The organism is Jeotgalibacillus terrae (assembly GCF_016908195.1).
Taxonomy (GTDB): Bacteria; Bacillota; Bacilli; order Bacillales; family Jeotgalibacillaceae; genus Jeotgalibacillus; species Jeotgalibacillus terrae.
In genome coordinates, this window is sequence record NZ_JAFBDK010000022.1 from 1 (window position 1) to 52,865 (window position 52,865).

55 protein-coding genes are annotated in these 52,865 nt (G+C 42.6%); 17 read left to right on the forward strand and 38 right to left on the reverse strand.

All coding sequences use genetic code 11. The features are described from left to right. Nucleotides 1-362: 362 nt before the first annotated feature. Nucleotides 363-1,223: a nucleotidyltransferase-like protein gene (locus JOD21_RS16535; RefSeq protein WP_204730672.1), complete on the reverse strand. Its 861-nt coding sequence runs from the start codon at nt 1,221-1,223 to the stop codon at nt 363-365. Between the two features lie 154 nt (nt 1,224-1,377). Between JOD21_RS16535 and JOD21_RS16540 the strand changes: the two genes are divergently transcribed. Next, nucleotides 1,378-1,743 (forward strand): YgzB family protein, encoded by a 366-nt coding sequence (locus tag JOD21_RS16540; protein WP_204730673.1) that lies wholly within the window; start codon nt 1,378-1,380, stop codon nt 1,741-1,743. 39 nt (nt 1,744-1,782) lie between these two features. Here JOD21_RS16540 and perR read toward each other — a convergent pair whose 3' ends face one another. The 4 genes from perR to JOD21_RS16560 all read right to left on the reverse strand — a co-directional run bounded on the left by perR (nt 1,783) and on the right by JOD21_RS16560 (nt 5,047). Beyond that, nucleotides 1,783-2,229, reverse strand: a complete 447-nt coding sequence (gene perR / locus JOD21_RS16545; RefSeq protein ID WP_204730674.1) for a peroxide-responsive transcriptional repressor PerR — start codon at nt 2,227-2,229, stop codon at nt 1,783-1,785. A 132-nt stretch (nt 2,230-2,361) separates the two neighbouring features. Continuing rightward, on the reverse strand, nt 2,362-3,903 hold the full coding sequence (locus JOD21_RS16550) for an AbgT family transporter (RefSeq protein ID WP_204730675.1): 1,542 nt from the start codon (nt 3,901-3,903) through the stop codon (nt 2,362-2,364). A 219-nt stretch (nt 3,904-4,122) separates the two neighbouring features. After that, on the reverse strand, nt 4,123-4,593 hold the full coding sequence (gene bcp, locus JOD21_RS16555; RefSeq protein ID WP_204730676.1) for a thioredoxin-dependent thiol peroxidase: 471 nt from the start codon (nt 4,591-4,593) through the stop codon (nt 4,123-4,125). Nucleotides 4,594-4,642: 49 nt separating this feature from the next. After that, nucleotides 4,643-5,047 (reverse strand): ion channel, encoded by a 405-nt coding sequence (locus JOD21_RS16560; protein ID WP_204730677.1) that lies wholly within the window; start codon nt 5,045-5,047, stop codon nt 4,643-4,645. 76 nt (nt 5,048-5,123) lie between these two features. Between JOD21_RS16560 and JOD21_RS16565 the strand changes: the two genes are divergently transcribed. Together JOD21_RS16565 and JOD21_RS16570 are read left to right on the forward strand one after the other, a co-directional pair. Continuing rightward, complete coding sequence (locus JOD21_RS16565; RefSeq protein WP_204730678.1) at nt 5,124-6,410, forward strand: glutamate-1-semialdehyde 2,1-aminomutase; 1,287 nt, start codon at nt 5,124-5,126, stop codon at nt 6,408-6,410. Nucleotides 6,411-6,548: 138 nt separating this feature from the next. Beyond that, nucleotides 6,549-7,664, forward strand: a complete 1,116-nt coding sequence (locus tag JOD21_RS16570) for an FUSC family protein (protein ID WP_338032917.1) — start codon at nt 6,549-6,551, stop codon at nt 7,662-7,664. 39 nt (nt 7,665-7,703) lie between these two features. Here JOD21_RS16570 and JOD21_RS16575 read toward each other — a convergent pair whose 3' ends face one another. From JOD21_RS16575 to mutY, 6 genes are all read right to left on the reverse strand, one after another. Continuing rightward, nucleotides 7,704-9,449, reverse strand: coding sequence for an ABC transporter ATP-binding protein (locus tag JOD21_RS16575; protein ID WP_204730679.1), 1,746 nt, complete (start codon nt 9,447-9,449; stop codon nt 7,704-7,706). Nucleotides 9,450-9,629: 180 nt separating this feature from the next. After that, nucleotides 9,630-10,175, reverse strand: a complete 546-nt coding sequence (gene ntdP / locus JOD21_RS16580) for a nucleoside tri-diphosphate phosphatase (RefSeq protein ID WP_204730680.1) — start codon at nt 10,173-10,175, stop codon at nt 9,630-9,632. Nucleotides 10,176-10,308: 133 nt separating this feature from the next. Next, nucleotides 10,309-10,545, reverse strand: a complete 237-nt coding sequence (locus JOD21_RS16585) for a YgaB family protein (RefSeq protein WP_204730681.1) — start codon at nt 10,543-10,545, stop codon at nt 10,309-10,311. 126 nt (nt 10,546-10,671) lie between these two features. Continuing rightward, entirely contained in the window at nt 10,672-10,854 is a 183-nt protein-coding gene (locus tag JOD21_RS16590) for a gamma-type small acid-soluble spore protein (RefSeq protein WP_041122029.1), read from the reverse strand. 58 nt (nt 10,855-10,912) lie between these two features. Further along, nucleotides 10,913-11,659 (reverse strand): enoyl-[acyl-carrier-protein] reductase FabL, encoded by a 747-nt coding sequence (fabL, locus tag JOD21_RS16595; RefSeq protein ID WP_041122028.1) that lies wholly within the window; start codon nt 11,657-11,659, stop codon nt 10,913-10,915. Next, nucleotides 11,656-12,771, reverse strand: coding sequence for an A/G-specific adenine glycosylase (gene mutY / locus JOD21_RS16600; RefSeq protein ID WP_204730682.1), 1,116 nt, complete (start codon nt 12,769-12,771; stop codon nt 11,656-11,658). The genes fabL and mutY overlap by 4 nt, the downstream gene beginning before the upstream one ends. Nucleotides 12,772-12,915: 144 nt before the next feature. Between mutY and JOD21_RS16605 the strand changes: the two genes are divergently transcribed. Continuing rightward, nucleotides 12,916-13,899, forward strand: a complete 984-nt coding sequence (locus JOD21_RS16605; RefSeq protein WP_204730683.1) for a metal-dependent hydrolase — start codon at nt 12,916-12,918, stop codon at nt 13,897-13,899. A 30-nt stretch (nt 13,900-13,929) separates the two neighbouring features. Here JOD21_RS16605 and JOD21_RS16610 read toward each other — a convergent pair whose 3' ends face one another. The 5 genes from JOD21_RS16610 to JOD21_RS16630 form a co-directional block, all read right to left on the reverse strand. Then, on the reverse strand, nt 13,930-14,193 hold the full coding sequence (locus tag JOD21_RS16610; RefSeq protein ID WP_041122026.1) for a YfhJ family protein: 264 nt from the start codon (nt 14,191-14,193) through the stop codon (nt 13,930-13,932). Continuing rightward, nucleotides 14,190-14,525, reverse strand: a complete 336-nt coding sequence (locus JOD21_RS16615; RefSeq protein WP_204730684.1) for a YfhH family protein — start codon at nt 14,523-14,525, stop codon at nt 14,190-14,192. Before JOD21_RS16615 ends, JOD21_RS16610 begins: the two co-directional genes overlap by 4 nt. An 89-nt stretch (nt 14,526-14,614) precedes the next feature. Beyond that, complete coding sequence (locus tag JOD21_RS16620) at nt 14,615-14,938, reverse strand: hypothetical protein (protein ID WP_204730685.1); 324 nt, start codon at nt 14,936-14,938, stop codon at nt 14,615-14,617. Between the two features lie 16 nt (nt 14,939-14,954). After that, nucleotides 14,955-15,512: a DUF2812 domain-containing protein gene (locus JOD21_RS16625; RefSeq protein ID WP_204730686.1), complete on the reverse strand. Its 558-nt coding sequence runs from the start codon at nt 15,510-15,512 to the stop codon at nt 14,955-14,957. A gap of 12 nt (nt 15,513-15,524) precedes the next feature. Next, entirely contained in the window at nt 15,525-15,833 is a 309-nt protein-coding gene (locus tag JOD21_RS16630; protein WP_204730687.1) for a PadR family transcriptional regulator, read from the reverse strand. A gap of 207 nt (nt 15,834-16,040) precedes the next feature. On the opposite strand from JOD21_RS16630, the gene JOD21_RS16635 reads away from it, so the two are divergent. Then, the gene (locus JOD21_RS16635) at nt 16,041-16,700 is read left to right on the forward strand and encodes an SDR family NAD(P)-dependent oxidoreductase (protein WP_204730688.1); all 660 of its coding nucleotides are present in this window, start codon (nt 16,041-16,043) and stop codon (nt 16,698-16,700) included. A gap of 39 nt (nt 16,701-16,739) precedes the next feature. Here the strand turns inward: JOD21_RS16635 and recX are convergent, their stop codons facing one another. Beyond that, a complete protein-coding gene (gene recX / locus JOD21_RS16640; protein WP_204730689.1) occupies nt 16,740-17,543 on the reverse strand; it encodes a recombination regulator RecX in 804 nt (267 codons plus the stop codon). Between the two features lie 162 nt (nt 17,544-17,705). Between recX and JOD21_RS16645 the strand changes: the two genes are divergently transcribed. After that, nucleotides 17,706-18,611: a TIGR01777 family oxidoreductase gene (locus JOD21_RS16645; protein WP_204730690.1), complete on the forward strand. Its 906-nt coding sequence runs from the start codon at nt 17,706-17,708 to the stop codon at nt 18,609-18,611. 497 nt (nt 18,612-19,108) lie between these two features. Here the strand turns inward: JOD21_RS16645 and JOD21_RS16650 are convergent, their stop codons facing one another. The 6 genes from JOD21_RS16650 to JOD21_RS16675 form a co-directional block, all read right to left on the reverse strand. Beyond that, on the reverse strand, nt 19,109-20,500 hold the full coding sequence (locus JOD21_RS16650; protein WP_204730691.1) for an aldehyde dehydrogenase family protein: 1,392 nt from the start codon (nt 20,498-20,500) through the stop codon (nt 19,109-19,111). Nucleotides 20,501-20,532: 32 nt separating this feature from the next. Continuing rightward, nucleotides 20,533-21,906 (reverse strand): 23S rRNA (uracil(1939)-C(5))-methyltransferase RlmD, encoded by a 1,374-nt coding sequence (rlmD, locus tag JOD21_RS16655; protein WP_380269313.1) that lies wholly within the window; start codon nt 21,904-21,906, stop codon nt 20,533-20,535. 1 nt (nt 21,907) lies between these two features. Continuing rightward, nucleotides 21,908-22,774, reverse strand: a complete 867-nt coding sequence (locus tag JOD21_RS16660; protein WP_204730693.1) for a DNA-3-methyladenine glycosylase family protein — start codon at nt 22,772-22,774, stop codon at nt 21,908-21,910. A gap of 64 nt (nt 22,775-22,838) precedes the next feature. Further along, nucleotides 22,839-23,603, reverse strand: a complete 765-nt coding sequence (pdaA, locus tag JOD21_RS16665; RefSeq protein WP_204730694.1) for a delta-lactam-biosynthetic de-N-acetylase — start codon at nt 23,601-23,603, stop codon at nt 22,839-22,841. Nucleotides 23,604-23,690: 87 nt separating this feature from the next. Beyond that, nucleotides 23,691-25,226 carry a fumarate hydratase gene (locus tag JOD21_RS16670; protein WP_239581661.1) on the reverse strand — a complete coding sequence of 512 codons (1,536 nt, stop codon included), beginning with the start codon at nt 25,224-25,226 and terminating at the stop codon, nt 23,691-23,693. Between the two features lie 385 nt (nt 25,227-25,611). Next, the gene (locus tag JOD21_RS16675; protein ID WP_204730695.1) at nt 25,612-25,800 is read right to left on the reverse strand and encodes an SE1561 family protein; all 189 of its coding nucleotides are present in this window, start codon (nt 25,798-25,800) and stop codon (nt 25,612-25,614) included. Between the two features lie 132 nt (nt 25,801-25,932). Here JOD21_RS16675 and yfkAB point away from each other — a divergent pair, with 132 nt between their 5' ends. Then, entirely contained in the window at nt 25,933-27,054 is a 1,122-nt protein-coding gene (yfkAB, locus tag JOD21_RS16680) for a radical SAM/CxCxxxxC motif protein YfkAB (RefSeq protein WP_204730696.1), read from the forward strand. 271 nt (nt 27,055-27,325) lie between these two features. Here the strand turns inward: yfkAB and JOD21_RS16685 are convergent, their stop codons facing one another. Then, nucleotides 27,326-27,706: an OsmC family protein gene (locus JOD21_RS16685; protein ID WP_204730697.1), complete on the reverse strand. Its 381-nt coding sequence runs from the start codon at nt 27,704-27,706 to the stop codon at nt 27,326-27,328. Nucleotides 27,707-28,093: 387 nt separating this feature from the next. Between JOD21_RS16685 and JOD21_RS16690 the strand changes: the two genes are divergently transcribed. Beyond that, on the forward strand, nt 28,094-29,263 hold the full coding sequence (locus JOD21_RS16690; RefSeq protein ID WP_204730698.1) for an MFS transporter: 1,170 nt from the start codon (nt 28,094-28,096) through the stop codon (nt 29,261-29,263). 165 nt (nt 29,264-29,428) lie between these two features. Next, nucleotides 29,429-31,357 carry a heavy metal translocating P-type ATPase gene (locus tag JOD21_RS16695; RefSeq protein ID WP_380269309.1) on the forward strand — a complete coding sequence of 643 codons (1,929 nt, stop codon included), beginning with the start codon at nt 29,429-29,431 and terminating at the stop codon, nt 31,355-31,357. A 30-nt stretch (nt 31,358-31,387) separates the two neighbouring features. Here JOD21_RS16695 and JOD21_RS16700 read toward each other — a convergent pair whose 3' ends face one another. From JOD21_RS16700 to JOD21_RS16710, 3 genes are read right to left on the reverse strand one after another with little or no spacing between them, the layout of a single operon-like run. Then, nucleotides 31,388-32,356: a YihY/virulence factor BrkB family protein gene (locus JOD21_RS16700; RefSeq protein ID WP_239581663.1), complete on the reverse strand. Its 969-nt coding sequence runs from the start codon at nt 32,354-32,356 to the stop codon at nt 31,388-31,390. Nucleotides 32,357-32,379: 23 nt separating this feature from the next. Continuing rightward, nucleotides 32,380-32,769, reverse strand: a complete 390-nt coding sequence (locus tag JOD21_RS16705; protein ID WP_204730699.1) for a methyl-accepting chemotaxis domain-containing protein — start codon at nt 32,767-32,769, stop codon at nt 32,380-32,382. 17 nt (nt 32,770-32,786) lie between these two features. Next, on the reverse strand, nt 32,787-33,215 hold the full coding sequence (locus JOD21_RS16710) for a hypothetical protein (protein WP_204730700.1): 429 nt from the start codon (nt 33,213-33,215) through the stop codon (nt 32,787-32,789). A 183-nt stretch (nt 33,216-33,398) separates the two neighbouring features. Here JOD21_RS16710 and JOD21_RS16715 point away from each other — a divergent pair, with 183 nt between their 5' ends. Next, nucleotides 33,399-34,757 carry an alanine/glycine:cation symporter family protein gene (locus JOD21_RS16715; protein ID WP_204730701.1) on the forward strand — a complete coding sequence of 453 codons (1,359 nt, stop codon included), beginning with the start codon at nt 33,399-33,401 and terminating at the stop codon, nt 34,755-34,757. A gap of 65 nt (nt 34,758-34,822) precedes the next feature. Continuing rightward, nucleotides 34,823-35,047 (forward strand): DUF1128 domain-containing protein, encoded by a 225-nt coding sequence (locus JOD21_RS16720; protein WP_204730702.1) that lies wholly within the window; start codon nt 34,823-34,825, stop codon nt 35,045-35,047. A gap of 46 nt (nt 35,048-35,093) precedes the next feature. Here JOD21_RS16720 and JOD21_RS16725 read toward each other — a convergent pair whose 3' ends face one another. The 6 genes from JOD21_RS16725 to motA form a co-directional block, all read right to left on the reverse strand. Next, entirely contained in the window at nt 35,094-36,914 is a 1,821-nt protein-coding gene (locus tag JOD21_RS16725) for a methyl-accepting chemotaxis protein (RefSeq protein ID WP_204730703.1), read from the reverse strand. 145 nt (nt 36,915-37,059) lie between these two features. Further along, nucleotides 37,060-37,572 (reverse strand): type 1 glutamine amidotransferase domain-containing protein, encoded by a 513-nt coding sequence (locus JOD21_RS16730; RefSeq protein WP_041122008.1) that lies wholly within the window; start codon nt 37,570-37,572, stop codon nt 37,060-37,062. A gap of 64 nt (nt 37,573-37,636) precedes the next feature. Next, nucleotides 37,637-38,626 carry a class I SAM-dependent methyltransferase gene (locus tag JOD21_RS16735; RefSeq protein WP_204730704.1) on the reverse strand — a complete coding sequence of 330 codons (990 nt, stop codon included), beginning with the start codon at nt 38,624-38,626 and terminating at the stop codon, nt 37,637-37,639. Between the two features lie 154 nt (nt 38,627-38,780). Then, nucleotides 38,781-40,163: an alanine/glycine:cation symporter family protein gene (locus JOD21_RS16740; RefSeq protein ID WP_204730705.1), complete on the reverse strand. Its 1,383-nt coding sequence runs from the start codon at nt 40,161-40,163 to the stop codon at nt 38,781-38,783. 267 nt (nt 40,164-40,430) lie between these two features. Next, nucleotides 40,431-41,273, reverse strand: coding sequence for a flagellar motor protein MotB (motB, locus tag JOD21_RS16745; protein ID WP_204730706.1), 843 nt, complete (start codon nt 41,271-41,273; stop codon nt 40,431-40,433). Continuing rightward, nucleotides 41,260-42,060 (reverse strand): flagellar motor stator protein MotA, encoded by an 801-nt coding sequence (gene motA / locus JOD21_RS16750; RefSeq protein WP_041122004.1) that lies wholly within the window; start codon nt 42,058-42,060, stop codon nt 41,260-41,262. The genes motB and motA overlap by 14 nt, the downstream gene beginning before the upstream one ends. A gap of 189 nt (nt 42,061-42,249) precedes the next feature. Here motA and JOD21_RS16755 point away from each other — a divergent pair, with 189 nt between their 5' ends. The 6 genes from JOD21_RS16755 to mreBH all read left to right on the forward strand — a co-directional run bounded on the left by JOD21_RS16755 (nt 42,250) and on the right by mreBH (nt 48,380). Next, nucleotides 42,250-43,479, forward strand: a complete 1,230-nt coding sequence (locus JOD21_RS16755; RefSeq protein ID WP_204730707.1) for an aminopeptidase — start codon at nt 42,250-42,252, stop codon at nt 43,477-43,479. A gap of 79 nt (nt 43,480-43,558) precedes the next feature. Next, nucleotides 43,559-43,702, forward strand: a complete 144-nt coding sequence (locus JOD21_RS16760; protein WP_204730708.1) for a hypothetical protein — start codon at nt 43,559-43,561, stop codon at nt 43,700-43,702. Between the two features lie 66 nt (nt 43,703-43,768). Then, a complete protein-coding gene (locus JOD21_RS16765) occupies nt 43,769-44,275 on the forward strand; it encodes an acyl-CoA thioesterase (RefSeq protein WP_204730709.1) in 507 nt (168 codons plus the stop codon). Nucleotides 44,276-44,424: 149 nt separating this feature from the next. Further along, the gene (locus tag JOD21_RS16770) at nt 44,425-45,402 is read left to right on the forward strand and encodes a BMP family lipoprotein (protein ID WP_204730710.1); all 978 of its coding nucleotides are present in this window, start codon (nt 44,425-44,427) and stop codon (nt 45,400-45,402) included. Nucleotides 45,403-45,412: 10 nt separating this feature from the next. Then, nucleotides 45,413-47,089, forward strand: a complete 1,677-nt coding sequence (locus tag JOD21_RS16775) for a methyl-accepting chemotaxis protein (protein WP_204730711.1) — start codon at nt 45,413-45,415, stop codon at nt 47,087-47,089. Nucleotides 47,090-47,372: 283 nt separating this feature from the next. Then, nucleotides 47,373-48,380 (forward strand): rod-share determining protein MreBH, encoded by a 1,008-nt coding sequence (gene mreBH / locus JOD21_RS16780; protein WP_204730712.1) that lies wholly within the window; start codon nt 47,373-47,375, stop codon nt 48,378-48,380. Between the two features lie 201 nt (nt 48,381-48,581). Here the strand turns inward: mreBH and JOD21_RS16785 are convergent, their stop codons facing one another. From JOD21_RS16785 to queF, 5 genes are all read right to left on the reverse strand, one after another. Next, nucleotides 48,582-49,721: a nitric oxide synthase oxygenase gene (locus tag JOD21_RS16785; protein WP_204730713.1), complete on the reverse strand. Its 1,140-nt coding sequence runs from the start codon at nt 49,719-49,721 to the stop codon at nt 48,582-48,584. Between the two features lie 119 nt (nt 49,722-49,840). Next, the gene (locus tag JOD21_RS16790) at nt 49,841-50,689 is read right to left on the reverse strand and encodes a YitT family protein (protein WP_204730714.1); all 849 of its coding nucleotides are present in this window, start codon (nt 50,687-50,689) and stop codon (nt 49,841-49,843) included. A 432-nt stretch (nt 50,690-51,121) separates the two neighbouring features. Next, on the reverse strand, nt 51,122-51,946 hold the full coding sequence (locus JOD21_RS16795; protein ID WP_204730715.1) for a DUF421 domain-containing protein: 825 nt from the start codon (nt 51,944-51,946) through the stop codon (nt 51,122-51,124). Further along, nucleotides 51,946-52,095, reverse strand: coding sequence for a hypothetical protein (locus JOD21_RS16800; RefSeq protein ID WP_204730716.1), 150 nt, complete (start codon nt 52,093-52,095; stop codon nt 51,946-51,948). The genes JOD21_RS16795 and JOD21_RS16800 overlap by 1 nt, the downstream gene beginning before the upstream one ends. Before the next feature lie 86 nt (nt 52,096-52,181). Further along, nucleotides 52,182-52,679: a preQ(1) synthase gene (gene queF, locus JOD21_RS16805; RefSeq protein WP_041121996.1), complete on the reverse strand. Its 498-nt coding sequence runs from the start codon at nt 52,677-52,679 to the stop codon at nt 52,182-52,184. Between the last annotated feature and the right edge of the window lie 186 nt (nt 52,680-52,865).

The window sequence follows — 52,865 nt, forward strand, 5'->3', positions numbered from 1 at the left end:
GTAAAGTGTTTGAAAAGCTCATTGTCTTTTTTGTTCGAAAAAGACTTAAAATCTTAAAACGTTGACGTTTGGTTGTTTAGTTTTCAAGGTTCAATTCTTTCCTGCCGCTTTCTTCTTTACTATAGAAGAAACGCGGTGTTGCTCTCTCAAGCGACTTTCTTATATTAGCATAATTTATTTCCCTGCGTCAATAAGTTTTTTAAATTTTATTCTGTCGCGTTGTTGCCGCCTCATCAGCGACATTTAATATCTTAACAAGGGGGAGTAAAAAGATCAATAGGTTTTTAAAAAGTTTTTCAAAAAACATATATTCAGAGTATTCATAGTAAAAGAGCAGGTCTCCTCCTGCTCTTCATCAGCACCTAGACGTAATAGTGTCTGTGATAAATCCCTTTACCTTTTGTCTCTACTGGCTGTGTATTCACTACACCTTTATCTAGAAGAAATTCAATCATCACTGCAAGATCAACCGAGTAATAGCTCAATTCATCATGCAGGTGAAGCTCCTGAAAACTCCAGCTTTCCTTCTCTTCCATAATGCTGACCAGATGGCCGGATCCAACTTCCATTCTTGAATGGATTAAGAATTCGCTTGCTAAAAATAACAGTTCAAGTCTTTTCTCGAGCGTCTCTTCACTATTCACCAGTTCTTCATATAACTTATAGATTTCCGGTTCAATCTGTCTGACCTGGTTCCATACAGTAACTTCAGGATGGAATCCATTTTCAATCACGGCAAGTCTTGCAAGGTGATGAAGTGAATGGACTACGTGGTTGTACGCATCAAGAAAGTGTTTTGATTCAAAAAATGATTTACCGTCCATATACCTTCTGATGAGCTTTGCATATTCAATACCCATTTTGATTTTACGACCGTAGAAAGGAAAATCCTTCAATTCCTGACGCAGCTGATCGATAAATTCATTCCGGTCAAATACGGCTCTTCCATTTAACAGCCAGTCGACAACTTTGCGGTTCGATCCGAGAAGCAGCCACTCTCTCAGGCGGTCTTCTGTCACGATATGCATAGCAGCTTTTTTATCTTCATATGTGTAGTGCTTAATGAAAACAGGATTTTCAGATTCTTTTACAATGATCAATAGAATTGTATCAAACGTATCTGTAATCGGACTTTTTTTATCTCGCTTTTCCATAATAACGATCCCGAGCGTGTTGGTCTGACTGGCACGCTCCTGATAGATCGGACGTAGAATATCTTCCATGTGTAATGGCTCCTTCACTGTTTAAGTTGCTCAACTACATTTATTCGACATAAGGTCTTGATTTCCTTCATGTGTTTTCTTAATTATTCCGTCACGATTTCAATATTTTGTTTGCAGCTTTCTATGATATAGTAAAAGTGCAGGAGGGACAATTATGGCAAAAACTTATTCTAATAAAATTAACAAAATCCGTTCTTTTGCATTGGCGCTTGTTTTTATCGGTGTCATTGTTATGTATGGCGGAATTTTTTTCAGAGACAATCCGATCATTATGCTGATCTTTATTTCACTCGGCATGCTGTCTATTCTTTTTAGTATGGTGGTCTATTTCTGGATAGGGATGTTATCAACAAGGGCTGTCGTGGTTACATGTCCGAATTGCGAGAAGCCGACAAAAGTACTCGGCCGCGTGGATATGTGTATGCACTGCCGCGAGCCGCTTACGCTTGATCCAAATCTTGACGGTAAAGAATTTGATGAAAACTATAATAAGAAGAAAAAACAGTCTGCAGAACAATAAAAAAGCAGCTCCAGTGGAGCTGCTTTTTTATTGTTCTAATTAATGAGCGCCTGCTTTGGCTTCGCATTCTTTACATGTCCCGTATACTTCCATACGGTGATTATTCACTTTAAAACCTGTTACATGAGAAGCCAGGTGTTCAACTTCATCAAGTCCTGGATAATGGAAATCCACAATTTTTCCGCAGTCTTCACAAATCGCATGATAATGATCTGTTGTTACAAAATCAAAGCGGCTTGAAGCGTCTCCGTACGTAAGTTCTTTTACGAGCCCTATTTCACGGAATACACGCAAATTGTTGTAAACGGTCGCCACACTCATATTCGGGAATTTCCCTTCGAGTGCTTTATAAATTTCATCAGCAGTAGGGTGTGACATCGCGTCTACCAGATACTCCAAAATCGCATGACGCTGAGGAGTAATACGTACTCCTGTACCTTTCAGCGAATCTAATGCATCTCTTAATTGCACTTCTGACACCGCCATGCACCTTCTTTCTATATAAAGTCTTACTTTATAATGTTTATAAATAGTGTACCTGCCTCTTATTATATTTGTCAAATATATATAGGTAGAAAAAAGAAAAGGACTCCCTTGTAAAAGGAGCCCTGTTTCTGATTATTTATCATAGAATATATTCGCACCAGGTCCAAGATCAATACCTGTGTACATAAATACAAGAAGCATAATGACCCAGACAATCGAGAATACAATTGTGTAAGGAATCATAGTCGAGATCAGTGTACCGATCCCAACCTTCTTGTCATATTTCTGAGCAAATGCAATCACGATTGCAAAGTAAGGCATGAGCGGCGAAATGATGTTAGTCGTTGAATCTGCAATACGATACAGTACCTGAGTGAATTCAGGCGCATATCCAAGCTTCATCATGATCGGTACAAACACAGGTGCCATAAATGCCCATTTAGCCGAAGATGAACCGATAAACAAGTTGATGAGGCCTACTACAAACATAAAGGCCAGTACGAGCAGCATACCATCAAGACCTGCATCACTCAGCCAGCCTGCAGCATTGTAAGCAAAAATCTGTCCGAGGTTACTCGTGTTAAAGTATGCCACGAATTGACCTGCAGCAAAGGCAAGAACAATGTACATGCCCATTGTCGCCATGGTGTCACCCATCTGATTCGCTACGTCCGTATCATTTTTAATATTCTTCGTGACGATGCCATAGACAACACCAGGAATCAGGAAGAAGATAAACAGAATCGGTACCAGCGTCTGGAAGAACGGAGCTGACAGGATTTCATCATTTGGCAGACCTGCACGAAGCGGCCCCCATGACGGCACAACGAGCAGTGCGATCAGAACTGAAGTTACGATAATCGCAATCAGTGAAGCCCAAAGACCTTTTTTCTCTTCAGGACTTACTGTTGTCATGTCTTCGCCTTCTTCACCAGCGTAAGTTCCCTTGTATGTTCCAAGACGTGGCTCAACAATCTTCTCAGTTACAAATGTACCTGCAATTGTCAGCAGTACAACTGATGCGATCATAAAGTAATAGTTCATCAGGATATTCATACCATCAGCATAAGCCGGATTCACTGTTGCAGCTGCGGCAATGGTCAGATCACCTAATAACGGATCGAGTGATGTAACAAGAAGGTTTGCTGAGAAACCTGCCGATACACCGGCAAAAGCCGCTGCAAGACCGGCAAGCGGATGACGGCCAAGCCCGGCGAATAATACCGCTCCAAGCGGTGTAAGTACGACGTAACCCGCATCAGCGGCCATCGAAGACATAATACCGCCAAATACAAGTGCAGCTGTTAACAGCTGTTTTGGAACTGAAGTAACAAGTGCTTTCAGTGCTGCTGAGATCAGTCCTGATCTCTCAGCAATCCCGATACCAAGCATTGTTACCAGCACCGTACCTAAAGGCGCAAATCCTGTAAAGTTCGTCACAGCTGACTCGAACATATACAGAATCCCTTCAGAACTTAAGAGATTAAATACCGCAATCTCTTCACCTTCAGCATTTTCAACTGTCCAGCCTAAAGCTGAACCAAGTGCTGAAGCTAATACAACGATTGCTGCAAATAGAAAGAACAGCGTAACCGGATGAGGAAGCTTGTTACCAACGCGCTCGATACCATCAAGCCCTTTGGTAAAAAAACCTCGCTTTTTTGCAGTGTCCATTAATTTCCCCCACTTTTTCACAAAAATCAATTTTCTAAAAACTCACCTGACGACAGGTAAAGTCATTATAATGATCCTTTTCAGAAATTTAAAGGCTTACAGCAAAATCCAAAATAAAAACAATATTCTTATCATTAAAAAAACAAGGCTGAAACATTTGTCTCAGCCTTGTTAACTTATAACTTTCGTACTTGCAATAACTCTTGAACTAACGCTGTATTAAGCGCGATCTTTTAAGTACTGCAGAGTTTCTTCCACGTGTCCTTTCACTCTCACACCGCGCCACTCTTCAAGGATCGTACCGTCTTTATCAATTGCAAATGTTGATCTGACAATACCCATATATTCTTTACCAAAATTCTTTTTGAGTTGCCATACCCCGTAGTCTTCAGCCACTTTATGGTCTTCATCCACAAGCAGCGTGAATGGCAGATCATGTTTGTCTGCGAACTTTTTATGCTTTTCTTCAGGGTCCGGGCTGATGCCCAGAATAACAGCATCGAGTTCCTCAAACGACTGATGATTGTCTCTGAAATCGCAGGCCTGTGTGGTACATCCGGGCGTCATATCTTTAGGGTAAAAATAGAGAATCACCTGTTTTTCTCCCTGGTAATCCGATAGTGAGACTTCACTGCCATCCTGTGTTTTTAATGTAAAATCCGGTGCTTTCTGTCCTTTAGCTGCAGTCATCAAAAAACCTCCCTGGTTGATCTTTGACTAAAGCATAACGGACAGGGCTTTATTTTTCAAAAGATTGACTGCCTCCGTTTGCAATCAGAGTCCAGATGACAGTAACCGGCAGAACCTGTCCTATAAAAGCAGCTGTGACCGCAATCCCCCGCCCTATACCCTGAGGCAGCAGCTCGCCATTCCCTACTGAAAAGATCATCATAGCGCTGAAGTAAAGCATCGTCAGAAACAGCGCCCAGAATGATTCTGATTCAGCGTGGTCCACTACATCCATCCCTTCTATTTGAAATACAGTATAAATGACTGCAAATCCAATTAACAGAACAGTATATGTTAAGCTTAAATAAAGGAAATTCCGCAGCGAAAACATATAACCTTCCCATGGAAGTTTTAATAATGTTTTGACTGAGAGTGTCATTGTGAAGATTGTTGCCCCAACAAGCAGCCATCCCATATGCATACTCCTTTCGTTTGCAGATCTATATTGATCATATTAAAATACGTAAGAATCAATGACAGGAGGATATCAAATGAAACATACGAATTCTGAAGCGCTTCATGCTGAAGCACTTGAACATATTGTCGGCGGTGTAAACAGTCCGTCGAGATCTTACAAAGCAGTAGGCGGAGGATCGCCTGTTGCGATGGAACGCGGAAAAGGCGCCTACTTTTGGGACGTTGACGGTAATCAGTATATTGATTATCTTGCAGCATACGGACCAATCATTACCGGTCATGCGCACCCGCATATTACAAAGGCGATCCAGCATGCAGCTGAAACCGGTATCCTTTACGGGACACCGACAAAACACGAAGTTACATTTGCAAAAATGCTGAAGGAAGCCATGCCTGCAATGGAGAAGGTACGCTTTGTCAACTCCGGAACCGAAGCAGTCATGACGACAATCCGTGTAGCGAGAGCGTATACGGGACGTGATAAAATCATCAAATTCGCAGGCTGTTATCATGGCCACTCTGACCTTGTATTAGTTGCAGCAGGATCAGGCCCATCAACACTTGGCACACCTGACTCTGCCGGTGTCACAAAAAATATTGCAAGTGAAGTGATTACCGTACCGTTTAATGAAATCGAACCATTTAAAGAAGCACTTGATAAATGGGGAGATGAAATTGCAGGCGTTCTGGTTGAACCGATCGTTGGAAACTTCGGAATCGTTGAGCCGAAAGAAGGCTTCCTGAAACAGATCAATGAATTAACACACAAAGCCGGAGCCCTGGTTATTTATGACGAAGTGATCACTGCTTTCCGGTTTATGTATGGCGGTGCTCAGGACCTGCTTGGTATCAAGCCGGATCTGACTGCAATGGGTAAAATTATTGGTGGCGGACTGCCAATCGGTGCTTATGGTGGAAGAGTGGATATTATGGAACAGATCGCACCGCTAGGCCCGGCTTATCAGGCAGGGACAATGGCCGGTAACCCGGCTTCCATACAGGCCGGCATTGCGTGCCTTGAAGTATTGAAGCAGCCCGGCGTATATGAGGAAATGGACCGTCTCGGAAAAATACTTGAAAACGGGATCGCAGCAGCTGCCAAGAAGCATAATGTCACGATCACAATTAACCGTCTGAAAGGCGCCCTGACCATCTACTTTACCGATCAGAAGGTCGTAAATTATGAACAGGCTGAAGCAACGGATGGTGAGACTTTTGCCCGCTTCTTTAAGCTCATGCTTGAACAGGGTATTAATCTTGCCCCTTCAAAATACGAAGCATGGTTCCTGACGACTGAACATACAGAAGAAGACATTCATCAAACACTTGAAGCAGTCGATGTTGCTTTTTCGAAATTATAATCACCAATTAATATGAGAGGAGGCGTTTTCGAATGTGAAAACGCCTCCTTTTTTCCAATGTCAATTTCTTGTTTAATTCGCTTGCAGTAAGCCTTAATCCAATGTATATTACTACTATTGCCAAGCGCAATAATAAACGTGAGTTACGTTAAGAAAGGACTTATTTTATACATGAAGCTTGGAGCCCGCGTATTAAAAACGGGAATTGCAATTGTCCTTGCTCTCTTTTTAGCTGAACAGCTGAACCTGCCGACTCCGATATTTGCCGGGATCGCTGCAGCCTTTGTCGTTCAGCCGACAATCTACCGGTCATTTGTCTCAATTCTTGAGCATATTCAGGCAAATGTCATAGGTGCTGTTGTCGCAATTGTATTCGTATTGCTTTTTGGTAATGACGTAGTTGTCATCGGCTTTGCAGCTGTCATTGCAATCACGATTATTCTTAAGCTCCGTATTGAATCAACAATTGGTCTTGCACTTGTTACATTGATTGCGATTATGGAAGTACAGAATGACGAATTTATCACATTTGCACTGCTGCGTTTTGCAGCGATTATGCTTGGCGTATTGTCATCATTTATTGTTAATCTTATTTTTATTCCGCCAAAGTACGAAAATAGACTGTTTCATCATATCTCCACAACAACTGACGATATGATCAAATGGATCAGACTGAGCACACGTCATGCGACTGAACATCAGCTGTTGAAAAAGGATATTGAAAAGTTTAAGGAACGATTAATGAAAATTGATCAGATTTATCTTTTATATAAAGAAGAACGCGGCATTCTGAAAAAGAATTCGGTTGCTAAAACGCGTAAACTCGTTGTCTACCGGCAGATGATTTCAACTGAGAGACGAAGCTTTGAAATTCTTAAGAGGCTTCACCGTTTTGAAAATGATATTCACCACGTACCTGAATCGCTTCAAATGATTATTCAGGAGCAGCTTGATTGTCTGATGAGTTATCATGAACAGCTGCTAATGCGGTTTGCCGGAAAAATTAAGCCTGCTATCGATAATGAGCAGATTAATCATACGTGCATGAATCATAAGGAATTAACGGATATTTTCATGAAGGAAGTTAATCAGGCGCGCAATGAAGAGGAAAACAGCGGTTATCATCTGCTGCATGTACTTTCTGCGATGCTTGAATATGAAGAGCACCTGTCTCACCTTGATACGCTGATCGCTTCGATGCAGTGTTACCATCAGGAGGATCAGGAAGTACAGCTTCAGGAACGGGAAATCTAAAAAACGCGATTGGAAAGTCAACTTTCCAATCGCGTTTTTCTATTCTCCAAGCTGTTGCACCTGGAACAGGTTATAGTAAAGACCCTTTTTCTCCATCAGCTGCTGATGGTTACCGCTTTCTGCGATCTGTCCGTGATTAATCAAAATGATCCGGTCAGCGTGTGTAATGGTTGAAAGTCTGTGAGCCACAATAAAAGTAGTCCGGTCTTTAGCGAGCTTCTCAATTGAATCCTGAATCAGCTGTTCACTTTCAAGATCAAGCGCTGAAGTCGCTTCATCCATTATCAGAATCGGTGGATTTTTCAGGAACACCCGCGCAATTGCAACGCGCTGCTTTTGTCCACCTGAGAGTTTCACACCCCGCTCACCTACTTTGGTGTAATAGCCTTCAGGAAGTTCCATTATAAAGTGATGGGCATTAGCCGCTTTTGCAGCTGCAATCACTTCTTCTTCTGTCGCTTCAGGATTTCCCATTTTTATATTCATCATGACAGATTCACTGAAAAGAATATTATCCTGCAGCACCATGCCAATCTGATTTCTCAGACTGCGCGCCTGCACATCACGGATATCCTTCCCATCAAGCAGGACTCTGCCTTTCGTTACATCATAAAAACGCGGGATCAGACTGACGATGGTCGACTTACCGCCGCCACTCATACCGACAAACGCAATCGTTTCACCTGCACGTACATGAAGATGAACATCTTTTAATACGTCTTCTTCTTTTTCATCGTAAGTAAAAGAAACGTGGTCAAAAAAGACCTCTCCCCTTACGTTACTAACCTCTTTTGCACCCGGCTTATCATCCACATCATATTTTTCATCGACAAGCTCGAATACGCGGTCCATTGATGCGATCGACTGCACGAGTGTAGTTGAACTGTTCACCAGTCTTCTGAGCGGATTATATAAGCGTTCTACATAAGCAATAAAGGCAACCATAACCCCAAGCGTCAGGTCACCATTGATGACGCTGTAGCCTGCATAACCGATGACAATTAACGGCGCAATATCAGTAATCGTGTTCACGACCGCAAAAGCTTTTGCATTCCATTTTGTCTGGTCAATCGCTTTATCGAGAAAGTTTCCGTTCCGCTGGTCGAACTGTTTCTGTTCATGCGGTTCTACTGCAAAACTTTTAATGACACTCATTCCCTGTACACGTTCATGTAAATAACCCTGCACTTCGGCAAGTGCCTGTGAGCGATAGCGTGTCAGTGAACGCAGTCTCCCAAAGAAGTACTGGACAGAAAATGCATAGAGCGGGAAAACGATTAAAGATACGAGCGTCAGCTTCACATCGTAACTAAGCATAATTCCGACTGCAATTAAAATCGTGGCAATATCAAGCCACAGATTCATCAACCCTGTCATGACGAAGTTCTTCGTCTGTTCAACGTCATTAATGACCCGGGAGATCACCTCACCCGCTCTTGTATTGGAATAATACTTAAAGCTTAATTTCTGCAGGTGTGAAAACAGCTGATCTCTGATATCAAATAAAATCTTATTACTTGTCCACTGTGCAAAATATTGTCTGTAATACTCAACCGGTGGTCTGACAATAACAAACAGTACCATCGCTCCACCTATGAGCCAGTACAACTGGTTCAGCTTTTCATCTGCCCCCATATCCCCGTTTACAATATCATCAATAACGTATTGAATCAGAACCGGAATTAACAGGGGAATGGCAAACTTAATCACACCGATCAGCAGTGTGAAGATAATCTGCCATTTATATGGTGCTACGAATTTCATATATCTTTTTATACTGTCCATACATATCCCCTCCTCTTTCTACAAAACACGCACTGTAAAAGTGAACTGATGATTTCCGCTGCAATCACCAGCTGTGCTAAAACAACATTGAGCTTTAAAATAGCCTTGCCTTTATAACTTAAAACAACAGATTTAAACATAAAAAATCCTGTTGAAACTGGCCAACAGGAATGGTCGTGTTCATTCTTTTAAGCGGTATCTTTTTTGAAATTGATATCTGCTGTGCCAAACATCGATAAAGTCAGGTGCAAACGGCCCTCTTCTTTGCTTGATCCAGCGAATCAGTTTATCAACATTGCGCTGAAGGATTCTGTCGATTACCGGAGGATAACCCATCAGCTTCCTGTGCTCCTCATATTCATCTTCATCAAGCAGCGTATATGACATATCCGGATATACTTTAATATCAAGATCATAATCAATGTATTTTACTGCTTTATCTTCATATACAAAAGGCGAGCTCAAGTTACAGTAATAATAAACCCCGTCATCACGGAGCATACAGATAATATTAAACCAGTGTTCCGCATGAAAGTAACAGATTGCAGGCTCTCTAGTCAGCCAGGTACGTCCGTCAGATTCAGTCACAATTGTACGGTCATTACCTCCGATGACAATATTTCTCGTTCCTTTCAGAACAGTTGTCTCCTGCCAGACCCGGTGAATGAGCCCATCGTGTTTGTAGCTGTGTATTTGTATACTCTGCCCTTCTGCTGGTAGCGTCATCCTCCATCTCCTGCCTTTGATTAAAAAATTTACATTTTCCTGATGATTGTCAGGTCCGCTCATGTATGTATTTCACTATTATAACTCTTTCATAAAAAAAGAGCCACCCAGACGGGCAGCTGCTTAGATGATTCTATTCAGTTCTTATATGAACGACTTCATTCATCTGGTGATCAAACTTTTCCTGTACCTGTTTTAACCTGCAATCGAGTTCCTGAAGCTGAATGTAGAGCTGATCTGCTGAATCATGTATTTCCATAGACAGTAAGAACTCCCGCATTTTCTTTTTCTTCTCGATTTCTGCATAGAGATGAAGTAGTTCCTCTGCCGTTTCCATTTGCTGATAGACCTTTGCTTTAAATGTATTCATAAAGTGAAATCCCTCCTGATAAGAACAGATTCCACTTTTAATCGATTTCTCCTTTGACTCCTTTTGTCGTTCGTCCATAAATATTACGACAAAAAAACCGCCCAGGGGCGGTTTTTTCGACATTCATTATGAACGTTTGTTTTGCTGCTGGTTCTGATTGCCTTTATTAGCTTCAGATTGCTTGTTCTGCTGTCTTACTTCAGCAGCATTTGTTTCTGAAGCGAACTCTTCAGCAAATGCTCCTGCATTTTGCTGCTTTACTTTTTCAACATTTGTGCCGGCTTGTGTTTTGTTTGGCTGTTTTTTCATTGAGATCTCACCTCCGTGACACTTAATATGGTCCGGAGCGTGCGATCTTATTCATAACTTATACAAGAAGTGATCTGCCGCCATCTACAATGATCGTCTGGCCGCAGATCATGGATGAGTCATCAGAGACAAGAAATAAAATTGTTTTAACAAGATCATCAATTTCAACCATTCTTCCTGCCGGTGTTTTACTTCTTGCGTCTTCAAGCAGTTCCTCACGATTAGGGAAATGAGTCAGTGCTTCTGTATCAATCGCGCCGCCTGATACAGCATTTACAACGATTTTCCTTGGTGCAAGTTCCACTGCAAGGTAACGTGTCAATGCCTCGAGCGCTGCTTTTGAAACACCAACAGTCGTGTAGTTATCAAGATAGCGTATTGAACCGAGTGAAGAAATGCTGACAATTCTGCCGCCTTCTTCAGGCATGAGCTTTACTGCTTCCTGCGCACAGAACAGCAGCGCTTTACTGTTAATATTCATCGTCCAGTTCCAGTGTGATTCTTCAAGTTCCATTGCAGGACGCAATACACCTGAAGCTGCATTATTAATAAAGACATCCAGTCTCCCGAAATGTTCTTTAATTTGTTCAAACATTGATTTAATTTTTTCGTTATCCCCAACGTTTGCACGGACAATGAGTACTTTGCGGCCCATTTCTTCAATCTGAGCTGCTGTTTCCTGGGCAGCCTTTTTGCTTCTCGCATAATTGATCACAATATCGTACCCTTTTTCAGCCAGAGCCATCGCTGCTGCTTTACCTACACCTCTGCTGCTGCCTGTTACTAATGCTACTTTGTTTGTCATTTTTCTGTCTCCTTTTCTGTTGACTCTTTCCAGCGGTTAGCGATTTTCCTGTGAGAAACAGGCATGGCCACCTTTTCAATCTCAGTCTGGTCCACCCACTTTATCTGTTCTGTCAGCGCAGGCTCTTTTGTAACGGTCACCCGTCCAACTTGCATCTTCCAGACAAGATGAGTGAATATATGATCCTGAGTCATCCACTTTTCATCAGTCAGGGTTGCTTCTACTTCATGATCCGCTTGTAAGTATTCGATCATTTGCTGCCCGGCATTTACACCAGGTGTTTTTTCAAAGCTCGGAAATTCCCACATATTAGCAAGCAGTCCTTGCTCCGGTCGCCTGCTGATCAGCACTTTACCTTTATTATTTTCAGCGATAACAGTCAGCAGTTCAACTGTTTTTGCCGCTTTCTTTTTACTTTTTACAGGTAATTCATGCTGTGTACCTTCTGCAAATGCAGCGCAGTGTTCCTGTACGGGACACAAAAAGCATGAAGGTGAAGTAGGAGTGCAGACAATTGCACCGAGTTCCATGAGAGCCTGGTTAAAATAAGAGGGATTCTCTTCATAAATGATTGCTCTCACTGCAGTCTCAAATTTCTTCCTTGAAGCAGGCTTAGCAATGTCATCATCGATTGATAAGATGCGCGACATCACTCTCATCACGTTGCCATCTACTGCCGGTTCAGGCTTGCCATAGGCGATACTCAGAATAGCACCTGCTGTATAGGGACCTACACCTTTAAGTGAAGAAATTTCCTTGAGGTTATCTGGCACAATTCCCTGATAGCTTTCATGCACTTCCCTGACCGCTGACTGAAGATTTCTCGCTCTGGAATAATAACCGAGTCCCTCCCAGGCTTTTAAAACATCTTCTTCAGGTGCAAAAGCAAGTGCCTCAACTGACGGAAACTGCTCCATAAAACGGTTATAATAAGGGATAACCGTATCCACACGCGTCTGCTGAAGCATGATTTCAGAGACCCATACTCTATATGGGTCACGGTTTTCACGCCATGGCAGTTCTCTCATTTCCTGTTCAAACCAACTGACAAGATCCTCACCAAATTTTTTGGCATTTACCTTTTTTATTCGCTTTTCTAGTTCTTCATTCATAAATCATCATCCTTTGTGTTAAATCACTGGTGTTCGGGGGAATAGTGTATTGACAGCCGTTTTAGTAGGCAGATCATTTCTTGCAATATATACTTGTAATACGAGATAATTAAAAACTGAAACGTACGTTAGGAGGAGTCGCACATGGATACTGGTACTCATATCGTAATGGGATTTGCGATTGGCGGTCTTGCTGCCATTGACCCAGTTGTTGCAAACGATCCTGCAACTGCCCAGAGCGTATTAATAGCTGCTGTGATCGGCTCACAGGCTCCTGACGCTGACACAGTGCTGAAACTCCGTAATAATGCTGTATATATCAGACACCACCGTGGGATTACACATTCTGTTCCGGCTGTGATGCTGTGGCCGATTGCCATTACTGCAGCAATCTTTCCATTCTTTCCTGAAGCGAATCTGCTTCACTTATGGCTATGGACGTTTCTTGCTGTATTTTTGCATGTATTCGTTGATATTTTCAACAGCTATGGCACTCAGGCACTCAGGCCCTTTTCATCCAGGTGGGTAGCGCTCGGTGTGATCAACACATTTGATCCGATTATATTCGGAATACACATCATCGGACTGATCATCTGGGGATTTGGTGCAAATCCTGTTCCAACTTTTCTCATTATGTATACAGTCATTGTCGGCTATTATGTGATCAGGTTTATGCTGCAATCCGCGGTGCGTCATTCCATTAAAAAAACGATACCGAAAGCGGATAATGTTATTATCGCACCTACAATCCGCTTTTACCAATGGCGAATTGCAGCCGAGACAAAAGAGCATTTTTATGTGGGACGGGCATATGGAAGATCGATTACGATATATGACAAGTTCAAAAAGAAGTCTATTCCTGATAATGAAATTTTTCAAAAAGCAAAAACTGACCGCAATGTATCAGCTTTCTTATCCTTCTCTCCTCTTTACAGGTGGGAACTGAGTGAAGGCGATGATCAGTACGAGGTACGATTTATTGACCTGAGATACCGCAGTAATGATCACTATCCATTTGTTGCGGTTGTCCAGATGGATAAGGATCTGGATATTCAGAGTTCTTATACAGGCTGGATCTTCAGCGAAGAAAAGCTGCAGAAGAAGCTGGATATTCTGCCGAATGAATAACGAAGCAGCAGGCATGAGCCTGCTGCTTTTTTAATGGATATCATCACTTTTTAATATAGCTGCGTACTTCTCGTTCATAGAAGCAACATCACTGATTCTGTCTCCGTAGTTTTCAATCCACTGTTCAACGATTCTCTTTGACATTTCCTCACCCTGATATTCATAACCCGCTTTTGCATAGGTCGCTTCAAAGTCTTCCCGGAGAAGATCAATCAGCATGCCTGCTTTAGTTTCAGAGAGTGACGGATCCTTCATCCGCAGTTTATCAATTAGTTCCTGTCTGATTTCATTCATGATTGACCTCCTTTAGATTGCTCAAGCAGAGAGATCGGCAGGGCTTCCTGTGTTCTTTCGCCACCAAGTCTGTAACCCCAGGCGAATACGCCGTTCAGATAATCCACCTTAAAATAAGTGCCCGGATCATTCTTGATCGCATACACTTCACCTTTGTGAAAATCTTTCGGGTTTAAAAGGTATGCTTCAGCCATAATGGACTTCCGTTCTAAAACGGCAAATTCGTTTACAATGCCGAGCGCTTCCGCTTTACGCGCTTTTTCTTTCAGCTGGGCAATCTCCTGCTTCAGTTCGTATTCAGTCATCGTACTGTATCTTTTTTCTGTAGACATTTTTAACACCTCATGAGCATTATAATGGTTGCGCAGAGCAAAATCACGAATGGAAGTTGAATTATGTAAATGAAATTTTGTTTACCTGCCTATAAGTGACTTTTATTTACTTTTCTATTGTATACGAATGCGGTAATGACGTTTAGTATAATCGTTACTCCGGCAAGAATACCAGAAAGAACAACGACTGCTCTAGTCGTATCCATCAGCGACACCCAAGCCTCTATTCTGACTAGGTAATCGTTGTATAGAATCTGAAAAAGCAGTGCAATGACGCAGGAACTGATACTTGCAATTGAAAACAAAGGCCAGCTTTTATTATTCTTCTTATTGTGCTTTGCGAGCATCGCAATAGGTAAGATCCATGCAATCAACCCCAGCAAGAGGCTGCCAATATTTAACCACCCATACATACATCAGATCCCCTTTCTAATTCACATTTCCATTGATGATTTTTTTCAATTTGAAAAAGCCTGATACGTATTTCATTGAGTAAAGAGTCAGTGATAACCAGCCAATCCATATGAGCGATAAGATGAAAAGAATGCCTCTTGGAAAGAGGTCCAGATAAAATAAATTCAATGCCAGAACTGTCGAAATGATAACCGCTATAACTGATAGCGGAATCAACTGAATCAGCTTACGCTTTATGATTTTATTACACATCATCATTTTCGTTTCACGGTCACTGAATAGTTGATCTTCACTGTATTGCAAAGCCGGCTTTGAAAAATAGTACTTCCCTTCTTTTTCAGTAATGAATGACCATCCGAAGTCAGTGAATAATTGTATGTACTCGCTTTTTTGCTGTTCTTTTGGATTAAAATCGATCTGATAAATAACAGACTCCTGATCACATGCCTCAAAGAAGTATTTTTTCCCTCTGATCTCAGTGAGTTGCCATCCTGCGCTGTGTTGAGACGACAAAAATGCCTGCTCCTCCTCAAAATCGGAAAGATAAAATTTTTTTCTGATCTTTTTTACCATGTTGACATCCCCCTATGTCCTTGAATTTTTATATAATCTTTCGATACGCAGAATTTCAATATCTAATATTTCACGTCCCAGGTCAGTCATTTTGTAAAACTTCCGGTTGCTCTCTGTTTTAGTAAGAACAATTAAGCCGTCTTTCTCCATCTTAGATAAACTGGTATAGACCGTACCTGCCCCCAGATTGATTTCACCTTTTGTAAGGTCTTTGACAAACTGCATGATACTGTAACCATGCATTTCATTTTGTAAAGAAAACAGGATATAAAAGCTGGTTTCTGTCATTGGCATATAATATCTGCGTATTCTTTTATCCAATTCAACACCACCTTTTTATAGCGTACTGCGATATAATTGATTATAGCGAAGTGTGATATACTTAACAACATAAATATTCAGTCTTATTTATCGCAGAACACTGCTATTTTTTCTCAACACTGAAAAAAACGCCCCTTAACCTGATTTGAAAGGTTAGGAGCGTTTTACCGGTTTGAAATTTTTAAATGTAAACAAAGGAGAATTCAAATGACTAAAAAAATTGCTTTAATCACAGGCGCTGGATCCGGACTTGGAAAAGAACTCGCGCTGTTATTCGGACAGGATTATCATATCGTACTAGTTGGCAGAACAGCTGATAAGCTTGAAGATGTTGCAGCAGCAGTAGCTGAAAGTACCGTCCTGACTGCTGATGTGTCTGACCCTTCTTCTATCCGGGATCTTTATGAGCAGCTGAAAGAAAAGGATCTGCTGCCTGATCTGCTTGTCAATAATGCAGGCGTTGGTCACTTTGGGAAGGCGGAGAGCTTAAGCTATGATCAGTTGAATGAAATGATGCACATTAATGCAATCGGGCCAATGCTTTTAACAAATAAGCTGCTGCCGGATATGAAAAAGAAGCAAAGTGGTATTATATTAAATATCCTTTCTACTGCTGCACAAAAAGGGAAAGTCAATGAAACAGGATATGTTGCTTCAAAATATGCGTTCCGGGGTTATTCAGAAAGTCTTGCAAAAGAAGTGGCTGATGATGGAATTCGTGTAGTGAGAGCTTACATGGGCGGAATGAATACCCCATTTTGGGACCATAACCATTATATCTCCGATCCTCAGAGACTCCCTGCACCGAAAGAAATTGCTGAAAGAATTTACAAACAGATGGATCAGGATGAAATTCAGGCATCCTGACCTAACCCGGCTGATCCTGCTGATCAGGATCAGTCTTTTTTAATCTTCTTCCTTTAACTCTTCAATTGACCACTCAATTTCATCCATTGTAAAACCTTTACGATATAAAGCCTGCTTCATCTTCTGTTCATATTCAAACCCTTCAAACTTACGGGCATACTTGTTATGCGCTTTTTTCGCCTGGGATAAAACAGCCGTTTTCTGTTCATCTTCATCTCTTTCAACAGACAGGTCGGCAAGTACTGCAGATACAGTCTGACCGCTGTATCCTTTTCTCGCAAGGGTATCCTGCGCCTTCTTTTTAATCTGCAGTGGTGACAGCTTAGGATTCTTTTTAATTACCTTCTCCATAATGGCAAATGCACGTTCTTTCCATTCATCTGCATCTTTTTCACTTAGGAGTGCTTCAATAATTTCATTTGACACGCCTTTTTCACTCAGACCCAATTTGATCTGAAGCGGACCTTTATCTGTGGTATTGATTTTTGTATTCATAAAAGCCTTAGCGAAAGCTTCATCGTTTACATAACCGTAGCGTCTCAGCTTATGAAGCGCTTCTTCAATTGCAGCTTCTCCCATTTCATGCTCTTTTAGATGAAGAAAGATCTCATGTTCAGATCGCATTCTGTAACTTAAGTAAACAAGCGCTTTATTAAAGCCTTTTCTGACCTGATCCTCGTATTCAATTTCACCAATATCAAAATCATCAAGTTCTTTATTTTTCTGTAACTGATGCTGGACCAGCACAGCTTCATCCACACTAAATGCATACTTTCCATCAAGAAATATATTATAGCGCTCTTCATTGCGCTTTTGCTTTGTGATCTTTGTAATAACGGGCATGTGAGACACCTCCAATCAAACAATATCATACTTTTTTGAAAATGGCTTTGTGAATGTTCGAATATGAAAACACATTATTATTTCCCTCAGGACATGTTAAGAAGGGATTATGGGTATTGAAGTGGAAAAGAGTATTTAATCATAGTGCCGGAGGGGATGCAGATGAATATTTTACTAAGCGGCGGAACAGGTTTTGCCGGAAAATCAATCACAAAACTTCTGACTGATAAAGGACATGACGTCTTTATTCTGACAAGAAGTACAAATAAAGAATCCAGACCGAATGTCACTTATGTAAAGTGGCTGACTGATGGTGCAGCACCTGAAAAAGAACTGCCGAAGATAGATGCAGTGATCAACCTTGCAGGAGAATCCATCAACAACGGAAGATGGAATGATGAACAGAAAAAGAAAATCTACGACAGCCGGATGGAAGCAACGGATGAAATCCTTAGACTGATCCGTTCATTTGAAGACACGCCTTCAGTGCTCGTTAATGCCAGTGCCATCGGGATCTATCCGCCTTCTGAAACAAAGATTTATACGGAAAACGCACATGAAAGAGGCAGCGATTTTCTTGCTGAAACAGTGATCGACTGGGAGCATAAAGCTAAGCTTGCAGAAGATGAAGGCGTTCGGGTTGTATGCACACGTTTCGGTATTATTCTCGGTAAAGATGATGGTGCCCTGCCTAATATAGTCCTTCCGTACAAATTAATGGCCGGCGGTACAATCGGCTCAGGCAGACAGTGGCTCTCCTGGGTCCACCATGAAGATGTAGCAAGAGCAGTGTGGCACGCGATTGAAGACGAATCACTTGAAGGTCCTGTGAATGTGACAGCTCCTAATCCGATGAAGATGAAGGATTTCGGGAAAACAGTCGGTGCAGTACTCAACCGCCCGCACTGGATGCCGGTACCGGGGTTTGCGTTAAAACTCGCCCTCGGTGACAAGAGTTCGCTTGTTCTTGAAGGAAACAAAGTGCTTCCTAAAGTACTTGAGGAACACGGCTTTAGCTTTAAGTATCCGCTGCTGCATGATGCTTTGAAGGAGATATATGATAAATAAAAAAGAGGTTGAGACTCAGTCTCGACCTCTTTAATCGTTTCGCTGCGCTTCAGGCGGACGCGTTCCGGACGGAGGTTGCTGAGCCTCCTCACCTTCGGTTGCGGGGTCTCAGCTTCCCTCTAATCGTCCCGGAGTCGCCGCCTTCCACTCCGCTACACTAAGTTTATTTTAGAAAAATTTATAAGGAATTGATTTTATTTCTTTTAAAAAGTTTGATACAGACTATTACTCAGCGGACCTGTGGAGTGGAGGACGGAGACTCACCGCCCGGGGGCAGGAAAGCGCAGTCCTCCACGGAACAGGGACGCGTTCTGTAAAAATAAAAAAATTATATAGTACAACCATAGCAGCTCCTTGGAGTGCAGGGCGGAGACTCCTGCGGAAAAACGATCGTGCGAGACCCCGCAGGGCAGTGGTTTTCTGCCCGAGGAGGATCGGACGTTCGTCCGCGGAAAGCGAAGCCCTGCACTGAAAGGCGCTGCGATTTCCAGAGTTTTTTAACCCAGCAGCTTCTTAATCGTATCCAGACTCGTTTTATAAGGCGGGAACGCAAGCTTTACATCTACCTTCGTACTCTTCTTCATCATACTCTTCCGGTGCGTAAACGTATCAAAACTATGCTTACCATGGTACGCATTGACCCCAGAATGACCTACACCGCCAAATGGCAGGTACTCGTTTGACACATGGCTGATCGTATCATTCACACAGCCCCCGCCGAATGAAATACGGCCAAGCACCTGATTTTCAGTGTGGCTGTTTTCTGTGAACACATAAAGCGCCAGAGGCTTCGGATGTTCATTAATCATATTGATCGCATCGTCAAGCTTTGTATAAGTCAGCACAGGAAGAACCGGACCAAAGATCTCATCCTCCATCGCAGCAGCTGACCAGTCAGCCCCATCAAGAATGGTCGGCTCGATATACTTATCACTGCGGTCAGTTTTCCCGCCAAAAACAATCAGATCTTTGTCACGCTCGATAATATCCTGAAGCCGGTCAAAGTGCTTTTCATTAACGATACGGCCAAATTCATCGTTCTGCTGAATATCGTCCCCATAAAATTCATGGATCGTTTCTTTTAACTTTTCAACCAGCTCATTTTTCACTGACTCATGAACAACCAGGTAGTCAGGTGCGATACATGTCTGGCCTGAGTTGATCAGCTTACCCCACATAATTCTTCGTGCCGCTTTATCAAGGTCGGCTGTTTCGTCAACGATTGTCGGACTTTTTCCACCGAGCTCAAGTGTATGCGGCACCAGATTTTTAGATGCAGCTTCCATGACGATCTTACCGACAGGCACACTGCCAGTGAAGAACATATAATCAAAAGGTGCATTGATCAGAAGAGATGTCTCTTCCTTCTCACCTTCTACGACTTTAAGGTAGGCCGGATCGAAGTTATCTTCAATCATTTTACGTACAACCTTCGCTGTTTCAGGTGTGCTTTCAGAAGGCTTCAGCACTGCACAGTTCCCTGCAGCCATCGCGCCAAGAAGCGGTTCAATCAGTAATTGAAACGGATAGTTGAATGGCCCGATAATTAATACGCTGCCATATGGTTCTTTCATAATAAAGCTTTTTGAAGGCATCTGGAAAATCGGTGTTTTCACCTTTTCATCCTGGGACCATTCTTTTACGTTTTTAATCATGGTCTTAATACTTTTCAGTGTAAAACCGATTTCTGTAACATACCCTTCAAATTCATTTTTGCCAAGGTCTTTATTTAAAGCATCAAGAATGTCCTGTTCGTTCTCTTTAATCACCCGCTGCATCCGTTTTAACTGGCTGATGCGGAACTTTACATCTTTCGTGACACCGCTGTGAAAGAATGTCTTCTGTTGATCAATGATTTTCTGAACATCTTCTTTTGTCTGAATATCCACTATTGTTCCTCCTTTTCCAGCAGGAATCAGCTTCACTTCAATACAAGCTTTGTGACACTTTCAACCTGGCTTGTTTGAGGAAACATATCGACTGGCTGAATAGATTCAATTTTATACTGTCCTGACAGTCTCTTCAAATCTTTTGCCAGTGTCGATGGGTTACATGATGTATAGATGAAGGTTTTGGGCTTCAGTGAGAGAATTGTATCAAGTAGTTTTTCATCGCAGCCCGTTCTTGGCGGATCTACAACTACTACATCGGGCTTGAAGCCTTCCCTCTTCCATTTGAACATCCACTCTTCTGCAGTCCCAACCTGATAATCGTACTTTTTCACACCGTGATTCTGCGCGTTTTGACGTGCGTCAATAATCGATTCTTTCACGACGTCCATTCCGCGGACTTCTGATGCTCCATCAGACAGCCATAAACCGATCGTTCCAGATCCGCAGTATGCATCTACGATTTTCTCTTTCCCTGTAAGAGCCGCTGCCTTTTTCACTTCATCATACAGCTTTACCGTCTGAACAGGGTTAAGCTGGAAAAATGCACGTGCAGATAAATGGTACGTGTACTCTTCAAGCTTCTCTTCAATCGTCGGCTTTCCGGATAACTTCACTGTTTGCTTTCCGAAAATCATCGAAGTGGAAGTAGGATTAATATTTTGCATAATCGATTTTACTTCAGGCATTTTATTTTCAAGCTGGGTAATCAGCTTGTCTTTATTCGGCAGCTCCTCACCAGCTGTCACAAGAACGATCTGCACTTCACCTGTATGAATGCCTACGCGCGTCACAATTGTACGGACGCAGCCTTTTTTCGTGCGTTCGTTATAAATAGGGATATCAAGCTTCTCCAGCTGTTTTCTGACAACCTGAGTCGCTTTATTCGTTTCTTTACGCTGAACAATACATTCCTTGATATCAACCAGCTCATGGGAGTTCATACTATAAAGGCCTGCAATAACCTTCTTACCCTGTTTTGCTGTCTGGAACTGGCTTTTGTTTCTATAGCGCCATGGGTCTTCCATTCCGATTGTATCTTTTACTTCGATGCTGTCTGCAAGATCCTTCGCATGCCGTTCAAGCGCCTGGTGGATCAGATCTTTTTTGAACTTCAGCTGCTCACTGTATGTGACGTGCTGCAGCTGGCATCCGCCGCAGGCTTCATAAACAGGGCATGGAGGCTGGACACGCTCCGGTGATTCTTTGCGGATCGTTTTGATTTTAGCAGTTGCAAACTTCGGCTTAACATCTGTCACTTCTGCAACAATCTCTTCTCCAGGCAATGCCCCGTGCACAAATACAACCTGCTTCTTAAAATATCCGACGCCTTCACCATTAATGCCGAGACGCTTGATCGTCAGCGGAAATTCCTGCTTTACTTCTATATCAACCTGTTTCATCATGTCACTTCCCTGTTTCAATGCTCCGCCATAAATAAAGGGAGGCATAGCTTGCATACGGACGCCAGTCCTCAAGCCAAGTCTCCATTTCATCCAAAGCAGGCTTTTCATCTAATTGAAAATGCTTTTTGAGGGCATTTTGAATACCGATATCTGCCGGCAGAAAAATATCCATTCTGCCAAAACCAAATAATAGCACACTCTGAGCGGTCCAGGGGCCAATTCCCCTGATCTTTACTAATTCTTTGATGACTTCATCATTATCTTTCTCACTAAGTGCTGTGAGATCCAGTTCACCTGAAGATATTTTCACACCTATCCCGATTAAATACTCCGCCTTCCGCTGACTGAACTGCATTTCCCTCAGTTTTTCAACCGGAATCGCAGCGACATTTTCAGGATCCGGATAGAACCATACACCGTCTGTCTGTTCGCCAAATGTTTTCACAAAGCGCTCAGTAAGCGTCGCAGCAAAAGACATATTCAATTGCTGATGTATCACACTTTTCAAAAGACAGCTATAGGGAGAAGGTTCAAGCACAAGCGGTGTTCCCGCATGCTCTTCAAAAATAGTCTTTAACGTTGACTCCTTGAAATGTTCGTGGATGTCGTGCAGCCCCCGCTCAAGCTGGAGTACACGCTGAACAAATTGTACCGCCTCAGATTGATCAGCCTTTCCTTCGATTTTAAAAGAAGGTTCTGTTCTGCTGCCAGTGAATGTAATATGTACCGCCTGCTTTTTCTGATATTCAAACGGCAATGAGAGACGAAGTGCCTGCTGATCCATTACAACGAGCGGGTCAAGACTCATCCGGTCGAGGACACGTTCAAAGTCATATGGTCCCTGTACATTGATTTCATGCTGCCACATCAGATTCACGCCTTTTTCTATGATTATAACATGGAGACATTAAAAAAACGGGCAGCTGCCCGTTTCACGATTGTTTCTGTGTCAGATGATCAAGCGTTTCAAACTTGTACCCCTGCTTTTTCATATCCTGAATGACCCGCTGCAGCGCACCGGCATTATCCGAAGATACCGTATGCAAAAGAATCACAGCACCCGGGTGCAGCTGTTTCATGATTTCGTTATAGGCATAATCTGCTCCCTGAGGCTTTTCATGATACCAGTCCACAAATGCCAGTGACCAGAAAACATGTGTATACCCCTCATCGTTTGCAACTTTTAATGAGAGCTCATTAAACACCCCTTCAGGCGGCCTGACATATTTCATTTCTTTCTGTCCGGTCAGTTCTTCTGTCTTCTTTTTCACCTTCGCCCATTCTTCTCTCATCTGTGCTTCACTGAGCGTCGAAAAGTCAGGGTGTCCCCAGGAATGATTCCCAATAATATGACCTTCATCTGCCATTCTTTTTACCAGTGGTTCAGCACTTTCAAGGTAATGGCCAGTCAGGAAAAATGTCGCCGGCACTTTCTCTTCTTTCAGCACATCAAGGATCTTTTCCGTATAACCATTTTCAAACCCGTTATCAAAAGTGAAGTATACAATCTTCTCATCTGGAGACCCTTTATAATAAGCACCGTGCTTTTCCAGCAATTCATTATACACAGCGCCCGCGTCAGGCTGTTCCCCGTTAACAGATCGCTTGAATCCCCAGTGATGGGTTTGGGCATAGGCTGACAGTGAGTAACCGGTGAATAAAAACAGGACCACTGCAATTGAATAAATTTTTTTCATATGAACCTCCCTTCTATCATTAAATTGTGCAATTGGATTAATGGCATACATAGAAAAAGCACCCACTTTAAATGAGTGCTTAGGACATTATCTGAATACAGGCTCCTTAAAGCGTGACAGCTTTTCAAGAGATGACTGGTCAACGTCTTTATGCAGGCTGTTCCCATGTGAATCCATCGTTACAACAGCTGTGAATCCTTTAACACGCAGGTGCCACATTGCTTCCGGTACACCAAATTGCATCAGGTCAACACCTTCAACGCCCTGGATACAGTCTGCATAGTACTGTGCGGCTCCTCCGATTGCATTCAGGTAAACACCACCGTGTTCTTCAAGGGCTTTAAGTGTTTTAGGGCCCATACCGCCTTTACCGATAACAGCACGGATCCCGAATTTCTTCATGATATCCCCCTGATAAGGCTCTTCCCGGATCGATGTCGTAGGGCCGGCTGCTTTCACGTGCCAGTTTCCTTCTTCATCCTTCATCATAACAGGACCGCAGTGGTAAATGACCTGTCCATTCAGATCAACCGGTGAATCATGGTCACTCAAGTATTTGTGGATGGCATCGCGGCCTGTATACATCATGCCGTCAATCTGTACGACGTCTCCCACTTTCAATGTGCGGATCTGTTCTTCAGAGATCGGTGCAGTCAGTCTGACTACTTCCGGCTTTTCATCAGGTGTTTCAGCCTGATCATCAGCAAAAGAGATTTTATCTCCTTCCTGATAAAGCCATTCCTGGATCTCACCGCTCTCAGCGCCAACTGTGATGCCAAGACGTCTGAACGCCCAGCAGTTATAAGCAACTGACACAAAAAAGCTTGCAGGGATACGGTGCATGACACCAACCTTACAGCCAAGCAGTGTCGTTTCACCGCCAAAGCCCATTGTACCGATGCCAAGTTCATTGGCATGGTCCATCACATATTCTTCAAGCTTTCTCAGATCCTCATTCGGATTTACATCTTCAGAAGAACGGAACAGCTGTGCTTTTGCAAGGTCATATCCTGAAGAACGGTCTCCGCCGATCCCCACACCGATAAAACCGGCGCTGCAGCCCTGCCCCTGTGCCTGATAGACAGAGTGCATAATGCACTTACGGATGCCATCCAGGTCGCGCCCTGCACGGCCCAGACCGTCAAGCTCACACGGCAGGCTATACTGAATGTTTTTATTTTCACAGCCTCCCCCTTTTAAAATCAGGCGGATATCAATATCATCTTTTTCCCACTGCTCATATTTAATCACCGGTAAACCTTCACCAAGGTTGTCACCGCTGTTTTCCCCTGTAATCGAATCAACCGAATTCGGTCGCATTTTACCGTCTACAGTTGCACGCACCATCGCGCGCTTAATCGCTTTAGATATCTCCAGCTGATTCACACCGATCGGGGTCTTAATTTTAAAAGTTGGAAGCCCTGTATCCTGACAGATCGGGGAGACTTTCTCATCAGCCATCTGGATATTCTGCGTAATCGTCGCGAGACTCATCGCTGCACGTGTTCCTGCATTTTCCTGCGCCTTCGCTTTGCGAATCGCCCGTCGTACGTCCTTTGGCAGGTTTGTGGATGTTTCAACGATTAGTTCATATAAACTGTTTTCCAATGCTTCAATATTCATCTTTATGTATGCCCCTCTCCCAAAACTCAACGAATTTATTATAACCCGGTGCTTTATTGAAGGAAAGAGTGTTTGGAAACGTTTTCGAAAATGGCAGGATTGAATGAACTGATTTTGATGGGTTTGTTTGGGTCGCGGCAAATGATAGTCATATGATTATCTGCGGTGGTCGTGTGTTTGGTGGTTGTGGTCGCATTATGCACGGAATTGGTCGTATGCCAGGTCATTAAGGTCTTATGCTGTCCGGCAATGGTCTCAATCCTGTTTATTATGGTCGTATTAAGCATGGAATTAGTCGTGTTTCCATTGCCAATGATCGTATGCCCGTCCATGACAATAGTGTTTCCGCTGCAATAAAAAAACAGACCCCGGAAGGCCTGTTTTGTTATTCGTTATCGTCTTTTTTAAACTGCTGTACCTTTAATTCCAAATCATCAAGCATCTGAATCATGCGATCGATATCTTCAAGATCTGTACTTTCTGCATCTACGGATTCCAGCACTTCTAAAAACATTGATAAACGCTGCTTCAGGTAAAATACCTGTGAGTCATTATCGTGAATAGCATTACCCATGCCTCTCACTCCTTTCAAATCCGTCCTTATCGTAACGGATTCCGCTCATTTCTGCAACTTTCCCTGAATATTCATTGACTTATTAAGACGTTATTTCCATACTGACAAATGTACTTAAAAGGAGATAAAACAATGACCATAACGAAAAAGCCAATTACAACTTCCTATGATCCGTGGGAAGCTTATGAGGATATGAAGCAATTCGGACAGTTAACTTTATCAAATGTGGAATTTACCACCACCACGCTTTGCAATATGAGATGCGCGCATTGCGCCGTTGGTTACAGCCTTTCTAATCAAGATCCCGAAACGCTGGACATGAATTTGATCTTACAGCGCCTTGATGAGATCGAACACCTCAGAACACTCAGTATCACAGGTGGTGAGCCGATGCTGTCGAAGAAATCTGTAGAGAACACAGTCCTGCCTCTCATGAAATATGCTCATGAAAGAGGCGTACGCACACAGATGAATTCCAACCTGACGATTGACCTTAAGCGCTATGAGCCGATCATTCCCTACCTGGACGTATTACATATTTCACATAACTGGGGAACCGTTGATGAATTCATTCATACCGGCTTTGCGAGAATGGACCGTAAACCCTCTGAAGCACAGCGCGGAGCACTTTTCCAGAAAATGATCGATAACAGCCGTGCACTGAGTGAAGCAGGTATCATGGTTTCCGCTGAAACGATGCTGAATAAAAAAACACTCCCGCACATGGAGAGAATTCACCGGGAAGTGGTTCATGATATGAATTGTGCCAGACATGAAATACACCCGATGTACCCTAGCTCATTCGCAGAATCACTTGAAACACTCTCACTCGAAGAAACACGTGAAGCAATTAAACATTTACTTGATATCCGCGATCAAAACACGTGGATGCTCTTTGGCACGCTGCCATTTTACGCCTGCAGCACCTCTGAAAAAGATCGCGCACTGCTTCAGCGCCTTTACAGTGAAAAGAATGTGACTGTCAGAAATGATCCCGATGGCCGCTCCCGGTTAAATGTAAATGTATTTACAGGTGACGTGATCGTAACTGATTTTAACAATACGCCACCGCTCGGAAACATTAAGCAAGACACGCTGCCAGAGGTTTTTAATAAGTGGGTGACAACTGAGGATGCCAAAAGCGTCAATTGCCACTGCCATGCTGTCAGCTGCCTCGGCCCGAACCTTCTTGTGAAGGAGATGTACTACAGCGGAGCAGACTTTACGAAAAGAAGTGCTCTGCTGACAAAATAGGTTGAAACCAAAGTACCGGATTTATCGACAATCCGGTACTTTTTAATTATTTATCTATTTTGAATATTTACACTATTTAAAATTCATGCTATACTACATTTACAATTTACAAAGGGGGGCTGCTTCAGATCATTCTGAGAAAACCTTTCGTAAAGGAGAGTGATGAGAAGCGCTTGTGAAATAAAAAGTGCGTTTATATGGAAAGAAGTATAAAGATTCGAATACCATAAAACCCGGTTTACTCTTTTAATTAAGAATAAACCGGGTTTTATTATGCTTTGATCTCAAAACTCTCTGTAATATTAATGCTATCTTTAACTGACTGCACCATTGAACAGTTTCTGCGTGTGACTTCAAGCGCCTTCTTAACTTTCTCTTCTTTCAGATCTCCTGTAATCGTAAAGTGCATATGAATTTTTTCCACGCGGTTTGCTTCTTTTTCATTACGCTCCACTTCTGTTGACACTTTAATATCAGAGAATTCCATACGCATTCTTTCAAGTACTTTACGAAGAACGCCTCCGCTGCATACTGCTACCGATGAGACAAGCAGCTGGTAAGGGCGGAATCCGTGTTCTTCGTTTCCTGAAATATGAAGTTCCCCGTATTCAAGGTTTGTTGTAAACCCGCCTTCTTTCATGTTAAATTCCATTGCAATCTCCTTCTTTCTGTTGAGTGAATATAGTAAGATTATAGCGTTGTCTATTTTAGATCTCGATTATTTTGCTTGTAAATGATTGCGGCATCAAGGCATAGCGCTGGTACAACATTCAACTTTAATGAAACGATTTAAAATTTGGCTATCTTTAAGCCCAGTATTGTTTTAGCACAGCTGGGGATTGGAGCGGAAGGGGGACGACTCCAGCAGGAGCAGCGTGACAGGTGAGACCCCACAAGCGCCTCGCGCTGAGGAGGGCCGATTGAACCGGAGCCAAAAGATGGCTCATGCGGGAAGCGTTCCCCCTGCAGCGGAAATCAACAGCCACCTTTAACAGAGCTAAAAATTTATTAGACTATTATACATGTCAGGAGTTTTAATATGGGTGTTTCACCGAGAGTTCGATTTTGGATTTTGGTTGGTATTGTTGCAATCTCAGGGTTTTCCCAGGGAATGCTGCTTCCTTTAATTGCGATTATTTTTGAACAGCAGGGTGTGTCTTCTGCGATGAACGGGTTGCATGCAACGGGGATATACATAGGAATTTTAATTGCTTCACCATTAATGGAAGCGCCACTCAGGCGTTTTGGATATAAGCCCATGATTATTGCCGGGGGACTTGTGGTTGGACTATCCCTTCTCGCTTTCCCCCTCTGGCAGTCATTTTGGTTCTGGTTTGTACTGAGACTGCTCATTGGAATTGGAGATAATATGCTGCATTTTTCCACTCAGACTTGGATCACTTCATTTTCTGAAGCTGACAGACGGGGGAGAAATATTGCTGTGTATGGTTTGTTTTTCTCATTGGGGTTTGCGATTGGACCGGCTATGAGTAAGCTCATTGAAATCAGTCCGACACTCCCTTTTATCGTTTCCGGGATCATGACCTTTCTGACCTGGGGATTTGTATTCCTGCTCAGAAATGACTTTCCTGATCACGGCGGCTCTGAATCCACCTCATTTTTTGGCACGATGAAACGGTTCAGTCAGGTATGGAAATATGCATGGGTCGCTTTTTTACCTCCACTCAGCTATGGGTTTCTTGAAGCTTCTCTGCATGGGAACTTTCCGATCTACGCCCTCAGGAGTGGGATTGAAGCAGGTGCGATTGCTTATATACTTCCCGCTTTTTCAATAGGTGCGATTGTGTTTCAGCTGCCGCTCGGAATGCTGAGTGATAAATTCGGACGGCATCGTATTTTAATGAGTGTGTTGTTTGCCGGTGCATTTTTCTTTGTTTTGGCAGGTCTTGCAGGGTCTTCCCCATTGTGGCTGACTGCCGCCTTTTTTACAGCAGGTATGGCAACCGGTTCGACTTTTTCCCTTGGCATCAGCTATATGACTGATCTGCTGCCGAAAAACCTGCTGCCAGCCGGAAATATTATGTGCGGTGTTGCTTTCAGTCTCGGCAGTATAGGCGGGCCTGCAATCGGAGGGTTAATTATTGAATTTTTCACTGAAGGGTTCTTTTACTTCATCTCCGCCCTGCTTGTCACAATTGGACTTTGTCTTGTAGCATTCTCACTGCGAAAGAAATACGTAACTGCTTAATATATACATTTCTATCTAGTAAAGTGGTATAATTAAAGTACGATTAAGCCCTCAAACCAATTTCATATAAACTGCTTTCCATGCTGCTGTCCTGTGACAGCAGCATTCGCTGTTTTTTAAGGCTATTGATTTCGATTCTCTTTCTCAATACCGACTTGAAAGGGCGTGGCAAAATTGGTTAAATCTCAGACTTTACATCTTCCTTCTGTATTAAAAACCGGCCGCCTGACTTTTTTAAGAACGCATATTGAATTAATCATGGCTGCACTGAGCGGTGTGCTGATTATCATTGCCTGGTTCCTCATGCACGAAGGCTATACGACAGCATCAGCAGGTATGTATATCACAGCATATCTCACAGGTGGTTATTTCAAGGCAGTAGAAGGTATATCTAACACCATTAAAAAAAGAGATTTAAATGTTGAACTGTTAATGATTTTTGCGGCACTCGGAGCAGCCTGGATCGGTTACTGGACTGAAGGGGCGATCCTGATTTTTATTTTCGCATTAAGCGGTGCACTTGAGACATACACTATGAATAAAAGTAAAAATGAAATTTCTTCCCTTCTTGATCTTCAGCCCGAAGAAGCATGGAAGCTCGTTGATGGCCATGAAGTAAAGGTGAGTGCTTCCTCTTTAATGCCAGGCGATATCATCATTATAAAGCCTGGTGAAAGGATTCCGGCTGATGGCTTCATCATGAAAGGGCAGACATCTGTAGATGAAGCTGCTTTTACCGGAGAATCGATGCCTGTTGTGAAATCAAAAGCTTCCGAAATCTTCGCCGGTACGGTCAATTTAACAGGAGCTGTGCAGGCTGAGGTAACAAAAAAGAATCATGAGACGATGTTTCAAAAGATCATTGAGCTGGTTCAATCTGCACAGAGCGAGAAGTCTCCTTCCCAGTTATTTATAGAAAAGTTCGAAGGAAGATATGTAAAAGCAGTACTTGGTTTTACAGTAGTGATGATGTTTCTTCCACACTACATTTTCGGCTGGAGCTGGGAAGAAACTTTTTATAGAGCCATGGTACTTCTCGTCGTAGCATCACCGTGCGCGCTGGTTGCTTCAATTATGCCCGCATCACTCAGTGCCATTTCTAACGGTGCAAAAAAAGGGATCCTGTTCAAAGGCGGCGTGCACCTTGAAAACCTGAATCAGATTAAAGCAATTGCCTTTGATAAAACCGGCACTTTAACAGAAGGTAAGCCGAAAGTGACAAACTGGTTCATTCGTCAGGACCTGGAGCATTCAGCGGTCTTACAGACGACCGCAGCAATCGAACAGCAATCTAACCACCCTCTTGCTCAGGCTGTCGTCGCATTTGCAAAAGAAAAGAATATATCTGATTCAATAAAGATGGATCGTGTAGAGGATGTAACGGGGTTTGGTCTAAAAGCTGCACTGGACGATGAAGTGTGGAGGATCGGGAAGCCTGACTGGTTTGATAGTAACATGATTCCACACGACATGCTTGAGCAGATTGAACAACTTTCTAAAGAAGGTAAAACAATTGTCCTGATCGAGAAAAATAATGAAATAATCGGTCTGATTGCGCTGAAGGATGAGGTAAGACAGGAAACCATTGACGCTGTGAAGTATCTGAAATCTGCCGGTATTTTTACTGTGATGCTGACCGGTGACAGCATAGGCACAGCTGCTGTTATTCAAAAAGAAACAGGTGTCGATACTTTTAAAGCAGAATGCCTTCCGGGAGTAAAAGTAAATGAAATGAAGAAGCTGAAAGAAAAATACGGTTCTGTCGCAATGGTTGGAGACGGAATTAACGATGCGCCTGCACTTGCCACAGCTACAGTCGGTGTAGCGATGGGGGCAGGGTCTGATATTGCACTTGAAACAGCAGATATAGTCCTCGTAAAAAACGACCTGAAAAAAATTGCTGAAGCGATCCGGCTTTCAAAAAAAATGAACCGGATTGTAAAGCAGAATATTGTGTTCAGTATTGCAGTAATAGCACTTTTAATCACTTCAAACTTCTTTCAGGCACTTGACCTTCCACTAGGAGTCATCGGTCATGAAGGCAGTACAGTTCTTGTGATTTTAAACGGCTTGCGGCTTCTCAGAGCAACATAAAAAGGGTGAGATGATCTCACCCTTTTTATGTTATGTTTCTTTCGGAACAAATGGCTTATGACGCCGTTTAGCAGCCATTGTCGCATTTACCTGTGCACCCATAAGAATAATGATACCCGACAGATACAGCCAGATCATCAGTACGATGATACCACCGATACTTCCGTAAGATGCTGAATAATTTCCAAAACTGCTGACGTAAAATGAGAAAAGTGAAGAAGTCAGCAACCATCCAATTGCAGCAAATAAAGCACCTGGAATGACCGAGATAAAACGGATTTTTACATTTGGAACAAACGCGTATAAGCCAACAAATGCAACAAATAATACAAATGGTGTAATCGCAAATCGCAGGATCGTCCAAATTGTCATAAATTGATTCCCAAGACCAAACCAGGAGAAGATTAATTCTCCAATCTGTTCACCGAAAATAGGAAGTAACAATGCAACCACAAAGATGAATACCATTACGATGGTCCAGACGACCGCCATCCCGCGCGCTATATAAAAAGCTCTTGTCTCTTCTACTTCATAAGCACGGTTAAAGGCTTTCATAATCGCATTCATTCCGTTCGAGGCTGACCAGAGCGTTCCTAAGATACCTACAGAAAGAAGTCCGGCACTCTCACCGGTTGCTACCTCCGAAATCGTAGACTCAATCAGTGCCATAGCATCTCCCGGCGCAAACTCCCTGAACATATCCAGTAATTCAGCCTGTGTAATATCCAGGTATGGCAGTAATGCCAGAGCGAATATAAGTAATGGAAATAATGACAGCAAAAAGTAGTAGGCAAGCTGCGCACCAAGTCCGGGTGTATCTGTTTCCGTAAATCGTCTAAGAACAGCTTTCACAAATCCCGTGAACGTTTCATAGTGTCCTTCCCGTCCACCTTTATGTACCGCCTCTGACATATCTTCTAAATGTCTGTTTTTCTTTCCTTCCTTCCATTCACCTTCCTGCTGGCGATCCGGAGCGGGATTGTCTTTTTGTGAAGTCATTCCATCCCTCCTGGAGTCAGATTTTACATTGTCTTTTTTTCAGGAAGTCCACCTGGACCACCCTGAGGCAGTGTGCCTGCAGAATATGAATCTTGCTGTTCTTCAGTAAATGCTTCTTTTGTTTCCTGAACAGTTTCTTTCAGTTCAGGTGCCATCGCTTTGACTTCTTCATATTTTTCTGAAAGGAAAGCGATATCCTCCTGAATTTTTTCTGCAATTTCCCTCCATTGCTCTGCTTTTTGGGAAGCTCTTTCAGAGAGCTCCTGCGGATTTCTTGAATAATAGGAAATTGATCGTTTTGTATTAGATAATGATTCAGAAGTCTTCTTTCTTGTACCAGGGTCAAGCATACTTAGAATGCCTCCTGTTACTGCACCAATGATCATTGCTGCCGGTAATTTGTTTTTAGCCATGTCTTCTCCTCCAATTTTTAATTCATCTTTTCAAGCAGTGTAAGGCTTTTCTGCTTCATATCGTTCAGTGCTTCCTCAGTCTCACCGTGCATCAGCAGATCATCGAGCTCTGATTCCGGCTTTCCGCCAAGATCCCGTATGCTGATGACCTCAGGTTTTATTGATGCTGATTTTAACAGGTGGATGAGTGCCTTCTCTGCTGATTCACTTACGACTATACACTGTACTTCTTCAAGCTCTTTCCGTTGCAGCTGCCTGAACTCCGGAAATTCTACTTCGATAGCAGATCCGCTAATTCCTTCAAAAGAATCTTCCGGCATCTCCTGACTTTGCCACGCAAAAGTACCTCTCAACAAAACCCGATGGTCCGTTTCTTTTACAAATTTTGCAGCCAGTAATGAACAGCTTGACAATTGAGTCTGTACAAGGAATAATACTGTTTTCATCATCTCTCTCCTTATACAGGATATGGTTTACTATTTCCTAAGCCCTTTGATTTGAAACCTTTTCAGCAATGTATATTTAAAAAAACCTTGACAACAAGGGGTTAATTTTCGGAATATTTAATGTAAGGCATACATATTTTGTTCATATTTATGACCTGTAAAAAGACATAAGGGGGAAATTAGATGCAAGGCTTTACAGATTTTCTGAATGAAATCAGTGGACTCGTATGGGGGCCGCCACTGCTGATCCTTCTCGTCGGAACAGGTATTTACCTGACATTCCGCCTTGGACTGGTTCAGTTCTCATTAACAGGCTATTCACTCAAGCTGGCTTTTTCCCGCAATCAGGACAAGAAATCCAAAGGTGATATCTCTCACTTTCAGTCTTTAATGACTGCGATGGCAGCAACAGTCGGTACCGGTAACATTGTCGGTGTAGCAACAGCTGTTGTGCTTGGTGGACCTGGAGCAATATTCTGGATGTGGCTGTCCGCTATATTTGGAATGGCAACTAAGTACGCTGAAGCCGTACTGGCGGTAAAATACCGCGTTCAGGATGAAGACGGCGAAATGTCCGGTGGACCGATGTATTATCTTGAACGTGGTCTGAAGCAAAAATGGCTGGGTGTTTTATTTGCACTTTTTGGTGCCATCGCTGCCTTTGGTATCGGAAACATGGTACAGTCAAATTCTGTATCAGATGTCGTACAGGATACGTTCTCTATCCCGACTTGGGTAACTGGAATTGCTTTAACAATCTTTACGGCACTTGTTATTCTTGGCGGTATTAAAAGTATTGGTAAAGTAACCTCTATTTTTGTTCCTTTTATGGCAGCATTTTATTTACTTGCAGGACTTATTGTTATGATCTTAAACTTTGAATTAGTACCTTCTGCATTTGCAACAATTTTCTCACTTGCATTCGGTAACGAAGCAATTGCCGGCGGTGTGATCGGTGCGATCATCCGTTACGGTGTAGCACGTGGTGTATTCTCGAATGAAGCTGGTCTTGGATCTGCACCAATCGCTGCTGCTGCAGCAAAAACTGATATGCCTGGACGTCAGGGACTTGTTTCAATGACTCAGGTATTAATTGATACGCTGATTATCTGTTCAATTACAGGTGTAACGATTGTTATGGCTGGTCTTTATGAAGAAGGAGACTTACAGGGTGGTGCGTTAACATCTGCATCATTCGAATACTTCCTTGGTGGTCTTGGACCGATCATTGTTACAGTCGGACTGATCTTCTTTGCTTCTTCTACAATTATTGGGTGGTCTTACTACGGAGAGAAGTGTTTCCAGTATCTTGTAGGGACAAAGAAATTTAATGTATTCTATCGTCTGCTGTTCGTTATTGCAGTCATGGTCGGTTCAGTCGCGACACTGGATGTTGTGTGGGCGTTCTCAGACGTAATGAACGGTCTGATGGCTTTCCCTAACCTGATTGGACTTCTTGGGCTTTCCGGAGTGGTTGCATATGAAACGAAACGCATCCGTGAAAAGATCAAAGAAGAAAAAGCACAGAATAAAGCCGCATAATGCGTATTGACAGATCCTTTGAAGCATGGAAAGATTGTATTTAGCGAATGAAAGGACTGATCAATATGGATTTAACGGTACAAAGTGCTGAAAATGCTGAATATATGGTTGAAAAAATCAAAGACCGTCTGCGTATAGTAAATGCAGGAGCGCTTAAAGTTTCTGCTTTCGATGAAGAGCAGTACGAAGAACTCCATTCACTGTATACAATGGTGATGAAAAGAGAAACATTCAGCCCAAGTGAAATGCAGGCAATTGCTGAAGAACTCGGCAACCTGAGAAAAGCTTAATTAACTTATAAAGAGGAGAACACCTTAAGTGGTGTCCTCCTCTTTCTTATGATGCCTGCTCTTTATTATCCGCCTCATTGTTTTCTTCAATTGCATCACGTTCTTCATAACCGCCTGCTTCTGTGCTTTCATCAGACGTACCTTCTTCAGTAACTGGTTCTTCAGGTTCTTCTGGCACTTCTGCTTCTTCAACTCTGAACATGCCAATCCGATCTCTGAGGTCTCTTGCATCATGAATCAGCGCTCTTGAAGAATCATAGACCATCTCCATCGTCGTGCTCGACTCCTCGGCACTAGCGCTCGTCTGTTCAATACCCGCTGCTGATTCTTCAGACACTGAAGCAATCTGTTCAATTTCCTGATGCATTTCTTCAGAGCCATTAACAATATCGTATAGTGAAGCAGCGATCATTTTCATCTGTTCAGATACTGCTTTCACCTGGTCGTCAATCTTAGTGAATGACTCAGACGTTTCTTCCATCTGTTCAGCTCCGGCGCTCACCTTACCGTAACCATCCTCCAGGACAGCAACTGTATCTTTTGATTCTTTCTGAATGGAACCGATTATACTGGTGATGTCTGAAATGGATGCGGATACCTGGACTGCGAGTTTTCTCACTTCATCTGCTACCACTGCAAAACCTTTTCCATGTTCACCTGCACGTGCAGCTTCAATAGCCGCATTCAGTGCAAGCAGGTTTGTCTGATCTGCAATGTCCTGGATCACCTGCACGAGCTTAGAGATGCTCTGTGCCTGTGTATCAAGGCCATTCACTTTTTCCATCGCCTCTTTAAAGCTTGTGTTAATTCCATTCACTGTGCGAATTGTCTCATTCATCTTTATGCCGCCGTCTTTAGAGAGTTCCAGCATATCATCAGTCTTTTCCTGAGCTTTGGTTCCTTTTTCAGCAGAAGACTTAATCACTGCAATAAATCCATTCATCTTTTCGCTGAGAGATGACGATGATTCCGCCTGGACACCGGCCCCGTCTGCCAGTTCACTCATTGTCACGGCAATCTGACGGCTTCCCTCTCTGACTTCTTCAGCACTCTCAGATAGATGACTTCCTTTCTCAAAGACAGATGTGGAAACACCTGACACACCGCTGACAAGATCCCTTAACTGATGATTCATTTCATTGACTGCATGTACCAGTTGTCCAACTTCATCTTTGCTTTTAGTATGTAAAGATTCAGCAGGAAGAGACCCGCGCGCAATCGCTTTCATTCTTTTCGTCACCATACTGATTGGTTTTGTAATCTGTCCGGCTACGATGACGCTCATTATAATCGCGAGCAGCATGACAATCCCACTGATAACAAGGATCGTTGTAATTGTCTGCTGACCATTTTCTATAATTGATTGCCCAGCCTGATCCATTTCTGCTTCACGGGCTGTTGAAATTTTTTCAAGGCTATCCATGATCCCTCTTGCAGTAGGCTCAAAGTTCGCTCTGAAAAGCACTCTTGCATCCTCTTCCCTGCCGTTGTCATACATTGAGAATACGCGTTCTCTGACACCCTCCTGCCAGACTCTTGTAATTGTCAGCACTGATTTCATTTCTTTACTGACGTCATAACCCTGCAGCGTCTCAGCTAATTCATCATTCACGGCCGCAAGTTCATCAAAACCTTCGCTGTAATCGGGTTCCCCATATAATACATATCCCCGTGTCAGAGCAATCTGCTGTGACACATTGAATTTCATTTCCTGATCGATTGATAAAAGCATCAGCTCTTCTTCAATCAGGTTTTCAGTTTCTTCATTGATATTTGTGATTGAGTAAACATTAAAAGCAGCCAATCCACCTATGAATAATACAAGAATAAAAAATGCCGACATCAGCTTCCATTTTAACTTTTTCACAAAACGATCCCCCTTCATTATGTAATCTCAAAGAACTACATCTATTATATATGTATATCGACCTAATGAACATAGTTTTTAGAATCCTCCGAAAATTTTTTCGCAAAAAAAACTGAGTCCCTGTTAAGGACTCAGTTAAATTGTTTTATGAAATTAATTTTAATGATTCTCTGATGAACGCTGGAATATCGTCAGGGTCTCTGCTTGTTACCAGCTGGTTGCCACAGACAACGACTTCTTCATCATGATATTCTGCACCTGCATATTCCATATCCACTTTGATTGATTTAAAGCCTGTAGCTTTACGTCCCTCAAGTGTCTTAGCTGTAATCAGTAACTGCGGGCCGTGACAAATCGTCAGTACCGGCTTGTTACCATCCATGAACGCCTTAGCGAATTTTACAAAGCGCTCGTCGCCTCTTAACAGGTCAGGTGAGAAACCGCCTGGTATAAATAGCGCATCAAAGTCAGAAGGGTTCACGTCATCAATAGACTTGTCAATTGTTACTGTAGCTTCTCCCTGTTTTCCTTTGACGGTATTTCCTGATTCTTTTTCAATGGTCACGACCTCGTGTCCTTCTTTTTTGAACGCTTCCGCCGGATCTGTATATTCTACATCTTCAAATTGATCAGTTAATAGTGCTGCAATTTTAGCCATTTATAACATCTCCTTTTATTTATCTATAATGTATATATTCCACATATTTACCTCATTAAACCTTTTACTTCTTAATCCACTTGATGAAGAACCAGCCTCCCTCGCGAATAACGGGGAAAGGACTTTGCTGTTCAAAACCGCACTCTTCCGCGATCTTTCGGAGTTCTTCTTCTGAAGGAATCGGGTATAAATTATCAAATGTCATAAAGAAACTATTAAATGCACTTGAAAACTGTTTTCCATATTTAGCTTTTTGTAGAGGGGAAATGATCGTGATAATTCCATTTTCTTCAGTAATGTTTTTGATCTTACTGAAGAAGTCCATCCGTTCATCAGGATTAATGTAATGCAATAGATTATTAACCATGACATAGTCAAACAACTGGTTAGGTTCATATTCATGAATATCTCTGTGTACGATATTGATCCGGTCAAAATCCTTTGTTGCTTTTTTCGCTGAATCTGCTACTTCTTCGTTGATTTCAATACCAGTCAGATTCATGTCAGGGTGCTTCTTAGCAAGCTTTAACAAATAACCGCCTTCACCGCAGCCAATATCGAGAATTGAATCTGTCTGGTGCTTTTTTACATTCTGATTAATGAGCCGGAACGCAAGCATTTCAAGCAGTGTAGACGTCTTTGCTACCGTCGAACCGTGCTTTTCATTATCAAAATGCTGTCTTTTCTTTTCTTTCATCAGTTCGGGGTAGTGTAAAAGGGAGGGAATATGTAGTTCCATCATTTCTTTTAACAGGTCCCCTGAAGAAGGGCTATCTTTCTTTGAACCCGGTAACTTCCAGGCTTTTGAGATTTTCACCCTGTTTTTATCATCTTTTTTCAGATGCTTTAATGCAATTCCTACTTCCACCCACTGAGTGAGCAGTTCTTCTTCCAGATCATAGGCATCAGCAACATCTTCAACCCTCACAGGCCGTCTGAACGCTTCGAACAAATCAAGCTCATATCCCACATAGGCATGCCAGCTATATAAAAATGGTACATTCGTTTTCATCCACGTTCTGGCTTTCCACATATTATTAAGGTCTTTAATCATTCAAACCCCTCCTCTTCCCGCTCTAACTTTCTATTCGCAACTGGTTGTGACATCATTTTTCATTCTTACTCTAATGTGTATCCTTAATTCACCTATTAGAAACTTATGTTTATAAAAAAAGAACACATCCGCCGGATAGACGGATGTGCGCATGTTATTTCCCTTTCGTTTTACCAATATCCTTCAGATAATATTTATCGGAAGTGAAAAACTCTGTTTTGAGTTCTTTTACTTTATTACTGAGTAATAAAATCGCCAGGATATTCGGTAAAAGAATGGCTGCAAGCATAATATCAAGGAAGTTCCAGATTAGTTCAGCAGCTCCGACTGCACCGAATACAATTGCAACCAGATATACTGCCTGAATCGCGTAAGATGCCTTCAGTCCAAACAGAAACTCTGCCTGCTTTGCACCATAGAATATAACGACAAGGATCGTTGAAAATACAAAGAATACAAGTGAAACTGTGACCAGAATACTGCCAAACTCACCAAAGTATTCAGCAAAAGCAATCGTTGTTAATGCACTGCTGTTATCCATCGCACCTTCATCTGTCCAGACACCTGATGACAGTACCACAAACGCTGTTGCTGTACAGATGATCAGGGTGTCTACAACAATACCTGATACAGCCCAGAACGCCTGTCTGACAGGGTGGTCAGTCGTCGCAGCAGCGTGAGCCATTGGTGCTGTACCAAGTCCTGCTTCATTTGAATACAGCCCTCTTGCAAAGCCCCAGCGGATTACATCAACCAGTGCTGCCCCGGCAAATCCTCCAATGACAGGAGCCGGTGAAAATGCATTAGAGAAAATCAAAGTGAAAAATTCAGGTAATGCACCAAGATTCATAAATAAAATGACAAGGGCACCGCCAATATAGATTAATGCCATAAACGGTACGACAATCTGTGTCACCTGACCGATTCTCTTGATACCTCCAAATACAATAATTCCGATTAAAACGGCTATAATGATACCTGTCCATAATACCGGAACGCCAAAGGATTCATTCACTGTATTGGCTACTGAGTTCCCCTGCACCATTACACTTGGTATTAATTCAAGCATCAGTGCAAACGAAAACCAGATACCAAGCCACTTCATGCCGAGACCTTTTGTCATGTAATACATCGGTCCGCCTACAAATTCACCTTTTTCATTTTTCTCGCGATAGTGTACTGCCAGCGCACTCTCAGAGAATTTCAGAGACATTCCGACAATTGCAATTACCCACATCCAGAAAACTGCACCCGGTCCTCCAAACATAATCGCTGCCGGAACACCGACAATGTTTGCAGCACCGATTGTAGATGATAAAGCGGACGTTAATGCCTGAAATGGTGTAACCGTCCCTTTGCCCTTTGGTTTCTTCGTTACACTGCCAAAGGTTTGTTTAAATATGTATAGCGGATGTCTGAATTGAAAAAAACCGAGTTTAAAAGTCATATAAAGTCCTGAAAACAGTAAAACAGCTATTAACGGTATTCCCCAAAGCCAGGCAGAAAACGCTGTAACGCCATTAATAAATCCCTCCAATAGAATCCCCTCCTAAAATTAGTATAATACGGAAGCTGTAATCCTTTTCCCTACATATACGAAGTTAAACGGATTATAGATAAATTAGTTGCAATGCGCCCTGTTTTATTAACCAGGCGGCTTGAAGCATTGAAGCTTTTCTTCGTATTGTGGAAGAACTGAAGTTTAACTGCGAAAACCTCTTCTTTTATACTGAAAATGGAGTATTTTCCGCTGAATAAGAACGATTTCCCTCAGAACATAAAAAACTGCCGCTATAAGCGGCAGTTAAGGTGTATTCGTTACAGTTCCGTCACTCGTTACACGCGGTAAAATCAACACTTCAACACGTCTGTTTTGTGAGCGGCCTGCTTCAGTATCATTTGATGCAATCGGCTGGAATTCACCGAATCCTTTCGCACTGAACCAGCGCGGATCCAGGTCAGGGTTTTCAATAATGAGTTTCATAAAGTTGACTGCACGCATGACACTCAGCTCCCAGTTCGAGCCGTAGGATGCTGTACTGATTGGAACATTGTCCGTATGACCGGTAATAATCACGTTTCTTGGCGGATCAAACTCAAGCAACCCTGCCACGTCCTGTGCAACGTTACTATATTCAGGTCTTACGTCAGCAGAACCTGACGCGAACAGAACATTATCCCTGATCGTAAGCAGCAGACCTTCATCTGTCAGCTCGGTTTCAAACGTTTCACCAAGACTGTTTGTCCCGATATACTCTTCGATCTGATCCTGAATTTCTTCTAGCTCTTCCATATCAGCGGCAGCTGCAGTTTCACGTTCTGACTGTTCCTGAAGAAATTCCTGAACCTGTCTTTCTTCTTCAGTCATTTCCTCAGTCAGTTCTTCTGCTTCAGCACCCGCTTCAGAATCAATATCATCTTCTGTATCATCAGTTTCTACCAAACTTGCATAATCGAGCACATTTTCCCCACCTGCAAAGATTTCATTAAAAACCTGTGACATCTGGTTAAACTTCGCCTGATCCACTGTACTGCTTGCGAACATGACGATAAAAAGAGCAAGCAGCAGTGTCAGAATGTCAGCATAAGGAATCAGCCAGCTTTCATCCATATGTTCCTCATGTTTTTTCTTTCTACGCTTCTTCATCAGCTTTTCCACCGCCTTCAGACATCAGCTGCTCCCGCTCCTTCGCAGGCAGATAAGAGGCAAGCTTCTGTTCAATTACCCGTGGTGCTTCACCTTCAAGTACGGATAGAATTCCTTCAATCATCATTTGTTTGATCATGACTTCTTTCGTTGATTTACGCTTCAGCTTGTTGGCAAATGGATGCCATAATACATAGCCGGTAAAAATACCAAGCAGTGTTGCAATAAATGCTGCTGCAATGGCTTCTCCAAGTGCAGTCGTATCATTCATTTTACCAAGCGCAGCAATCAGTCCGACTACAGCACCCAAAACACCTAGGGTTGGCGCATATGTACCAGCCTGAGAAAAAATCGCAGCACCTGAAAGATGACGCTCTTCCATTGCATCAATCTCTTCTGTCAGAACATCTCTGATATAGTCTGCATTCTGACCATCGATTGCAAGTCCAAGTCCGTTTCTCAAAAACGGCTCTTCGATTTCTGATGTTTTTGATTCCAATGCAAGCAGTCCTTCTTTTCTTGCAAGTTCCGCCCACTCACCGAACATCTGAATGACATCACGGACTTCGGTGCCTTTTGGTTCTTTGAAAATAACGCCAAACAATTTAGGGACTCTTTTTAATTCCGACATCGGAAAAGCAATCATTACTGCTGCCACTGTCCCTAAAATAATAATCATAAAAGCAGGGCCGTTTAACAGAGCCGTGGCAGGTACACCTTTTAATACCATACCAACACCAACTGCAATCAGTCCCAGAATGACGCCAATAAGCGAGGATCGATCCAATACATTCACCCACAATCACTAGATTTCTATCTCTACATAGTCTATATCGGTAAAAATACCGGCGACTTTAGAACTTTCTGCTTATACATATTATGAAAATAGAATGTAATTGTCGTTATTTTTTGATTTTTGTTCATTGACTGTTAAAATGTTTAGTGGAACTAATTACTTATAAAAGGGGTTTTTGATATGAGTCACTCAGAAATGTTTGAAAAATATGCCGATCTTGCTGTCAGAGTCGGGGTTAATGTTCAAAAAGATCAGCTGCTTTACATAGGTGCATCGATTGAGAATGCACCATTTGTACGCCTTGTAACAAAAAAAGCCTATGAAGCCGGTGCACGTCAGGTCTTTGTAGACTGGGCTGATGATGAAGTATCACGCATGCGCTATGAACTGGCACCTGCTGACTCCTTCAGCGAATTTCCTGAATGGAAAAAGCTTGAACGTGAAGCATTAGCTGAAAAAGGTGCAGCATTCATGAATATCGTTTCTGCAAGCCCTGACCTGATGAAAGGCGTGGATTCCCAGCGTATTTCTGATTTTCAGAAAGCTGCCGGACAGGCGCTTGAAAAATACCGCCAGTATATTCAGTCAGATAAAGTCAGCTGGACAGTCATTGCTGCTCCTTCAACAGGCTGGGCGAAAAAAGTATTCCCTGACGCTCCAGAAAGCGAAGCAGTTGATCAGCTTTGGAATGCGATTTTCAAAGCAGTCAGAGTCGATCAGCAGGATCCGGTTGCTGCCTGGAAAGAACATGACGAAACCCTTCATGAAAAAGCAGATTATCTGAATGCTAAAAAGTATAAAAAACTTCATTACACAGCTCCTGGAACTGACCTTACGATCGAACTTCCTGAAGGTCATATCTGGGCAGGTGCAGGAAGTGTAAATGAAAAAGGTCACACCTTTATGGCAAATATGCCGACTGAGGAAGTATTTACTGTTCCTCACAAAGATGGTGTGTCAGGGTATGTTTCTAATACAAAGCCTTTAAGCTATGGCGGAAATATTATTGACGGCTTCAAGATTACGTTTGAAAATGGCCGTATCACTGATGTGCAGGCTGATGAAGGTGAAGAGATTCTGAAGAAATTGATCGAGACGGACGAAGGATCACACCGTCTTGGAGAAGTTGCGCTTGTTCCGCATCAGTCTCCAATTTCTCAATCCAATGTACTTTTCTTCAATACACTATTTGATGAAAATGCTTCAAACCACCTTGCAATCGGCAGTGCTTATGCGTTCTGTGTAGAGGGTGGAAAAACGGCTTCACAGGAAGAACTTGCTGAAAAAGGCTTGAATTCAAGTATTACGCACGTAGACTTCATGATTGGATCAGACAAGATGGATATTGATGGGATCGCTGAGGATGGCTCTTCAGAACCTGTCTTCAGAAATGGCGACTGGGCATTTTAAAAAACATTCCCTAATCACCGGATTTCATTTATAATATTGTTGATACAATTATTTGTACGGTGAAAGGAGGCTCCAGCTGATGGCTTATATGACTTCAGTACTGCTTGGTTTCAGTGCTCTGATCGGACTGGTAGGTGCAGCGTTAATGTACTTTTTGCGTATTCCTCTAAATACAAAGGATGCAGAAAGAATTGACCCGAGACCTGAAAATAACGAATATTAATAATCACCAGACTTCTTTGCTGTGCTATGCAGCCGGGAGGTCTGGTTTTTTAGAGGAGCTGATCAAATGGGAAAAACAATGAAAGAAAGCAGAACCATTCAGACAAGTCACGTCCTTCCGCCTGATACAAATCATCACGGAACACTGTTTGGCGGCCAGTTGATGGCCTATATAGATAATGTAGCTTCAATTGCGGCTACAAAGCATTCTCGGTCATTAGTTGTTACAGCTTCTACTGATTCAGTAGACTTTTTGAAACCGATCCGGGTTGGTGACGCAGTGACACTAGAATCATTTGTATCTTATACAGGTACCAGTTCAATGGAGGTTTTCGTGAGAGTGACTACTGAAAACCTGCTGTCCGGCGAGCAGTCAGTAGCTGCCATTTCGTTTTTGACATTTGTGGCAATTGACAATAATGGCAAGCCAATTCCTGTTCAGGATGTGATTCCGGAAACAGAAGAAGAAAAATGGCTGAATGAAACAGCTGAAAATCGTGCTGAACACCGTAAAGCAAGAAAGAAACACAGCCAGGAGCTTGCTCAATTTTTCACACCGAAACCGATTGAATAATCTGACAAATTTATTCAAAATTTTCTTATTAAAACCTCTTACTTTTCTTCAAAGTAAGAGGTTTTTTGTCGATAGTAATAGAGTGTTCATAAGAGGTCTGACTTCAAACCTTCAGACTGCTTTATTTAATTTACGGGTGGAGGATTCGAATGAAAAAAATAATAATGATTGGCGTCCTGACGCTGACAGCCCTCATGTCAGGCTGTTCAGGACAGGAGCAAAGTGAAACAGCGTTTGCCGCTAAAGTAGGCATTTTATTATCAGATACAGGTCTTGGAGACGGTTCTTTTAATGACGGGGCTTTTGAAGGGTTAGTCCGTGCGCGCGATGAATTAAATATCCTGTTTGATTATCGTGAAGCCCCAGAAGGAAATTATGAAGAACATCTTCAGGAATTATCCCGGCAGGACTATGATCTGATTATCGGACTCGGCTTTTCAGTTCAGGAAGCACTTGAACAGACAGCAGCTGACTTTCCTGATCAGCAGTATGTCCTGATCGATGGTGTGTCTGAAGCAGACAATATTATTTCAATGACGTTCAAGGACCATGAAGGAAGTTATCTCATCGGCACCCTTGCTGCCCTCACTTCTGAATCAGGAATTATAGGATTTATCGGAGGTGTTGAGGCACCGACGATAGAGCGATTTGAAGCAGGATTCCGTGCGGGTGCTGAGATGGCCAATCCGGATATTCAGATCCTTTCAGATTATGCAGGGGACTTTGGAGATGCAGATCTTGGCCGTACAATTGCCAGCAGACAGATTGAACAAGGCGCGGACTTCATCTATCCTGCAGCAGGATATACAGGTACCGGTGCGATCCTTGAAGCTCAGGAAAATGGCATATATACAGCAGGCGTTGATACAGATCAGTTTTATACAGCCGAACAATCTGTGGTCACATCCATGGTGAAAAATATTAACACTTCCGTTTTTAATATGGTGCAGGAATTAACTGAAGACAAACTTTCTGCTGACCTTTATAATCTCGGACTCGCAGAAGACGGCGTCGGACTGGCTGAGATCAGGCTGATACAGCTTGATGCCACCGGCCAGGCACTGATGATGGATACCCGCAAGAAAATTATTTCAGGTGAGATCGACGTACCTGAAACTGTTCAGTAAAGGAGCTATTATGACACTGAGAAAACGATTATATTTATTATCTTTAATTCCGCTGATCCTCTCAACAGCGATTATATTATTTATTGTCTGGCAAATGGTCAGCCTGAACTCTTCGGGTGAAGAAGATGCAAAAGTATTGACTGACCTTGAGCAACTTAACAGCGAGTTACTGATCATCCAGCAGTCTCTGGCCAACTTCAGCCTGAGTCCTACTGAAAATAACCGGCTCACAACACAGAATCAGATGGATCAGACATTCATTCTGATTGATGAGCTGACTGATTCCCTGCCTTCACAAGCCCTGAATAATCAGGTTATGAAGGTTCGAAATAAATTTGAAGAACTTGAGTATGCAGCAGGTACTGCTCTTGATCAGGGTGACGTGGCTGAAGCCAGTCGCCAGTCTGCACGTGTAGGCGGCATCATCAATGATATCTGGTATCTTCAGGTGCTTGCAGATGATTGGTACAGTAATAAGTTAGCTGAAACAGCAGGTCAAATTTCTTTGATTGTTACAATTTCTTTAAGTGCGATTGCTCTCATCATCGCCATTTCTATTGCTGCGGCCACGATTATATCCAACCGGATTACCCGCCCGTTACATACGATGCTCTCTCAGGCATCAAGAGTAGCTGAGGGTGACTTGACTGTGGATATTCCTGAAGACTCAGATCAGTCAAAGTTTGAAATCAGCCGTTTAGCCCGTTCATTCAGAGAAATGATTATCAGTCTGAGAACGACGGTTCAATCCGTTGATCATACAAGTACAAATGTTGCAGCATTCGCCAAAGATGTCTCCGGTAAAATCAGTGAGCTTGAAGAAAGCGGAATCCAGATTGCGGCATCTACAGACGATCTTGCTAAAGGAAGCCAGGCAATTTCAGAGGATATCCAGTCAACTTCAGAAAAAATGACTGAATTAAATCAGACATTTACTGAAAGTGAATCCTTAGCGGGAAGATCTGCTGAAAAAGGAAGTCAGGCTTTGACTGCTGTGAAAACAGGCCGCGAATCACTGGAGCGTCAAAAAAGTTTTACTCTTGAAAACTCAGAGGCTTCACAGCTTATTTCAAAAGAGCTTGCAGCATTTTCATCTTTTACATCCGAAATTCAGGAAGCTGCAGGTTTTGTGAAAGACATCGCAGATCAGACAAACCTTTTAGCGTTGAACGCTGCGATTGAAGCTGCCAGAGCAGGTGAACAGGGTAAAGGATTTGCAGTTGTTGCGGATGAAGTGAAAAAACTTGCCATGCAATCTGCTGAAGCAACTGATAAGATCAATATAATGGTGAGGAATATCCAAAGCGGCATGACCGGCATGACAGAGGCAGCCGCTAAAGGACAGACACTATCTTCAGAACAGCTTCATTCTATGGGACTGACTGAACAGGCATTTGAGGAGATTGCTCAGAGCGTTCAGGAAATTGATCGCGAACTTCACTCTCTGACTTCAAGTATGAAGCAATCCGCTGCTTATACGGCTGAAGTGACTGCCGCAATGGAAAATGTCTCAGCAGTGACAGAGGAAACGGCTGCAGGAACTGAGGAAATCTCAGCTTCAGCAGACGAACAGCAGGTATCATTTGGAAGAGTCAGAGAATCTATTATGAGATTGCAGGACATGAGTCATAATATGCAGCAGGAAATGAGCAGATTCAAATTACCCACTGACGGTGATAAAAGTTAGGAATATCCATTCAAAACCCTTTCAGAAAGAGCTCTGAAAGGGTTTTTTTCGTTACAAACTTATTATTGTTTTATTACAAACACTCTGTTTGATCGTAACCTCATATTAACAATGACTGATTTGAAGGGATTTTATCTGTATTTTCATTGATGAATCCCCAGCTATTCAGATGTAACATTCTCCCTTCCCTACCTTTGTCACTCTACGCGACACGTAATTTAGTCTATACTACTCGGAGAAACCAGTTATATGACGGATGACGATGATAACGGAGGAATGAAAAATGCTTTCAAACGCTGAAATCGGTATTGACTTAGGTACCGCTAATATACTTGTCTATAGTAAAAGTAAAGGAATCATTATGAATGAGCCATCGGTTGTTGCGATCGATGTGAATACGAAAAAAGTGCTAGCTGTCGGTACAGACGCTAAAAGTATGATCGGTAAAACACCTGGAAACATTGTGGCAGTCCGCCCATTAAAAGACGGTGTCATTGCCGACTTTGATGTAACGACTGAAATGCTGAAACATATCATGACATCAATCGGTAAAAAAATGGGCTTCTCACTGCGTAAGCCAAGTGTTGTCGTATGTACCCCATCCGGTGCCACTTCTGTTGAACGCAGGGCTATTCAGGATGCTGTAAAACACAGCGGTGCAAAACACGTTCACTTAATTGAAGAACCTGTAGCAGCCGCGATTGGTGCAGATCTTCCTGTAGGTGAGCCTGTTGCAAATGTTGTAGTGGATATCGGCGGCGGCACAACTGAAGTTGCGATTATTTCATATGGCGGCGTTGTGTCATGCAATACAATCCGCGTTGCTGGAGACAAAATGGATGAGGATATCGTTCAGCATGTCAGAAAAGCGTACAACCTTTTAATTGGTGAGCGCACTGCAGAACAGATCAAAATGGAAGTGGGTCACGCACCAATTGCCCACGATACAAGAGAAATGGAAATTCGCGGGCGTGACCTTGTAACAGGTCTGCCAAAAACAATTACCTTACAATCAACTGAAGTACAATCTGCTATTCAGGAATCTCTGTTAAGCGTCTTAGAGGCAATCCGCTCCACACTTGAGAACTGTCCTCCTGAGCTTAGCGGTGATATCGTAGACCGCGGTGTCATTCTGACAGGCGGTGGAGCTCTGTTGAATGGCCTTCAGCAATGGCTGAGTGAAGAAATCGTGGTGCCTGTGCATATCGCACCTAACCCGCTTGAATCAGTTGCCATTGGTACAGGAAAATCGTTATCAGTGATTGATAAGCTTCAAAAAGCAGCTAAATAATGGATGTAAAAAAGAGACTGAGATGATCCCTCAGTCTCTTTCTTATAACCGGTTCACTACGCTGCAGGCGGTGCTTTCCGAGCGGCGGCCGCTTATCATCGCTCCGGAGTCACCACCTTCCGCTTCGTTCACTTCTAATTTAATTAAACCAATTAATCTTTCAGACATATTAGTCCTTTTAAAATATCTTAGGAATACGTTTCACTGCTGATGATAAAAGAAAGGACAACCATGCTTCAATTGCTTTTTTTCATCCAGCAGTGAAGGCTGATAGAAGAAGTTTGGTGACTTCCAGGTGTTGTTGTACTGTTTATGAAAGATGTGGCTTGAAGCAGGTGATACAGGCGGAATCAGCCATGTCCAGTCTCCTGTTATTTCTCTATTTTGCTCCTGTTCTATACGTTCAAACAGCTCAAACTGCTGACTCGCTGTATGATGATCCGTGATGCTGACGCCTGCCTTTTTGAAAGAATGCATAACCGCCGTGCATAACTCAATAATGGCCCGGTCTTTCCACATTGAGGCATTCATTGTGGTATCGATGTCAAACGCTCTGGCAGTTTCTTTTAATACGTTGTAACGTGCTTCATCTGCAAAATTACGTGCAGCAATTTCAGTCTCCATATACCACCCATTAAATGGTGCTGCTTTATACTCAACCCCTCCGATTTCAAGCTTCATTTCAGATATAATCGGCACTGCATACCATTTCAAACCCAAATCGTTAAAGCTCCTGGACTCAGGATGTGTAATCGCCACTTCCTGCACCAGCTCTTTTGGGATGTCAAAGTAATATGGCTTGTTACCATTTACCTGAATCACTATCGGTAAGACGTCAAACGCTGTTCCCTCACCCTTCCATCCAAGGCTGTGACAAAAATCCGTCATGCCTGCAGAATGAGGGTCTCCAATGACTGTTCCATCATCCTGCTTATAGCCTGCATACCTGATTAACTGGTGATTATAAATTCTGACCGGATCTGCGCCTGCCTGAGAAGGAGCGAATATCGTAATCGATGAACGGATTTTACCGCCGTTAGTGGCACTTACAATATGCTCAAGCAGTGATTCCTTTACCTGCTCTTCTGTCACGTCATGTCTCCTGTCAAAGACATTCAGACTGTTCCAGAACAAACGCCCGATACACCGGTTGCTGTTTCGCCATGCAAGCTTAGCTCCATATGAAAGCTCTTCATATGTATGCTCATATGTTCCGCTTTCTGCAATTGATCCACTCACTTCAGACAGCCTTCTGATACAGGCTTCATCCCCAAGTTTATTCTCCTGATAAAACTGTTCTATAAAAGATTTTGCTTTTATATATAATGGATTCTCAGCCATATTAATCACAACCCTGCATTGATATATGGCTCATCTTAACACACAATTATCAGGTGTTGATAAATTGAATATGCACGTTTGTTGAACAAAAATCCCGCAGCCATTGCTGCGGGATTGGATCAGGCAAGTCTCTTAAAGTTCTGTCCGAGTATCTCATTCATGTTATGAACAGTAATAAATGCTTTTTCATCCTGCTTACCGACAAAATTCTTCAGACGCGATAAATCCTTACGTCCTAAAATGGTTGTAATCACTTCTTTTTGTTCATAATTAAAGGCACCTTTTGCTGTGTGGATCGTTGCTCCTCTGCCAAGCTCTCCTACTATAAACATACGGATCAGGGCACTCTTCTGACTGATGATCACCACTTCTTTATTCGCATTGAATTGCTGAAGCGTATAATCGATCATCAGACCATTTAAAATGACACCAAAGAATGCATACATACCAGCCTGTGGTCCGAATAGCAATGAAGATGACAGTGCTACTGCAAGATCGGAAAATAACACTGCTCTGCCGATTTCAACTTTGATATATTTATTCAGAATCATGGCAATAATATCAGTTCCACCCGTTGAGGCACGCTGATGAAATACAATCCCCATACCGATCGCAGCAATACACTGACCAATGATCAGCTGGATTAAAATATCATCACTAAGCGGTGCTGAAATCGGCGCAACCAGCTCGAGAAGCCATACATAACCTGACAGCGCAAAACTTGTATAGATCGTTTTTGCACCGAATTGAAAGCCCAGGAAGATCACACCTAAAATAAACAATACAATATTAACAAGAATCATAAATAGTCCAATTGATATTCCCGGGAACAATGAATTCAGTACAATCGACATCCCGCTGACGCCGCCGGTTGCCAGGCTATTTGGAGATAAGAAAAAATGAACATTCACAGCAACAAAAAACGCCCCAAGATTCATCATCAAAAACGTAAAAAGCTTCTTAGTCATACGAAATGCCTCCTTTTATTAAAAGCGTAGGCGGGCCGTTTAGGAGCGACGGGCTTAAGGTGAAGATGATAAGAGGGTTGTTCTTCACCCTCGTTCAGCTTTGACTTAAGACCCGAGTTCCTGCCCGCCGGAGCTGGATATCATTAAAAGCGTAGGCGGGCCGTTCAGGAGCGGCGGGCTTAAGGCGAAGATGATAAGAGGGTTGTTCTTCACCCTCGTTCAGCTTTGACTTAAGACCCGAGTTCCTGCCCGCCGGAGCTGGATATCATTAAAGCGCAGGGCGCCCACTCAGCTGCGCCATTAGCGTTTTTTCAATCACAAAAACGCATTATACGCCGTCTTAACAGGCATGTAAAGGAGGAAACTTTCATACAGAATCGTGCACATTTTCAGATATTTTTAATGATTCCTGCCTGTGAATATTCATACATTTCATCGTACACTTCTCTCAAATCCCTCAATCATTTCAGCATTTTTATAAAATAGCAGTCCTTCTTTTTCAGGAAGCTTCCGTCCAATTTTTATAAAGTCCTCTCTGCATTGCTTAAGCAGTGAAATCAGCTCCCTCTGGTTTTCAGTCCGATCATACAGATCGAAAAATATCTTCCCATCCTGACTGATCTGAGCTAAAAAGACATCTGACATGCTGACCCCTTTTTTCTTCATTTGCTCCCGTAGCCATTCAATATCTCGTCCTATTGACTGAAGCGTCTTTTCTACCGGCTCCCCATCCATAATAATAATCTCCGGCGGCTTCTCATCCTGTACATTCTTTTTTATGTCCTCCTGGACCACAGGCATCCTGGACTTTTTAAGGAGAACATTGAGTTCACCTGAAGGTTCTAAGATTGCAAAATTCACATCAGATACTGCAAAAACATCCTTCCTTCTTAGCAGTTCCATCAACTCATCCGTTGTATATCTTTCCTTCTTCAGATTCTCTTCGATCACTTTTCCCTGCTGAATAAATACTGTCCCCTCTCCTTCTACAAGATCTCTTACCTTCTTGCTTTTTAAAGAAAGATAGTCAATCAGCAGAGGGATTGAAATAAAGGATACAATACCAAGTACCCCATGCAAAAATTGCCGGTCGAGACCGGTAATCACTTCCGCGCCGATACTGCCGATTGTAATTCCTGTTACATATTCAAAAAAAGATAACTGAGAGATTTGCTTCTTACCAAGCAGTTTTGTACAAATGAATAAAACAAGAACCATTAACAGTCCCCGTATAATGACCATCAGCCAATCACTCATTATGCTTTCACCCGGAACTGCTCAAGTTCGTTTATCATTTTGATCATTTCATCATACATCTCAGTGTATTGAAGCGCCTCATCTTTTTCTTCGATCCAGCGCTGTACGGTCATCAGCTTTTGTCTCAAGCTTTCGATTTCTTCATACATCTGCATCACTTCCTTTTTTATTTATCTTCTCCATTTTCGATTTCAGGCATACAAAAAGCCGGCTGAACGCTTCAGCCGGCTGCAGATTATCTGTTATCAATTTTCTCTGGATACATATCATGATTCATCAGTCTGTGATATGCCATCTCTTCATATTTCGTACCCGGTTTCCCGTAGTTAGTGTAAGGATCAATTGAAATGCCGCCGCGCGGAGTGAATTTTCCCCATACTTCAATATATCTCGGGTCCATCAGCTCAATCAGGTCATTCATAATGATGTTCATGCAGTCTTCATGAAAGTCTCCATGGTTTCTGAAGCTGAAAAGATACAGTTTCAGTGATTTACTCTCCACCATTTTCTGATCAGGAATATAGCTGATATAGATCGTTGCAAAGTCCGGCTGGTTCGTCTTCGGGCAAAGAGATGTAAATTCCGGGCAGTTAAACTTTACGAAATAGTCTCTGTTTACATGCTTGTTATCAAATGCCTCAAGCACGCCGGGATTGTAGTCGAATGAATATTCAACATTCATTTCACCAAGCAGATTTACACCTTCAAGTTCTTTTTCGTTGCGTCCACTCATTGGTCATACCTCCAGATATGAAAAGTTCAGTTTATATGAACTTAGTTTTCTAAAATATAGCTCTGTTAAAGGTGGCTGTTGATTTCCGCTTCAGGGGGAACGCTTTCCGCAGGGCGTGCGGTGAGCCTCCTGATATGAACAAAACTGTCAAGAGTGCTGCTCCCAACCCGGTTTGGATCTTTTTTA

What these genes read in the sequence shown, in the direction of transcription:
- JOD21_RS16585 (WP_204730681.1), bottom strand. Translation starts at nt 10,545, where the DNA reads ATGAATACATTTAAAGCAAAGGTCTATCAGCAAATGGAAACGGCAGAG.
- bcp (WP_204730676.1), bottom strand. Translation starts at nt 4,593, where the DNA reads ATGACTGCAGCTAAAGGACAGAAAGCACCGGATTTTACATTAAAAACA.
- mreBH (WP_204730712.1), top strand. Translation starts at nt 47,373, where the DNA reads ATGCTTTCAAACGCTGAAATCGGTATTGACTTAGGTACCGCTAATATA.
- JOD21_RS16795 (WP_204730715.1), bottom strand. Translation starts at nt 51,946, where the DNA reads ATGAGTGATTGGCTGATGGTCATTATACGGGGACTGTTAATGGTTCTT.
- JOD21_RS16550 (WP_204730675.1), bottom strand. Translation starts at nt 3,903, where the DNA reads ATGGACACTGCAAAAAAGCGAGGTTTTTTTACCAAAGGGCTTGATGGT.
- JOD21_RS16685 (WP_204730697.1), bottom strand. Translation starts at nt 27,706, where the DNA reads ATGGAATTTAACATGAAAGAAGGCGGGTTTACAACAAACCTTGAATAC.
- JOD21_RS16710 (WP_204730700.1), bottom strand. Translation starts at nt 33,215, where the DNA reads ATGAAAACAGTATTATTCCTTGTACAGACTCAATTGTCAAGCTGTTCA.
- JOD21_RS16610 (WP_041122026.1), bottom strand. Translation starts at nt 14,193, where the DNA reads ATGAATGAAATCAGACAGGAACTAATTGATAAACTGCGGATGAAGGAT.
- JOD21_RS16800 (WP_204730716.1), bottom strand. Translation starts at nt 52,095, where the DNA reads ATGTATGAAGAAATCGAAAGCTTGAGACAAAAGCTGATGACCGTACAG.
- recX (WP_204730689.1), bottom strand. Translation starts at nt 17,543, where the DNA reads ATGCCCGTTATTACAAAGATCACAAAGCAAAAGCGCAATGAAGAGCGC.
- JOD21_RS16540 (WP_204730673.1), top strand. Translation starts at nt 1,378, where the DNA reads ATGGCAAAAACTTATTCTAATAAAATTAACAAAATCCGTTCTTTTGCA.
- rlmD (WP_380269313.1), bottom strand. Translation starts at nt 21,906, where the DNA reads ATGATGAAACAGGTTGATATAGAAGTAAAGCAGGAATTTCCGCTGACG.
- JOD21_RS16590 (WP_041122029.1), bottom strand. Translation starts at nt 10,854, where the DNA reads ATGAAAAAACAGCCAAACAAAACACAAGCCGGCACAAATGTTGAAAAA.
- JOD21_RS16625 (WP_204730686.1), bottom strand. Translation starts at nt 15,512, where the DNA reads ATGGTAAAAAAGATCAGAAAAAAATTTTATCTTTCCGATTTTGAGGAG.
- JOD21_RS16730 (WP_041122008.1), bottom strand. Translation starts at nt 37,572, where the DNA reads ATGGCTAAAATTGCAGCACTATTAACTGATCAATTTGAAGATGTAGAA.
- JOD21_RS16715 (WP_204730701.1), top strand. Translation starts at nt 33,399, where the DNA reads ATGCAAGGCTTTACAGATTTTCTGAATGAAATCAGTGGACTCGTATGG.
- JOD21_RS16755 (WP_204730707.1), top strand. Translation starts at nt 42,250, where the DNA reads ATGAGTCACTCAGAAATGTTTGAAAAATATGCCGATCTTGCTGTCAGA.
- JOD21_RS16645 (WP_204730690.1), top strand. Translation starts at nt 17,706, where the DNA reads ATGAATATTTTACTAAGCGGCGGAACAGGTTTTGCCGGAAAATCAATC.
- queF (WP_041121996.1), bottom strand. Translation starts at nt 52,679, where the DNA reads ATGAGTGGACGCAACGAAAAAGAACTTGAAGGTGTAAATCTGCTTGGT.
- JOD21_RS16760 (WP_204730708.1), top strand. Translation starts at nt 43,559, where the DNA reads ATGGCTTATATGACTTCAGTACTGCTTGGTTTCAGTGCTCTGATCGGA.
- JOD21_RS16700 (WP_239581663.1), bottom strand. Translation starts at nt 32,356, where the DNA reads ATGACTTCACAAAAAGACAATCCCGCTCCGGATCGCCAGCAGGAAGGT.
- JOD21_RS16535 (WP_204730672.1), bottom strand. Translation starts at nt 1,223, where the DNA reads ATGGAAGATATTCTACGTCCGATCTATCAGGAGCGTGCCAGTCAGACC.
- JOD21_RS16620 (WP_204730685.1), bottom strand. Translation starts at nt 14,938, where the DNA reads ATGTATGGGTGGTTAAATATTGGCAGCCTCTTGCTGGGGTTGATTGCA.
- perR (WP_204730674.1), bottom strand. Translation starts at nt 2,229, where the DNA reads ATGGCGGTGTCAGAAGTGCAATTAAGAGATGCATTAGATTCGCTGAAA.
- fabL (WP_041122028.1), bottom strand. Translation starts at nt 11,659, where the DNA reads ATGACAAACAAAGTAGCATTAGTAACAGGCAGCAGCAGAGGTGTAGGT.
- JOD21_RS16720 (WP_204730702.1), top strand. Translation starts at nt 34,823, where the DNA reads ATGGATTTAACGGTACAAAGTGCTGAAAATGCTGAATATATGGTTGAA.
- JOD21_RS16575 (WP_204730679.1), bottom strand. Translation starts at nt 9,449, where the DNA reads ATGGACAGTATAAAAAGATATATGAAATTCGTAGCACCATATAAATGG.
- JOD21_RS16735 (WP_204730704.1), bottom strand. Translation starts at nt 38,626, where the DNA reads ATGATTAAAGACCTTAATAATATGTGGAAAGCCAGAACGTGGATGAAA.
- motB (WP_204730706.1), bottom strand. Translation starts at nt 41,273, where the DNA reads ATGAAGAAGCGTAGAAAGAAAAAACATGAGGAACATATGGATGAAAGC.
- JOD21_RS16785 (WP_204730713.1), bottom strand. Translation starts at nt 49,721, where the DNA reads ATGGCTGAGAATCCATTATATATAAAAGCAAAATCTTTTATAGAACAG.
- JOD21_RS16775 (WP_204730711.1), top strand. Translation starts at nt 45,413, where the DNA reads ATGACACTGAGAAAACGATTATATTTATTATCTTTAATTCCGCTGATC.
- pdaA (WP_204730694.1), bottom strand. Translation starts at nt 23,603, where the DNA reads ATGAAAAAAATTTATTCAATTGCAGTGGTCCTGTTTTTATTCACCGGT.
- JOD21_RS16560 (WP_204730677.1), bottom strand. Translation starts at nt 5,047, where the DNA reads ATGGGATGGCTGCTTGTTGGGGCAACAATCTTCACAATGACACTCTCA.
- JOD21_RS16565 (WP_204730678.1), top strand. Translation starts at nt 5,124, where the DNA reads ATGAAACATACGAATTCTGAAGCGCTTCATGCTGAAGCACTTGAACAT.
- JOD21_RS16770 (WP_204730710.1), top strand. Translation starts at nt 44,425, where the DNA reads ATGAAAAAAATAATAATGATTGGCGTCCTGACGCTGACAGCCCTCATG.
- yfkAB (WP_204730696.1), top strand. Translation starts at nt 25,933, where the DNA reads ATGACCATAACGAAAAAGCCAATTACAACTTCCTATGATCCGTGGGAA.
- JOD21_RS16705 (WP_204730699.1), bottom strand. Translation starts at nt 32,769, where the DNA reads ATGGCTAAAAACAAATTACCGGCAGCAATGATCATTGGTGCAGTAACA.
- JOD21_RS16670 (WP_239581661.1), bottom strand. Translation starts at nt 25,226, where the DNA reads ATGAATATTGAAGCATTGGAAAACAGTTTATATGAACTAATCGTTGAA.
- JOD21_RS16615 (WP_204730684.1), bottom strand. Translation starts at nt 14,525, where the DNA reads ATGTCTACAGAAAAAAGATACAGTACGATGACTGAATACGAACTGAAG.
- JOD21_RS16675 (WP_204730695.1), bottom strand. Translation starts at nt 25,800, where the DNA reads ATGGGTAATGCTATTCACGATAATGACTCACAGGTATTTTACCTGAAG.
- JOD21_RS16790 (WP_204730714.1), bottom strand. Translation starts at nt 50,689, where the DNA reads ATGACTAAGAAGCTTTTTACGTTTTTGATGATGAATCTTGGGGCGTTT.
- JOD21_RS16605 (WP_204730683.1), top strand. Translation starts at nt 12,916, where the DNA reads ATGGATACTGGTACTCATATCGTAATGGGATTTGCGATTGGCGGTCTT.
- JOD21_RS16635 (WP_204730688.1), top strand. Translation starts at nt 16,041, where the DNA reads ATGACTAAAAAAATTGCTTTAATCACAGGCGCTGGATCCGGACTTGGA.
- ntdP (WP_204730680.1), bottom strand. Translation starts at nt 10,175, where the DNA reads ATGACGCTACCAGCAGAAGGGCAGAGTATACAAATACACAGCTACAAA.
- JOD21_RS16765 (WP_204730709.1), top strand. Translation starts at nt 43,769, where the DNA reads ATGGGAAAAACAATGAAAGAAAGCAGAACCATTCAGACAAGTCACGTC.
- JOD21_RS16690 (WP_204730698.1), top strand. Translation starts at nt 28,094, where the DNA reads ATGGGTGTTTCACCGAGAGTTCGATTTTGGATTTTGGTTGGTATTGTT.
- JOD21_RS16660 (WP_204730693.1), bottom strand. Translation starts at nt 22,774, where the DNA reads ATGTGGCAGCATGAAATCAATGTACAGGGACCATATGACTTTGAACGT.
- mutY (WP_204730682.1), bottom strand. Translation starts at nt 12,771, where the DNA reads ATGAATGAAGAACTAGAAAAGCGAATAAAAAAGGTAAATGCCAAAAAA.